55 protein-coding genes, 2 tRNA genes and 1 riboswitch (1 of these 58 running past the window's edge) are annotated in these 55,535 nt (G+C 68.4%); of the genes, 35 read left to right on the forward strand and 22 right to left on the reverse strand.

Annotated elements, in window-relative coordinates:
* The coding region (locus WG898_RS08080; RefSeq protein WP_339602265.1) for a transporter substrate-binding domain-containing protein at nt 1-441 on the reverse strand (441 nt) is incomplete at its 3' end.
* Between the two features lie 129 nt (nt 442-570).
* Complete coding sequence (locus WG898_RS08085; protein ID WP_339602266.1) at nt 571-1,488, reverse strand: LysR substrate-binding domain-containing protein; 918 nt, start codon at nt 1,486-1,488, stop codon at nt 571-573.
* Between the two features lie 142 nt (nt 1,489-1,630).
* Between WG898_RS08085 and WG898_RS08090 the strand changes: the two genes are divergently transcribed.
* Nucleotides 1,631-2,386, forward strand: a complete 756-nt coding sequence (locus WG898_RS08090; protein ID WP_339602267.1) for a PEP-CTERM sorting domain-containing protein — start codon at nt 1,631-1,633, stop codon at nt 2,384-2,386.
* Between the two features lie 13 nt (nt 2,387-2,399).
* Here the strand turns inward: WG898_RS08090 and WG898_RS08095 are convergent, their stop codons facing one another.
* Complete coding sequence (locus WG898_RS08095; RefSeq protein ID WP_339602268.1) at nt 2,400-4,220, reverse strand: ABCB family ABC transporter ATP-binding protein/permease; 1,821 nt, start codon at nt 4,218-4,220, stop codon at nt 2,400-2,402.
* A 51-nt stretch (nt 4,221-4,271) separates the two neighbouring features.
* Here WG898_RS08095 and WG898_RS08100 point away from each other — a divergent pair, with 51 nt between their 5' ends.
* Both WG898_RS08100 and WG898_RS08105 read left to right on the forward strand, forming a co-directional pair.
* A complete protein-coding gene (locus WG898_RS08100) occupies nt 4,272-4,682 on the forward strand; it encodes an acyl-CoA thioesterase (RefSeq protein ID WP_339602269.1) in 411 nt (136 codons plus the stop codon).
* Nucleotides 4,679-5,815 carry an NAD(P)/FAD-dependent oxidoreductase gene (locus tag WG898_RS08105; RefSeq protein ID WP_339602270.1) on the forward strand — a complete coding sequence of 379 codons (1,137 nt, stop codon included), beginning with the start codon at nt 4,679-4,681 and terminating at the stop codon, nt 5,813-5,815. The genes WG898_RS08100 and WG898_RS08105 overlap by 4 nt, the downstream gene beginning before the upstream one ends.
* Here WG898_RS08105 and WG898_RS08110 read toward each other — a convergent pair.
* The 8 genes from WG898_RS08110 to WG898_RS08145 form a co-directional block, all read right to left on the reverse strand.
* The gene (locus WG898_RS08110) at nt 5,791-6,525 is read right to left on the reverse strand and encodes an SGNH/GDSL hydrolase family protein (protein WP_339602603.1); all 735 of its coding nucleotides are present in this window, start codon (nt 6,523-6,525) and stop codon (nt 5,791-5,793) included. The two genes, WG898_RS08105 and WG898_RS08110, sit on opposite strands and share 25 nt — an antisense overlap.
* A 9-nt stretch (nt 6,526-6,534) precedes the next feature.
* The gene (locus WG898_RS08115) at nt 6,535-7,299 is read right to left on the reverse strand and encodes an enoyl-CoA hydratase (RefSeq protein ID WP_339602271.1); all 765 of its coding nucleotides are present in this window, start codon (nt 7,297-7,299) and stop codon (nt 6,535-6,537) included.
* Nucleotides 7,300-7,323: 24 nt separating this feature from the next.
* Nucleotides 7,324-7,851 carry a DUF1569 domain-containing protein gene (locus WG898_RS08120; RefSeq protein ID WP_339602272.1) on the reverse strand — a complete coding sequence of 176 codons (528 nt, stop codon included), beginning with the start codon at nt 7,849-7,851 and terminating at the stop codon, nt 7,324-7,326.
* Between the two features lie 102 nt (nt 7,852-7,953).
* Nucleotides 7,954-9,168, reverse strand: a complete 1,215-nt coding sequence (locus tag WG898_RS08125) for an acetyl-CoA C-acyltransferase (protein ID WP_339602273.1) — start codon at nt 9,166-9,168, stop codon at nt 7,954-7,956.
* 23 nt (nt 9,169-9,191) lie between these two features.
* Nucleotides 9,192-11,588, reverse strand: a complete 2,397-nt coding sequence (locus WG898_RS08130) for a 3-hydroxyacyl-CoA dehydrogenase/enoyl-CoA hydratase family protein (protein WP_339602274.1) — start codon at nt 11,586-11,588, stop codon at nt 9,192-9,194.
* A 43-nt stretch (nt 11,589-11,631) separates the two neighbouring features.
* Nucleotides 11,632-12,075, reverse strand: a complete 444-nt coding sequence (locus tag WG898_RS08135) for a DUF2147 domain-containing protein (protein ID WP_339602275.1) — start codon at nt 12,073-12,075, stop codon at nt 11,632-11,634.
* A 63-nt stretch (nt 12,076-12,138) separates the two neighbouring features.
* Nucleotides 12,139-13,929: an acyl-CoA dehydrogenase C-terminal domain-containing protein gene (locus tag WG898_RS08140; protein ID WP_339602276.1), complete on the reverse strand. Its 1,791-nt coding sequence runs from the start codon at nt 13,927-13,929 to the stop codon at nt 12,139-12,141.
* Between the two features lie 41 nt (nt 13,930-13,970).
* Nucleotides 13,971-14,711 carry a TetR/AcrR family transcriptional regulator gene (locus WG898_RS08145; RefSeq protein ID WP_444718923.1) on the reverse strand — a complete coding sequence of 247 codons (741 nt, stop codon included), beginning with the start codon at nt 14,709-14,711 and terminating at the stop codon, nt 13,971-13,973.
* A 226-nt stretch (nt 14,712-14,937) separates the two neighbouring features.
* On the opposite strand from WG898_RS08145, the gene WG898_RS08150 reads away from it, so the two are divergent.
* Together WG898_RS08150 and WG898_RS08155 are read left to right on the forward strand one after the other, a co-directional pair.
* The gene (locus WG898_RS08150; RefSeq protein WP_339602277.1) at nt 14,938-15,495 is read left to right on the forward strand and encodes an HNH endonuclease; all 558 of its coding nucleotides are present in this window, start codon (nt 14,938-14,940) and stop codon (nt 15,493-15,495) included.
* Between the two features lie 104 nt (nt 15,496-15,599).
* Nucleotides 15,600-16,085, forward strand: a complete 486-nt coding sequence (locus WG898_RS08155) for an outer membrane lipoprotein (protein WP_339602278.1) — start codon at nt 15,600-15,602, stop codon at nt 16,083-16,085.
* A 69-nt stretch (nt 16,086-16,154) separates the two neighbouring features.
* Here WG898_RS08155 and WG898_RS08160 read toward each other — a convergent pair.
* Both WG898_RS08160 and hrcA read right to left on the reverse strand, forming a co-directional pair.
* Nucleotides 16,155-16,231, reverse strand: a tRNA-Ile gene (locus tag WG898_RS08160).
* A 59-nt stretch (nt 16,232-16,290) separates the two neighbouring features.
* Nucleotides 16,291-17,310, reverse strand: a complete 1,020-nt coding sequence (hrcA, locus tag WG898_RS08165) for a heat-inducible transcriptional repressor HrcA (RefSeq protein WP_339602279.1) — start codon at nt 17,308-17,310, stop codon at nt 16,291-16,293.
* A 69-nt stretch (nt 17,311-17,379) separates the two neighbouring features.
* On the opposite strand from hrcA, the gene WG898_RS08170 reads away from it, so the two are divergent.
* Genes WG898_RS08170 through rapZ form a run of 3 tightly spaced genes read left to right on the forward strand, consistent with a single transcriptional unit; the run spans nt 17,380 to nt 20,851 of the window.
* Nucleotides 17,380-18,255 carry an NAD kinase gene (locus tag WG898_RS08170; RefSeq protein WP_339602280.1) on the forward strand — a complete coding sequence of 292 codons (876 nt, stop codon included), beginning with the start codon at nt 17,380-17,382 and terminating at the stop codon, nt 18,253-18,255.
* On the forward strand, nt 18,255-19,949 hold the full coding sequence (recN, locus tag WG898_RS08175; protein WP_339602281.1) for a DNA repair protein RecN: 1,695 nt from the start codon (nt 18,255-18,257) through the stop codon (nt 19,947-19,949). The genes WG898_RS08170 and recN overlap by 1 nt, the downstream gene beginning before the upstream one ends.
* Entirely contained in the window at nt 19,946-20,851 is a 906-nt protein-coding gene (gene rapZ, locus WG898_RS08180; RefSeq protein ID WP_339602282.1) for an RNase adapter RapZ, read from the forward strand. The genes recN and rapZ overlap by 4 nt, the downstream gene beginning before the upstream one ends.
* Nucleotides 20,852-20,874: 23 nt before the next feature.
* Here the strand turns inward: rapZ and WG898_RS08185 are convergent, their stop codons facing one another.
* The 3 genes from WG898_RS08185 to mutM are packed head-to-tail and all read right to left on the reverse strand — an operon-like array spanning nt 20,875 to nt 23,158.
* Nucleotides 20,875-21,219: a hypothetical protein gene (locus WG898_RS08185; RefSeq protein WP_339602283.1), complete on the reverse strand. Its 345-nt coding sequence runs from the start codon at nt 21,217-21,219 to the stop codon at nt 20,875-20,877.
* A gap of 17 nt (nt 21,220-21,236) precedes the next feature.
* Nucleotides 21,237-22,292, reverse strand: a complete 1,056-nt coding sequence (gene mutY / locus WG898_RS08190) for an A/G-specific adenine glycosylase (protein WP_339602284.1) — start codon at nt 22,290-22,292, stop codon at nt 21,237-21,239.
* 47 nt (nt 22,293-22,339) lie between these two features.
* Nucleotides 22,340-23,158 carry a bifunctional DNA-formamidopyrimidine glycosylase/DNA-(apurinic or apyrimidinic site) lyase gene (mutM, locus tag WG898_RS08195; protein WP_339602285.1) on the reverse strand — a complete coding sequence of 273 codons (819 nt, stop codon included), beginning with the start codon at nt 23,156-23,158 and terminating at the stop codon, nt 22,340-22,342.
* Nucleotides 23,159-23,241: 83 nt separating this feature from the next.
* On the opposite strand from mutM, the gene WG898_RS08200 reads away from it, so the two are divergent.
* From WG898_RS08200 to WG898_RS08330, 27 genes are all read left to right on the forward strand, one after another.
* Nucleotides 23,242-25,023 (forward strand): tetratricopeptide repeat protein, encoded by a 1,782-nt coding sequence (locus tag WG898_RS08200; RefSeq protein WP_339602286.1) that lies wholly within the window; start codon nt 23,242-23,244, stop codon nt 25,021-25,023.
* A gap of 77 nt (nt 25,024-25,100) precedes the next feature.
* Nucleotides 25,101-25,640 (forward strand): outer membrane lipoprotein LolB, encoded by a 540-nt coding sequence (locus WG898_RS08205; protein WP_339602287.1) that lies wholly within the window; start codon nt 25,101-25,103, stop codon nt 25,638-25,640.
* 20 nt (nt 25,641-25,660) lie between these two features.
* Nucleotides 25,661-26,575, forward strand: coding sequence for a 4-(cytidine 5'-diphospho)-2-C-methyl-D-erythritol kinase (ispE, locus tag WG898_RS08210; RefSeq protein ID WP_339602288.1), 915 nt, complete (start codon nt 25,661-25,663; stop codon nt 26,573-26,575).
* A gap of 40 nt (nt 26,576-26,615) precedes the next feature.
* A tRNA-Gln gene (locus WG898_RS08215) sits at nt 26,616-26,692 on the forward strand.
* A 69-nt stretch (nt 26,693-26,761) separates the two neighbouring features.
* A complete protein-coding gene (locus WG898_RS08220; RefSeq protein WP_339602289.1) occupies nt 26,762-27,724 on the forward strand; it encodes a ribose-phosphate pyrophosphokinase in 963 nt (320 codons plus the stop codon).
* Between the two features lie 109 nt (nt 27,725-27,833).
* Entirely contained in the window at nt 27,834-28,457 is a 624-nt protein-coding gene (locus tag WG898_RS08225; RefSeq protein WP_339602290.1) for a 50S ribosomal protein L25/general stress protein Ctc, read from the forward strand.
* 85 nt (nt 28,458-28,542) lie between these two features.
* Nucleotides 28,543-29,178 carry an aminoacyl-tRNA hydrolase gene (gene pth / locus WG898_RS08230; RefSeq protein WP_339602291.1) on the forward strand — a complete coding sequence of 212 codons (636 nt, stop codon included), beginning with the start codon at nt 28,543-28,545 and terminating at the stop codon, nt 29,176-29,178.
* On the forward strand, nt 29,175-29,597 hold the full coding sequence (locus WG898_RS08235; protein ID WP_339602292.1) for a hypothetical protein: 423 nt from the start codon (nt 29,175-29,177) through the stop codon (nt 29,595-29,597). Before pth ends, WG898_RS08235 begins: the two co-directional genes overlap by 4 nt.
* Nucleotides 29,593-29,831: riboswitch (cobalamin riboswitch) on the forward strand. Its footprint overlaps the gene before it by 5 nt.
* A 68-nt stretch (nt 29,832-29,899) precedes the next feature.
* Complete coding sequence (locus WG898_RS08240; RefSeq protein ID WP_339602293.1) at nt 29,900-31,855, forward strand: TonB-dependent receptor plug domain-containing protein; 1,956 nt, start codon at nt 29,900-29,902, stop codon at nt 31,853-31,855.
* A gap of 5 nt (nt 31,856-31,860) precedes the next feature.
* A complete protein-coding gene (gene cobU / locus WG898_RS08245) occupies nt 31,861-32,427 on the forward strand; it encodes a bifunctional adenosylcobinamide kinase/adenosylcobinamide-phosphate guanylyltransferase (protein ID WP_339602294.1) in 567 nt (188 codons plus the stop codon).
* Nucleotides 32,424-33,323, forward strand: a complete 900-nt coding sequence (locus tag WG898_RS08250; RefSeq protein WP_339602295.1) for an ABC transporter substrate-binding protein — start codon at nt 32,424-32,426, stop codon at nt 33,321-33,323. Before cobU ends, WG898_RS08250 begins: the two co-directional genes overlap by 4 nt.
* A 5-nt stretch (nt 33,324-33,328) precedes the next feature.
* Nucleotides 33,329-34,333 carry a FecCD family ABC transporter permease gene (locus tag WG898_RS08255; RefSeq protein WP_444718924.1) on the forward strand — a complete coding sequence of 335 codons (1,005 nt, stop codon included), beginning with the start codon at nt 33,329-33,331 and terminating at the stop codon, nt 34,331-34,333.
* Nucleotides 34,330-35,178 (forward strand): ABC transporter ATP-binding protein, encoded by an 849-nt coding sequence (locus WG898_RS08260; RefSeq protein WP_339602297.1) that lies wholly within the window; start codon nt 34,330-34,332, stop codon nt 35,176-35,178. Before WG898_RS08255 ends, WG898_RS08260 begins: the two co-directional genes overlap by 4 nt.
* On the forward strand, nt 35,175-36,470 hold the full coding sequence (locus tag WG898_RS08265; protein WP_339602298.1) for a cobyrinic acid a,c-diamide synthase CobB: 1,296 nt from the start codon (nt 35,175-35,177) through the stop codon (nt 36,468-36,470). The genes WG898_RS08260 and WG898_RS08265 overlap by 4 nt, the downstream gene beginning before the upstream one ends.
* Entirely contained in the window at nt 36,467-36,931 is a 465-nt protein-coding gene (locus tag WG898_RS08270; protein WP_339602299.1) for a MotA/TolQ/ExbB proton channel family protein, read from the forward strand. Before WG898_RS08265 ends, WG898_RS08270 begins: the two co-directional genes overlap by 4 nt.
* Nucleotides 36,928-37,245, forward strand: coding sequence for a DUF2149 domain-containing protein (locus WG898_RS08275; RefSeq protein ID WP_339602300.1), 318 nt, complete (start codon nt 36,928-36,930; stop codon nt 37,243-37,245). The genes WG898_RS08270 and WG898_RS08275 overlap by 4 nt, the downstream gene beginning before the upstream one ends.
* Nucleotides 37,245-41,225 (forward strand): cobaltochelatase subunit CobN, encoded by a 3,981-nt coding sequence (gene cobN, locus WG898_RS08280; RefSeq protein ID WP_339602301.1) that lies wholly within the window; start codon nt 37,245-37,247, stop codon nt 41,223-41,225. Before WG898_RS08275 ends, cobN begins: the two co-directional genes overlap by 1 nt.
* Nucleotides 41,222-43,297 carry a TonB-dependent receptor gene (locus tag WG898_RS08285; protein WP_339602302.1) on the forward strand — a complete coding sequence of 692 codons (2,076 nt, stop codon included), beginning with the start codon at nt 41,222-41,224 and terminating at the stop codon, nt 43,295-43,297. The genes cobN and WG898_RS08285 overlap by 4 nt, the downstream gene beginning before the upstream one ends.
* Before the next feature lie 14 nt (nt 43,298-43,311).
* The gene (gene cobO, locus WG898_RS08290; RefSeq protein WP_339602303.1) at nt 43,312-43,881 is read left to right on the forward strand and encodes a cob(I)yrinic acid a,c-diamide adenosyltransferase; all 570 of its coding nucleotides are present in this window, start codon (nt 43,312-43,314) and stop codon (nt 43,879-43,881) included.
* Complete coding sequence (gene cbiB / locus WG898_RS08295; protein WP_339602304.1) at nt 43,881-44,828, forward strand: adenosylcobinamide-phosphate synthase CbiB; 948 nt, start codon at nt 43,881-43,883, stop codon at nt 44,826-44,828. Before cobO ends, cbiB begins: the two co-directional genes overlap by 1 nt.
* Nucleotides 44,828-45,844, forward strand: coding sequence for an aminotransferase class I/II-fold pyridoxal phosphate-dependent enzyme (locus tag WG898_RS08300; protein ID WP_339602305.1), 1,017 nt, complete (start codon nt 44,828-44,830; stop codon nt 45,842-45,844). The genes cbiB and WG898_RS08300 overlap by 1 nt, the downstream gene beginning before the upstream one ends.
* Nucleotides 45,841-47,292 carry a cobyric acid synthase gene (locus tag WG898_RS08305; RefSeq protein ID WP_339602306.1) on the forward strand — a complete coding sequence of 484 codons (1,452 nt, stop codon included), beginning with the start codon at nt 45,841-45,843 and terminating at the stop codon, nt 47,290-47,292. The genes WG898_RS08300 and WG898_RS08305 overlap by 4 nt, the downstream gene beginning before the upstream one ends.
* Complete coding sequence (gene cobT / locus WG898_RS08310) at nt 47,289-48,326, forward strand: nicotinate-nucleotide--dimethylbenzimidazole phosphoribosyltransferase (protein WP_339602307.1); 1,038 nt, start codon at nt 47,289-47,291, stop codon at nt 48,324-48,326. The genes WG898_RS08305 and cobT overlap by 4 nt, the downstream gene beginning before the upstream one ends.
* Before the next feature lie 115 nt (nt 48,327-48,441).
* Nucleotides 48,442-49,989 carry a DUF3369 domain-containing protein gene (locus tag WG898_RS08315; RefSeq protein ID WP_339602308.1) on the forward strand — a complete coding sequence of 516 codons (1,548 nt, stop codon included), beginning with the start codon at nt 48,442-48,444 and terminating at the stop codon, nt 49,987-49,989.
* A gap of 10 nt (nt 49,990-49,999) precedes the next feature.
* Nucleotides 50,000-50,833 (forward strand): sensor histidine kinase, encoded by an 834-nt coding sequence (locus WG898_RS08320; protein WP_339602309.1) that lies wholly within the window; start codon nt 50,000-50,002, stop codon nt 50,831-50,833.
* 27 nt (nt 50,834-50,860) lie between these two features.
* Complete coding sequence (locus tag WG898_RS08325; protein WP_339602310.1) at nt 50,861-51,646, forward strand: adenosylcobinamide-GDP ribazoletransferase; 786 nt, start codon at nt 50,861-50,863, stop codon at nt 51,644-51,646.
* Complete coding sequence (locus WG898_RS08330) at nt 51,636-52,172, forward strand: histidine phosphatase family protein (RefSeq protein WP_339602311.1); 537 nt, start codon at nt 51,636-51,638, stop codon at nt 52,170-52,172. The genes WG898_RS08325 and WG898_RS08330 overlap by 11 nt, the downstream gene beginning before the upstream one ends.
* Nucleotides 52,173-52,178: 6 nt before the next feature.
* On the opposite strand, the gene WG898_RS08335 is transcribed toward WG898_RS08330, so the two are convergent.
* The 6 genes in view from WG898_RS08335 to hisA are tightly spaced (at most 8 nt apart) and all read right to left on the reverse strand, a layout consistent with a single transcriptional unit that may run on beyond the window.
* Nucleotides 52,179-53,132, reverse strand: a complete 954-nt coding sequence (locus WG898_RS08335) for an MBL fold metallo-hydrolase (protein ID WP_339602312.1) — start codon at nt 53,130-53,132, stop codon at nt 52,179-52,181.
* Nucleotides 53,129-53,383: a YfhL family 4Fe-4S dicluster ferredoxin gene (locus WG898_RS08340; RefSeq protein ID WP_339602313.1), complete on the reverse strand. Its 255-nt coding sequence runs from the start codon at nt 53,381-53,383 to the stop codon at nt 53,129-53,131. The genes WG898_RS08335 and WG898_RS08340 overlap by 4 nt, the downstream gene beginning before the upstream one ends.
* A gap of 4 nt (nt 53,384-53,387) precedes the next feature.
* Entirely contained in the window at nt 53,388-53,894 is a 507-nt protein-coding gene (gene coaD / locus WG898_RS08345; protein WP_339602314.1) for a pantetheine-phosphate adenylyltransferase, read from the reverse strand.
* 8 nt (nt 53,895-53,902) lie between these two features.
* Nucleotides 53,903-54,550 (reverse strand): 16S rRNA (guanine(966)-N(2))-methyltransferase RsmD, encoded by a 648-nt coding sequence (rsmD, locus tag WG898_RS08350; protein WP_444718925.1) that lies wholly within the window; start codon nt 54,548-54,550, stop codon nt 53,903-53,905.
* Nucleotides 54,547-55,326: an imidazole glycerol phosphate synthase subunit HisF gene (gene hisF, locus WG898_RS08355; protein WP_339602315.1), complete on the reverse strand. Its 780-nt coding sequence runs from the start codon at nt 55,324-55,326 to the stop codon at nt 54,547-54,549. Before hisF ends, rsmD begins: the two co-directional genes overlap by 4 nt.
* On the reverse strand, nt 55,326-55,535 hold the end of the coding sequence (hisA, locus tag WG898_RS08360) for a 1-(5-phosphoribosyl)-5-[(5-phosphoribosylamino)methylideneamino]imidazole-4-carboxamide isomerase (RefSeq protein ID WP_339602316.1). 537 nt of this gene lie beyond the right edge of the window; only the last 210 of its 747 coding nucleotides appear in the window; its start codon lies off the right edge, out of view — the gene reads right to left on this strand; the stop codon is at nt 55,326-55,328. Before hisA ends, hisF begins: the two co-directional genes overlap by 1 nt.

Genomic DNA, 55,535 nt, shown 5'->3' on the forward strand with positions numbered 1-55,535 from the left:
CACGTTCTTGCCGTTGAGCTGGTTGACCGAGGTGATGCCCGAGTTGGCCTTCACCGCGATGCGCACCTCCTCGACGAAGGTGGTCACGGCAAAGGCCACGTCCTTCTGGCGCGTCAGGTTGTTGGTGGTGGAGCCGCACTCGATGTCCACGGTACCGTTCTGCACCAGCGGAATGCGGTTCTGCGAGGTCACGGGCTGGTACTTGATTTCCAGCTTGGCCAGGCCCAACTGCTTCTGCACATCGGCCAGCACATGCTGGCAGATCTCGACGTGGTAGCCCACGTACTTGCCGTCACCCAGGGTGTAGGAGAGCGCACCCGAGGACTCGCGCACCCCCATGGTGACGCTGCCGCTGTCCTTGATCTTCTTCAGCGTGTCTTCCGCGTGCGCCGCGCCGGTGGCGGCAGCGAGGGCCAGGGCCAGCGCAAAAGTCTTCTTCATAAAAGCTCCTCGTTCAGGGTTCTCGGGGATGGGGCCGGACAGACCGTGGCTGGCCCGCCGGCACAGGGGGGTTTTTACGCCATTGCGGCACGCTGCGGCAGTCGGCCGCCCTCGGGCAAACCCGATCCTTCAGGGCTTGCAGGTCAGAAAATCCCAGAGCGCCAACGCCGCAGGCTTGGCACGGCGCGCGGCATCGGGGCGCTCGCGGTAGATACGCAACTCCATGCTTAGCTCGAACTCGCCCTCGACCGAGGCCTGGACCAGACGCTTGGACTTGAGCTCCTTCTTGACCGAGCTGGCCGGCAGAAAGGCCAGGCCATGCCCCTCCAGCGCCATCGCCTTGAGGCCCTCGGCCATATCGGTTTCGTAGATGGAGTCCAGGTTCAGCGGCGCGGGCGAGGCCTTGACGATCAACTCCACCAGGCGGCCCAGATAGGCGCCCGAGGCGTAGCTGAGGAAAGGGATTTTCTGGCCAGGGTGGCCGGGCAGGCGAAACAGCGGGCGGCCCTGGGCATCGGCCTTGGCATAGGCGGCCAGGGTCTCATGGCCCAGCGAGACCATCTGATAGCGCTCGGGATCCAGTTGCAGCGGCTGGCTGGGGTGGTGATAGACCAGCAGCAGGTCGCAGTTGCCCTCGCTGAGCTGCAGGGTCGCGTCATGCACATTGAGGGCGTTGAGCCGGCATTTCACCGCACCAAAGCGCTGGCGCAGGTCCATCAGCCAATGCGGGAAGAAGCTGAAGGCCAGCGAGTGCGGCACCGCAAACTCGATCATGTCCTGCCCCACCGACTGGTGGCTACGCAGCATATTGCGTGCCGACTGCAGCCCACCCAGTACCTCCATGGCCTGGGCCAGCAGGGTCTCGCCGGCGGCGGTCAGGCGGGTCGGGTAGGAGGATCGGTCCACCAGATCCACGCCGGCCCAGGCCTCGAGCGCCTGGATGCGCCGCGAGAAAGCCGGTTGTGTCACATGCCTGAGTTGCGCCGAACGCGAAAAGCTGCGCGTCTCGGCCAGGCTGACGAAGTCTTCAAGCCATTTGGTTTCCACCAGAGCAGTGTAGCCGGCGGCCAAGCGGCTGATTTCGCCCCCTCATCTGCGGTAGCTTCCCCCCTAGATGAAGGGGGAGGCGCTGACAGAAAGTGGCAGGGCTTGGTTACATTGAACGCGAGCGAAGAGAATTCAGTGTCGCTTGCCCTCCAACATCCAAGAAGCGGAGCTTTCCATGCGGCTCACCAAGACCCTGCTGGCCTGTGCACTGGCCCTCGCCTCGATCCCCTCGTTTGCCGATGCCTTGCTGAGCTTTGAAGTGGGCAGCCCGGGCGCTCCGAGCGGTTCAACGCCGACGGTTGACGCACCGCCCATGCTGCTCGACGGCACTTCGTTTGGCGGCTTCAATTTCAACGGTAATGGCGCCTGGCTCACCAGTTCCAGGCCGACCGGCTGCCCGCAAGGTGGCGTGGCCGACTTCTTTACGCACTCCCCCGATGCTACTCACGCGGGTGGTGGCTGCGGCGCGTTGAACCTGACCTCGGCCTTGGACCTCAACGACGTTGACGGTCTGTCGCACGAGCTGATCATCACCTCGCCGTTTGGTTTCACCTCGTTCGAGTTCTGGTGGTCAACCAGGGGGGGCAACTTCACCGTCAAGTTCCTTGATGCCGCAGGTGAGGTGGAAAGCCCGGTTCTCGATCATGGAGGCAACGATAGCTGCCAACTGACCGTGGGTAACTACTGCACTTGGCATCTGGAAACAGTGGCGCTGGCCAAGGCTGCGACCAAGGTGGTGTTCGACTACGGCACCGACGACGGTTTCGCCATGCTGGACGACCTGAAGTTCATCGCCCCCCGCAATGGCGGCAATGTTCCCGAGCCCGCCAGCCTGGCGCTGGTGCTGGCCGCCCTGGGTGGCGTTGGTCTGAGCCGTCGCGCCACCAAGAAGTCCTGATCCCGGCGCGATCTCAAGCGCTCTGCAGTTCGGCCCCGCCGCTCTGCTGCACCCGCCACATCTGCGCATACCGGCCACCCTGCTCGACTAGCTGAGCATGGTGGCCGCGTTCCATGATGCGGCCCTTTTCCATCACCAGAATCTCGTGCGCATCGACGATGGTGGAGAGCCGGTGCGCGATCACCAGCACGGTCTTGTTCTGCGCCGCTGCCTCCAGCTCGGCCTGGATGGCGCGCTCGTTGCCTGAATCGAGCGCCGAGGTGGCCTCGTCGAAGATCAGGATGGGCGGGTTTTTCAAGAGCGTGCGGGCGATCGCCACGCGCTGCTTCTCGCCACCGCTGAGCTTGAGCCCGCGCTCGCCCACCATGGTGTCATAACCCTTGGGCGTGCTGGCGATGAAGCTGTGGATATGCGCGGCGCGGGCGGCCGCCTCCACCTCCTGCTGCGAGGCGCCGGGCTGGCCGTAGGCGATGTTGTAGGCCACGGTGTCGTTGAACAGCACCGTGTCCTGCGGCACGATGCCGATGGCGCGGCGCACGCTGCCCTGGGTCAGGCCGCGCAGGTCCTGGCCGTCGATGCTGATGCTGCCGGCGTCCACGTCATAGAAGCGGTAGAGCAGGCGCGCCAGCGTGCTCTTGCCCGAGCCGCTGGGGCCCACCACCGCCACCTTCTTGCCGGCGGGGATCTCGAAGCTGATGTCGTGCAGGATGGGCCGCGCCGGGTCGTAGGCGAAGCTCACATGCGCGAAGCGCACAGCGGCGCCCCGCACCACCAGCGGCTGGGCATCGGGTGCATCGGCAATCTCGCGCTCGCGCTCAAGCAGGGTGAACATCTTGTCCAGGTCGGTGAGGCTTTGCTTGATCTCGCGGTAGATCACGCCCAGGAAGTTGAGCGGGATGTAGAGCTGGATCATGAAGGCGTTGATCATCACCAGATCGCCCAGGCTCATATGGCCGGCCACCACGCCCTCGGTGGCGCGCCACAGCATCACCACCAGGGCCACGGCAATGATGAGCTGCTGGCCGGTATTGAGCAGCGACAGCGTGGACTGGGTCTTGAGCTGGGCGCGGCGCAGCTTCTCCAGGCTCTCGTCGTAGCGCTTGGCTTCGAAGTCCTCGTTGTTGAAGTACTTGACGGTTTCGTAGTTCAGCAGCGAATCGATCGCCTTGCTATGCGCCACCGAATCCAGCTCGTTGAGCTGCTTGCGAAACTTCGTGCGCCATTCGGTCACCACCACGGTGAAGGTGATGTAGAAGGCCAGCGCCACCAATGTGATCCAGGCAAACCAGACGTCGAACTTGATCGACAAGAGGCTCAGCACCAGGGCCACCTCGATCAGGGTCGGCACGATGCTGTAGAGCGAATACGAGATCAGCGAATGCACCGCGCGTGTGCCGCGCTCGATATCGCGCGTCATGCCCCCGGTCTGGCGCTCCAGATGAAAGCGCAGGCTGAGGTCGTGGAGGTGGCGGAACACCTGCAGCGAGATGCTGCGCGCCGTGCCCTCGGTGGCCTTGGCAAAGATCAGCTCGCGCAACTCGGTGAACAGCGAGGTGCACAGTCGCAGCGCCCCGTAGGCCACCAGCAGCCCCAAGGGCACCACCAGCATGGCCTGGGTGCTGCCCGGCTTGATCGAGAGGCTGTCGATCAGGGTCTTGAGCAACAGCGGCACGCCCACATTGGCGAGCTTGGCGCAGACCATGAAGCCCAGCGCCAGGCCGACACGCCAGCGGTAGCGCCACAGATAGGGCAGCAGCTTGGCGATGGTGGCCCAGTCGCTGCGTGCGCCGGGAGGCGAAGACTGTGCGTAGACCGGCTCGGGGCTGCGTCGCATTGGGTAGGGGCTGAAGGACAATAGGTCAAACCATTGTCACAGGTATGCCCCATGAGCGAAGTTTCAAACCCCGGCAGCAGTCCTGACTGGCCGCGCGAGCTGGTGCTGCGCGTCATGCCCATGCCGGCCGACGCCAACCACAACGGCGATGTGTTCGGCGGCTGGATCATGGCCCAGGTGGACATCGCCGGCTCGGTACTGCCGGCACGCATTTCGCGCGGCCGCGTCGCCACCGTGGCGGTGAAGGAGTTCCTCTTCAAGCAGCCGGTCTCGATCGGCGACCTGCTCTCCTTCTACGCCCAGGTCACGCGTGTGGGCCGCACCTCGGTCACCGTGAATGTCGAAGTGATCGCCGAGCGAGACCCGGTCAATCCGCACACCGTGAAGGTCACCGAGGCGCAGCTGACCTATGTCGCGATCGACAAGGACGGCAAGCCCAGACCCTTCGAACAGCAGCCGTGAGCGTTCTCATCGTCGGCGGCGGCGCGATCGGCAGCGCCGTCGCCGCCAGCCTGTCGGCGATGCCGGGCTGGGCCGGTCGCATCACGGTGCTGGAGCGCGACCCTAGCTATGCGCGCGCCTCCTCGGCGCTCTCCGCCGCCTCGATACGCCAGCAGTTCAGCACGCCGCTCAATATCGCGCTGTCGCAGTACGGGCTGGAAGTGATACGCGGCCTGGGCGCGCAGGCCGGCCTGGTCGAACAGGGCTATCTTTATCTGGCGACAGCGGCGGGCGCTGAATCGCTGCGGCAGCTGAATTCCTTGCAGCGCGGCATGGGCGCCGACATCGTGTTGATGGAGCCGGCCCAGTTGCAGGCGCGCTGGCCCTGGCTGGCCACGCAAGACCTGACCCTGGGCAGCTGGGGCCGCAACGGCGAGGGCTGGTTCGACGGCTGGGGCCTGCTGCAACACTTCAAGCAGCGCGCCCAGTCGCAGGGCGTGCAGTACCTGCGCGACGAGGCATTGGCCCTGGAGCTCGACGCCGGCGGCGCCATGTGCGGCGTGCGCACGGCCAACGACCTGCTGCAGGCCGATCGCTATGTGCTGGCCTGTGGCGCCTGGTCGGGCAGGCTCGCAGCCACGGCCGGGCTGCAGGTGCCGGTGAGCGCCAAGCGACGCAGCGTCTATGTATTCCGCAGCCCTGAGCCCGCACCGCAGTGCCCGCTGGTGATAGACCCCGGCGGGCTGTGGTTCCGCCCCGAGGGCGAGGGCCGGTTCATCTGTGGCGGCACGCCGCTGGACGACGCCGACGACCTGCCCCTGGACCCCGAGGCCGATCTCTTCGAGCAGCGGCTGTGGCCCGCACTGGCGCAGCGCGTGCCGGGCTTCGAGTCGCTGCGGCCCGAGCGCGCCTGGGCTGGCTATTACGAGATGAACAGCTTCGACCACAACGGCCTGGTCGGCGCGCTGGCGGAATGCCCCAATCTGCTGTTGGCCTGCGGTTTTTCGGGCCATGGGCTGCAACACGCCCCCGGCGTGGGCCGCGGCCTTGCCGAGTTGCTGGCGCAGGGCCGCTACGAGAGCCTGGACCTGAGCGTGCTCTCGCCCAATCGCATCGCGGCCGGCCAGCCCTATCTCGAGCTCAATGTGATCTGATGCACGAGGCGCTCGGCCAGCGCATCGGCCCAGATCTGGTAGCCCGCGGGGCCCGGGTGAAAACCGTCCGGCGCCATCAAGTCCGCCGCTGCACCGCCGTGCAGATGCGCCGGCAAGGCCTGCAGGCCGCGCTGCGCCTGCCCCGCCAGGCTGCGCGCCAGCATGTGGTTCATGCGCAAGGCGTGGGCGCCCAGCAGCCAGCGCAGGGGCTGCGGCAGCAGCGGGAAGGCATGCATGGGCGGCACGGCGCTGTGCAGGCTGTAGCGCACGCCGGCGCGTTGCACCGCCAGTTCATGCACCTCCTGCAGCAGCCGCACCCAGCGGCGCGGGCTCACCTGTGACACCACATCGTTGACGCCCAGCGCCGTCACCAGCACATCGGCAGCCGCCAACTCGGCGCTGCGGAACTCGGCCAGGGCATCGGCGGTGGTGTGGCCCGTCCTGGCGATCAGCTGCCATTGCACCCGGCCCTGCAGGCGCTGCGCCAGCGCCTCGGAGAGGCGCCCGGCCAGGGCCTCCTCCTGGCTGGGGGCACCGACGCCCGCCCCCGATGAATCGCCCAGGATCAAGAGCCGCAGCCGCAACTCACCGACGCCGGCTGACCCGCTGCGCGGGCCCGCCGCCTCCGGCAGGCGCAGGGCCTTGCGGCGTACCTGCAAACCCTGCCACAAGAGCAGGGGCGCCAGCGCGATCTTGGCCAGCTGCAGCATCAAGGGCGATCAGTCGAACTTGGAGAAGTCCGGCTGACGCTTCTGGAAGAAGGCCTGGAAGGCTTCCATGGCCTCGGGCGAGCGCAGGCGGGCGCCGAAGATCTCGGCCTCGACGCGAATGGTTTCCAGCACCTGCTCGCTGCTGTGGCGGCGCATCAGGCGCTTGCTCTCGCGCACCGCGCTGGGCGCCAGATTGTTGAAACGCTCGGCCACACGGCGCGCCTGGTTCACCACCTCGCCGGCCGGCAGCACGGCGTTGGCAATGCCGCACTCCACCGCATCGGCGCCCGTGAAGGGGTCACCCAGCAGCAGCTTCTCGGCCGCCTTCACATGGCCCATCAGGCGCGGCACCACCAGGCTGGAGGCGAACTCTGGTACCAGGCCCAGGCCCACGAAGGGCATGGCCAGGCGGGCGTCATCGGCCACGTAGACAAAATCGCAGTGCAAGAGCATGGTCGTGCCGATGCCGATGGCGGCGCCGTTCACCGCCGCGATCACCGGCTTCTCGCAAGCCAGCAGCGCGCGCATGAACTGGAACACCGGCGCGTCTTCATCGCGCGGCGGGCTGCCCATGAAGTCTTCGATGTCGTTGCCCGAGGTGAAGATGCCGGGCTGGCCCTGGATCAGCACCGCGCGCACGCTCTTGTCGTCATTCGCCGCCACCAGGGCATCGGCCATGGCCTGGTACATGGCGCGCGTCAGCGCGTTCTTCTTTTCGGGGCGGGCGATTTCAATCGTCGCCACGCCGTTCACGACGGCGGTCTTTATGCTCATGGGTCTTCTCTCCTGCCTGGAAAATCAGGCGCTCAGTTGCTGCCAGTGATTGGCCAGATGCATCAGATGCGCACGCTGGTACTGGTTTCGGTCCAGTTTGCCATAGGCGAAATGGGGCTTGAACTCGCCCTTGAAGGCAGCGAATGCGTCCATCGCATCGAGCAGGCGTTGCACCGAGGATTTCAAGCTGCGCTCGGCGTCCAGCGCCGGCGCGCCGGGAATCGGCTCGTCCAGCGTGTGGCTCATCTGGCCACGTGCATCGAAGAAGGCAAACGCCGTGCTGCCCAATGTGGCCTGGAACCAGGCCGGCTTGGGTTCTGGGAAGCCCTGCATCGAGTACTCAATGCTCTGCGCCGCGTGCTGCAGCATCTGCGCCAGATTCCACTGGCTGCCCTGCAGCCTGGGCTCCTTGAAGCGCAGCTCCAGCACGGCCTCCTGGGCGGCACGCCAGCTTTCGAACTGCTTGGGCAAGTCACCCTGGCAGGCGGTCAATGACAGGCTGGCGGGCGCCGCCAGCAGCGTTCCAGCCCGTAAGACATGACGTCGACGCATATCAGCCCCCTGCCTCTGACCCTACGGAGTCCCAGGCTCCGGCCTTGCCGGGCCCAGGGACTCGCCCCCTTGAGGGGGCGCGCGAAGCGCGTAGGGGGTGGGTCACAAACGTTCGATGATGCCAGCGGCGCCTTGGCCGGCGCCCACGCACATCGTCACCATGCCGTACTTGCCGCCAGTGCGGCGCAGGCCATGGATCACCGAGGCTGCACGGATTGCGCCGGTGGCGCCCAGCGGGTGGCCGAGCGCAATCGCGCCGCCGTTGGGGTTGACCTTGCTGCGGTCCAGCACGATGCCCTTGCTGTCGAGGTCGTTCAGCACCGCCAGCGATTGCGCGGCGAAGGCTTCATTCAGCTCCACCCAGTCCAGGTCGGCGGCGGTGATGCCGGCCAGTTTCAGTGCCGCAGGGATGGCCTCGATCGGGCCGATGCCCATGATCTCGGGCGGCACGCCGCGCACCGCGAAGGAGACGAAGCGGGCCAGCGGCGTGAGGCCGAAGCGCTTCACCGCGGCTTCCGAGGCCACGATCAGCGCGCCGGCGCCGTCCGAGGTCTGCGAGCTGTTGCCGGCGGTGACGCTGCCCTTGGCTGCAAACACCGGCTTGAGCTTGGCCAGGCCTTCGATCGAGGTGTCCTTGCGCGGACCTTCGTCCAGGCTCACCACGCGGCGGCGCTCGCCGATCGTGCCATCGGCCAGATTGGGCGAACGCTCGACGATCTCGAACGGCGTCATCTCGGCGGCGAAATGGCCGGCTTCCATCGCGGCCAGGGCACGGCGGTGCGACTCCAGCGCGAACTCATCCTGTGCCTCGCGGCTGATCTTCCACTGCGCGGCCACCTTCTCGGCCGTCAGGCCCATGCCGTAGGCGATGCCGACGTTCTCGTCGCGCTCGAAAATCAGCGGCGACAGCGAGGGCTTGTTGCCGCCCATCGGCACCATGCTCATCGACTCCACGCCGCCGGCAATCATCACCTCGGCCTCGCCGACGCGGATGCGGTCGGCCGCCATCTGCAGCGCGGTGATGCCCGAGGCGCAGTAGCGGTTCACCGTCACGCCGCCCACGGTATTGGGCAGGCCGGACAGCACCGCCGCGACGCGGGCGATGTTCATGCCCTGCTCGCCTTCGGGGAAGGAGCAGCCGATGATGGCGTCTTCAATGGCGGCGGGGTCAAGACCTGGCACCTGGGCCAGCGCAGCCTGCACGGCACGCACCAGCATCTCGTCGGGGCGGGTGTTCTTGTAATAGCCCCGGCCCGACTTGCCGATCGGCAAACGGGTGGCGGCGCAGATGAATGCTTCTTGAACTTGCTTGCTCATGATTCGATTCCTTGGTTGCCCGTTCAGTTGCGGACGGGCTTGCCCGTTTGCAGCATGCCCATGATGCGTTCCTGGGTCTTGGGATGCTCAAGCAGGCTGCAGAAGTGCTGGCGTTCCAGCGACATCAAATACTCCTCGGACACCAGTGAACCGGCCTCCACCGCACCGCCGCACACCACATCGGCGATCAGGCTGGCGAGATGGAAGTCGTGCTGGCTGATGAAGCCGCCGTCGCGCATATTGGCCAGCTGGCCCTTGATGGTGGCGATGCCCGAACGGCCAGCCACCGGGAACAGCGCCTTCAGCGGCGGGCGGTAGCCCGACTCGAACATGGCCTTGGCCTGGGCCGTGGCCACATGCAGCAGCTCGTCCTTGTTGGGCACGATCACATCGCTGTCCAGCAGGAAGCCGTTCTTCCGGGCTTCCAGTGCCGAGGTGGCGACCTTGGCGGTGGCCGCCGTGGTGAAGCCATCCTTCAGGAACATGAAGATGTCGGCGTTGGCGTTGCCGGCCGCAGCCATCTCGGCGGCGCGGCGCGCGATATAGGTCAGGCCACCGCCACCGGGGATCAGGCCCACGCCCACTTCCACCAGGCCGACATAGCTTTCCATATGCGCGACCCGGCGTGCGCAATGCACCGCCAGCTCGGCGCCGCCGCCCAGGGCCAGGCCGCGCATCGCGGCGACCACCGGCACATTGGCGTAGCGCAGGCGCAGCATCATGTCCTGCAGCTTCTTCTCTTCAGGCGCGATGCCCTTGGCGCCCTTGCTCATGAAGACCGGCATCAGCGCTTCCAGATTGGCGCCGGCCGAGAACACATCATCGGGCGACCAGATCACCAGGCCCTTGTACTGCGCCTCGGCAATCTCCACCGCCTTCAGCAGGCCCTCGGTCACCGTCGGGCTGATGAGGTGCAGCTTGGCGGTAATCGACGCGATCACGACCTCGTTGTCCAGCGTCCAGACGCGCACTTCCTCGTTCTTGAAGAGCTCGGTGCCGGCCTTCAGCGGCTCGGCCGCACCCTCGCCCACCAGGGCCTCGGGGAAGGCCTGACGCTCGTACACCGGCAGCTTGGCGCGCGGCTTGAAGCGGCCCTCGGCGGCGCTCCAGGAACCGTTCACGCTGTGCACGCCGCCGTTCTCGGCCACCGGGCCTTCGCTCACCCAGGCGGGCAGCGGGGCGCTGCTGAGGGTCTTGCCCTCGGCAATGTCCGCGGCGATCCATTCGGCCACCTGCTTCCAGCCGGCCGCCTGCCAGAGCTCGAACGGACCCTGTTGCGAGCCGAAGCCCCAGCGCATCGCGAAGTCGATTTCGCGCGCGGTGTCGGCCACGCTGGCCAGATGCACGGCCACATAGTGGAAGCTGTCGCGCAGGATGGACCAGAGGAACTGGGCCTGCGGATTGCTCGATTCACGGAGCAGCTTGATGCGCTCGGCCGCCGGCTTCTTCAGCATGCGGGCCACGATCTCGTCGGCCTTCTTGCCGCCGGCCACGTATTCGCCGGTGCTGAAGTCCAGGCGCTGGATGTCCTTGCCTACCTTCTTGTAGAAGCCGCCGCCACTCTTCTGGCCCAGCGCGCCCTTCTCGATCAGGCCGGCCAGCACCTTGGGCGTGGCGTAGATCGAGTAAAAAGGATCGTCCTGCAGGTTGTCCTGCATGGTCTTCACCACATGCGCCATGGTGTCCAGGCCCACCACGTCGGCGGTGCGGAAGGTGCCGCTGGAGGCGCGGCCGAGCTTCTTGCCGGTCAGGTCGTCCACCACGTCCACCGAGAGACCGAACTTCTCGGCCTCGATCATGGTGGCCATCATGCCGGCGATGCCGACCCGATTCGCCACGAAGTTAGGCGTGTCGTTGGCACGCACCACGCCCTTGCCAACCGCGGTGGTGACAAAGCTCTCGAGTTGATCGATCACTTCCGGACGCGTGGTCGGGGTGTTGATCAGCTCCACCAGGTACATATAGCGCGGCGGGTTGAAGAAATGGATGCCGCAGAAGCGCGGCTTGATTTCTTCGGGCAGCACTTCGCTGAGCTTGGTGATCGAGAGGCCCGAGGTGTTCGAGGCCACGATGGCGTGCGGCGCGATGAAGGGGGCGATCTTCTTGTAGAGATCGAGCTTCCAGTCCATGCGCTCGGCAATCGCCTCGATGATGAGGTCGCAATCGCGCAGCTGCTCGAGGTGTTCCTCGTAATTGGCCTGGCCGATCAGGGCCGCATCGGCCGCGTCGCCCAGGGGCGCGGGCTTGAGCTTCTTCAGGCCGTCGACCGCCTTGCTGACGATGCCATTCTTGGGGCCTTCCTTGGCCGGCAGATCGAACAGCACCACGGGCACCTTGACGTTGACCAGATGCGCAGCGATCTGCGCACCCATCACGCCAGCGCCGAGCACGGCGACTTTGCGAACTTGGAATCGACTCACGATAAATCCTTGGTTATGTTGACGCACAGCGAGGTCGGTCTAGTCACTCGACTCGCTTCCATTCACGTGTTTGATACAGAAAGCCGATATAGCCACGAACCTTTAGCACCTTGCCCTCATCTGCGAGTTGCATGCGCATCTTCTTGTAGACCTTGCCCTCATCCGGTTTGACGATCTCGGTGCCATACCAAATCGACTTGTCGTCCTGATCCTGCTTAGCGCCGGAAAAGATCACCATGCCTAGAATCGGCTGGTTCTTGCGATCACCCTCGCACTTGTCGCACTTGGCGTCTTGCCTCGACGCATCGAATATTTTTTCGATCTTGCCCTGATAGACACCCCCAGACTCGACCACGCGCACCAAGGACTTCTCGGTCTTGCCATCGTCATCAAAGGTTTTCCATAGGCCCACTGGGCTGATCTGTGCCTGCACAAGGCTGACAACAAGACTCAGGGCGGCGGCGGCGAACAAGGCTTTTTTCTTCATGGGGTCGGTCTCCTGAATGTTGTGGGGCCCGCCTCTGCCGGGCGGACCTTGGGTTGCGGCTTCTTAGAACAAGGCTTCTTCCATCTCCATCAGAGGCTGCAGACCGGCGCGCGCGGTACGGATCAGCGTGGCGGTCTCGGGCAGCAGCTTCGCAAAATAGAAGCGCGCCGTCGAGAGCTTGGCGGTGTAGAAGGGGTCGCCGCCGTCCTTTTTCTCCAGCGCCAGCTTGGCCATGCGGGCCCAGAAGTAGGCGAAGGTCAGGTGACCCACCACGCGCAGATAGTCCACCGCGGCGGCGCCCACCTCGTCGGGGTTCTGGAAGGCCTTCATGCCGATCTCGGTGGTCAGCTTGGTGACCTTGTCGCCGATGTCGGCCAGCGGGTTGATGAACTCCTGCATCGCCTCGTTGGTGCCCTCTTCCTCGACGAAGGCGGCGATCTTCTTGCCGAAGGCCTTGAGCTTCTTGCCGTTGTCGCCCAGCACCTTGCGGCCCAGCAGGTCGAGCGACTGGATGGTGTTGGTGCCCTCGTAAATCATGTTGATGCGGGCATCGCGCACGAACTGCTCCATGCCCCATTCATGGATGAAGCCATGGCCGCCGAACACCTGCATGCAGTGCGAGGTGGCGATCCAGCCGTTGTCGGTCAGGAAGGCCTTGATGATGGGCGTCAGCAGCGCCACTTCGTCTTCGCATTCCTTGCGCTCGTCCTCGTCGTCCGAGGCCAGGGCCATGTCCAGCTGCAGCGCCACATAGGTGGCCAGGGCGCGGCCGCCCTCGGCATAGGCGCGCGCGGTCAGCAGCATCTTGCGCACATCGGGGTGCACGATGATGGGGTCGGCGGCCTTGTCGGGTGCCTTGGGGCCGGACAGGGCGCGCATCTGGATGCGATCCTTGGCATAGGCCACGGCGTTCTGGTAGGCCACCTCGGTGAGGCCCAGCGACTGGTTGCCCACGCCCAGGCGCGCCGCATTCATCATCACGAACATCGCGGCCAGGCCCTTGTTGGGCTCGCCCACCATGGTGCCCACGGCGCCGTCCAGCACGATCTGCGCGGTGGCGTTGCCATGGATGCCCATCTTGTGCTCGAGGCCGCCGCAATACACGCCGTTGCGCGCGCCCAGCGTGCCGTCGGCGTTCACATTGAACTTGGGCACGATGAAGAGCGAGATACCCTTGGAGCCGGCCGGTGCGTCCGGCAGACGCGCCAGCACCAGGTGCACGATGTTGGCGGCCAGGTCATGCTCGCCGGCCGAGATGAAGATCTTCTGGCCGGTGATCTTGTAGGTGCCGTCGGCCTGCGGTTCGGCCTTGGAGCGCAGCAGGCCCAGGTCGGTGCCGCAATGCGGTTCGGTCAGGCACATGGTGCCGGTCCACTCGCCGCTGGTGAGCTTGGGCAGGTAGACGCTCTTCTGCTCGGGCGTGCCATGGGCATGCAGGGCCTCGTAGGCGCCATGGCTCAGGCCGGGATACATGGTCCAGGCCTGGTTGGCCGAATTCAGCATCTCGTAGAAGCTCTGGTTCACGATCACCGGCAGGCCCTGGCCGCCGTATTCCGGGTCGCAACCCAGCGCCGGCCAGCCGCCTTCCACATACTTGGCATAGGCTTCCTTGAAGCCCTTGGGGGCCGTGACTTCGTGAGTGCTCTTGTCGAGCACGCAGCCCTCGGCATCGCCGCTGAGATTGATCGGCGCGATCACCTCGGCGCAGAACTTGCCGCCCTCCTCCAGCACCGCATTGATGGTGTCTTCATCGATGTCGGCATGCTTGGGGCAAAGCTTCAACTCGTCGACGACATGCAGCAGTTCGTGCATCACGAACTTCATGTCGCGCAGGGGCGGGTTGTACTGAGGCATGTGGAGCTCCTGAAGTGGGCTTGTGGTGATGAGAGAAAAGATCAGGGCCGCTTCTTGATAGCGATGGGCGCGGCGGCTGACTTGCGGCTGTGCTCGCGGTCGGCCTTGAGGCCGGCCGGCGTGGCATAGGACTGGATGGCGCGCTCGAAGCCGGCCTCGGCGCGCCCGATGGCGCCGGGGCTGCGCATGAAGCGCGCGTCGTGATGCAGGGACAGGATCAGACCGTGCAGCTCGAACAGGATCTGCTCGACGTCGGCATCGGCCTTCAGGTGCCCGACCTCCTTGGCCAGCACGATGGCGCGGTGCAGGGCGGCATGCCAGGCCTTCACCATCGAGACCAGGGCGTCGCGCACCGGGCCGGGCCGGTCGTCGAACTCGACCGCGCCGCTGATATAGATGCAGCCCGAATCGATCTCCACCGAGACGCGCCGCACCCAGCGCTCGTAAAGCGCGCGCAGGCGCGGCAGGCCGCGGGCCTCGCGGATCGCGGTGAAGAACACCTCTTCCTCGAACTTGGCGTGATACTCGCGCACCACCGCAATCTGCAGTTCCTCGCGCGAACCGAAGTGGGCGAACACGCCCGACTTGCTCATCTTGGTGACGTCGGCCAGGGCGCCGATCGACAGACCCTCCAGGCCCATATGCGAGGCCAAGCCCAGCGCGGCCTCAAGAATCGCGGCGCGCGTCTGCTGGCCCTTTTGCAGCGAACGCACGGCACGGCGCGGCGCCACTGCTTTTGCAGCAGCAGCGTTGCGGGTGCTGGGGTCTGGCGTAGCGGTCAAGGCAGGTCCTGGGGGTTTTGGCGCAGCTTGCATAATAAAACGAACGGTCGTTCTATTTTTGCCCAAAAGCCAAGCCTGGCAAGCCGGGTTTTGTCGCAAGTTCTAGGGGAAGCCGCCTAGAACCGCACGTTTGATGGGCCATTCGGCCGCGCCGAGCCTGGCCCTGCGAGCAAGGCTTGAGTTAGCGCGCACTAATGCAGTACGCTGCGGGCAGGAGGTCAACGCTGTGGATGTGCTGCAACTTGATATCTCGGGCAGACCGCAAGCCTGGATCACGACCAAGGAAGCCGCCGTGATCTATGCCAGCGACGGCGTGGCCTGGACGCTGGGCGACCCCTGCCATGTCTTGCGCGGCGGCCTGCAGCGCCGCACCGGCATGCAATCGCGCATCGAGGTGCATCCCATCATCGCGGTACGCGGCGCCGTGCCCTCGCGCGCCTGGCGCCAGGCGCCCGCCCTCTCCAATCCCAAGCTGTTCGCGCGCGACCGCTACGTCTGCGCCTACTGCGGCCACAGCCATCATCCCGACGACCTGACCCGCGAGCACATCGTTCCCAGCTCGCGCGGCGGCTACGACAGCTGGATGAACTGCATCACCGCCTGCAAGAGCTGCAACGGCCGCAAGGGCAACCGCATGCCCGAGGAGGCCCATATGAGCCTGCTCTACCTGCCCTATGTGCCCAGCCTGCACGAGGACATGATTCTGCGCGGCCGCCGCATCCTGGCCGACCAGATGGAGTTCCTGCTCGCCAGCGTGCCGCGCTCAAGCCGCCTGCATGCGTAGACAGGTCCCATGACCTCGGTCATGGCCGCCGGTAAAGACGTGTAATCGGGTCAACGCCCAAGCCCGCGGCAACGTTGGGCTTCCACGACTTATCCGGAGGAACCATGCCCATCAAGAAACTGATCGCCGCCGCCGCCGTGGCGGCCCTGGCCGCCTGCTCGACCACCAGCCCCGACGTGGTGCAGCGCGGCGACGCACAGCGCATGTCTCAGGTGCAGGATGCCACCGTGCTATCGATCCACCCCGTGACCGTGGACGGCAGCCAGAGCGGCGCCGGCGCCGTTACCGGCGGTGTGATCGGCGCAGTGGCGGGCTCCAGCGTCGGTGGTCGCCGCGAGGGCCAGGTTGTGGGCGTGCTGGGCGCCGTGGCCGGTGCGGTGATAGGCAACGCTATCGAGCGCAACGCCACTCGCGAGGAAGCGGTCGAGATCCTGCTGCAGTTGCGCAATGGCGAGCGTCGCTCGGTGGTGCAGGCCAAGGCCGGCGAAACCATCATGGCCGGCGACGCCGTGGTGCTGGTGACCACCGGCGGCAAGACGCGCGTGACGCGGGCGCCGGCTGTGGCGCCGGCGCCTGCGCCCGCACACTGATCGTCCGCTCAGAAGCAAGAAGGGCTTGGCAGATTCGCCAAGCCCTTTGTGTTTGCTGAGGGAGATGTCTGGTAGGCCGTGCAGGACTTGAACCTGCGACCAAAGGATTATGAGTCCTCTGCTCTAACCAACTGAGCTAACGGCCCTGAGTAAGAAACTGCCCTGGCCGGCGCCAGGAGCGCGGATTGTATAGGGCAGTTCGGCCCTACTTCTGCGACAGCGCGTTGCTGACCATGCGCGAGGTGATGTCGACGATCTGGATCATGCGGTCGTAGGCCATGCGGGTGGGGCCGATCACGCCCAGGGTGCCCACCAGCTGGCCATCCACCTCGTAGGGCGCGGAGACGATGGAGAGTTCCTCGAAGGGCACGACCTGGCTCTCGCCACCGATATAGATGCGCACGCCTTCGGCACGGCTGGAGACGTCGAGCAGGCGCATCAGCTGGGTCTTCTGCTCGAACATCTCGAACAGGCGCCGCAGGCTGCCCATGTCGTTGTTGAAATCCTGCACGGTGAGCAGGTTGCGCTCGCCGGAAATCACCACGCGCTCTTCCTCATGCTCCAGCGCCTCGGTGCCGACCTGCACGGCGGTATTCATCAGCACGCCGATCTCGCCCTTCAGCGCATCCACTTCGCTCCTCAGGCGCTCGCGCACCGCCTCCAGGGTGAGGCCGGCGTAATGGGCGTTGAGGCGGTTGCTGGCCTCGGCCAGCTCGGCCTGGTTGAGGTCCTGCGCGGTGAAGATCACGCGGTTCTGCACATCGCCGTCGGGCGACACCATGATCACCAGCACGCGCCGCTCGCCCAGGCGCAGGAATTCGATATGGTGGAACACGCTGGGCTTGCGCGGCGCGGTCACCACGCCGACAAAGCTCGACAGGCTGGACAGCAGATGCGCGGCGCTGGCGATCACGCGCTGCGGCTGGTCGGGCTGCAGCTGCGTCTCGATCGGCCGCGCGTCCGCGCCCAGCAGGGCCGGCTGCGCGGTCAGCATGGTGTCGACGAAGAGGCGGTAGCCGCGCGCGGTGGGAATGCGGCCGGCACTGGTGTGCGGGCTGGCGATCAGGCCCAGCTCCTCCAGATCGGCCATCACATTGCGTATCGTCGCGGGCGAGAGCTCCAGCCCCGATGCCTTGGACAGCGTGCGCGAACCCACGGGCTGACCGTCCGCGATATAGCGTTCGACCAGGGTTTTCAGCAGTGATTTGGAGCGCTCGTCGAGCATGGCTTTCATTGTACGGACAGGCCCGCCGGGTCCCGCAAGTGCTCGCAACCCTGTGGTGTAATTCTGCGCATGGCCAAGCGATTCCGTCATGTGGCGTTAGTGGGCAAGCACCAGGCCAGGGGCATACGCCCTGTGCTTGAGGAGATTGCCGAGTTCGTGGCCGGCCTCGGCCTGGATGTCTCGCTGGAGCGCGAGACCGCGCTGAACACCGGCATCACCGCTTTTGACGCCCTCTCCAACGATGAATTGGGCCGCGAATGCGACCTGGCCATCGTGGTCGGCGGCGACGGCACCATGCTGGGCTTTGCCCGCGAGATGGCAAGACATGGCACCCCGCTGGTGGGCATCAACCAGGGCCGGCTCGGCTTCATCACCGATATCTCGATCGAGCGCTTTCGCGAGGCGCTCGAGCCCATCCTGGCCGGCACCTATGAAAAAGAGCAGCGCGCCATGCTGGAGGGCGCGGTCTGGCGCGATGAGCGCATCATCTTCGAGGGCCTGGCCCTCAACGACGTGGTGGTGAGCCGCGGCGCCACCGCCTCGATGGTGGAGCTGCGCGTGGACGTGGGCGACGAGTTCGTCGCCAATCTGCGCGCCGACGGCATCATCGTCGCCTCGCCCACCGGCTCCACCGCCTATTCGCTCTCGGCCGGCGGGCCCATCCTGCATCCCAGCATAGGCGGCTGGGTGCTGGTGCCGATCGCCTCGCACACGCTCTCCAACCGCCCCATCGTGCTACCCGACCTGGGCGAGATCCGGCTGGAGATCGTCGCCGGCCGCGATGCCAGCGTGAATTTCGATATGCAGAGCCTGGCCAGCCTGCTGCACGGCGACTGCATCACCGTGCGGCGCTCCAAGCACAAGGTCTGCTTCCTGCATCCCACCGGCTGGAGCTATTACGCCACGCTGCGCCGCAAGCTGCGCTGGTACGAGGGAGTGAGCTGATGCTCAGGCGCTTGAGTCTCAGGGATTTCGTCATCGTGCCCGAACTGGAGCTGGACTTCGGCGCGGGCTTCGCGGTGCTTACCGGCGAGACCGGCGCCGGCAAGTCCATCCTGATCGACGCCCTGCAGCTGGCGCTGGGCAGCCGCGGCGATGCCGGCGTGGTGCGCGAGGGCGCGGCGCGGGCCGAGATCACGGCCGAGTTCGACCGCCCCGCCGCCCTGCACGACTGGCTCGGCGAGGCCGGCTTTGATGGCGACGACGATGGCCTGCTGCTGCTGCGCCGTGTCATCGACGCGCAGGGCAAGAGCCGCGCCTGGATCAATGGCAGCGCCGCCACGGTGGCGCAGCTGCGCGAGCTGGCCGATGCCCTGCTGGACATCCACGGCCAGCATGCCTGGCAAGGCCTGACCCGCGCGCCCGCGGTGCGCGCGCTGCTGGACGGTTATGCCGGCATCGACGCCGTGCCGGTGGCCAGGACCTATGCCGAATGGAAGCGGGCCAGCGAGGGCCTTGAGGCGGCGCAGGCGCGCCAGGGCGAGCTGGCGCGCGAGCATGAGCGCCTGAGCTGGCAGATCGGCGAGCTCGATCGCCTCGCGCCCGGCGCCGATGAATGGGATGAGCTCAACGCCGAGCACCAGCGGCTCGCGCATGCGCAGTCGCTGATGGATGCGGCGCGCAAGGCGCTGGACGCGCTCAGCGAGGCCGAGCTCAATGCCGAGGGCCTGACGCAGCGAGCGCTGGATGATCTGCAGGACGTGCTGGCCTACGACGCGCGCCTGCAGCCCGCCGTCGAGGCCTTGCAGGGCGTGCAGGCGCAGCTGCAGGACGCCACGCACACGCTCAGCGCCTATCTGCACGGCGCCGACATGGAGCCCGAACGCCTGCAGGAGCTGGACGAGCGCCTCTCCGCCTGGGTGGCGCTGGCGCGCCGCTACCGGCGCCAGCCGGCCGAACTGCCGGCCCTGCTGCTGGAGTGGAAGCAGGAGCTGGCGGCGCTGGACGCCGCCAGCGATCTGGCCGGCCTGCAGGCCGCGCAAGACCTGGCACGCGGCAACTACCAACTCGAGGCCGAGCGGCTCAGCGCCGCGCGCGCCAAGGCGGCGCCGCAGCTCGCGGCCGCCGTCACCCAGGCCATGCAGCTGCTGGGCATGGCCGGCGGCAGCTTCGAGATTGCGCTGATCAAGCAGGAACAGGCACAGAGCTTCGGGCAGGAGTCGGCCGAATTCCTGGTGGCTGGGCACGCCGGCAGCACGCCGCGGCCGCTGGCCAAGGTGGCCTCGGGCGGCGAACTCTCGCGCATCGCGCTGGCGATCGCCGTCACCACCTGCCAGCAGCAGGACAGCGGCGCCGGCACCCTGATCTTTGACGAGATCGATGCCGGCGTGGGCGGCGCGGTGGCCGAAACCGTGGGCCGGTTGATGAAGCAGCTGGGGCGCGAGCGCCAGGTGCTGGCCGTCACCCATCTGCCCCAGGTGGCCGCCTGCGCCGACCAGCATTTCGTCGTCTCCAAGGCCTTGCGCGCCGGCATCACCTGCAGCGATGTGCAGCCGGTGCATGGCGAGGCGCGTGTGGCCGAGATCGCCCGCATGCTCGGCGGCGAGCGTCTCTCGTCCACCAGCATTGCGCATGCGCAGGAGATGCTGGATCTCTCCAACACCGGCGCGCCGGCGCGCAGCAAGAAGGCCAGGTCATGAGCAGCAAGCGGGGATTTGCGCCGAAGTCGCCGCCGCAAAGCGATGTGGTGCTGGTCACGGGCGTGTCGGGCGGCGGCAAGTCCATCGCCATGCATGCGCTGGAGGACGCCGGCTTCTTCTGCGTGGACAACCTGCCACCCGAGCTGCTGCTGGAGTTCCTGACGCTGGAAAAGCAGCGCGGCCAGCGCCGCGTCGCGATCGCGGTGGACGTGCGCAGCGCCGGCTCGCTGCCGCATCTGCTGCCGCTCATCAAGCAATTGCGCGGCGAGGGCGTGGGCCTGCGCTCGATCTTTCTGGACGCCAATACCGACACCCTGATGCGGCGCTTCTCCGAAACGCGCCGCCCGCATCCGCTGCGCCAGGCCCAGCAGGACGGCGAGGACGCGCACCGCATGCTGCTGGACGCGATCGAGCTGGAGCGCGAGCTGCTGGCGGCGCTGCGCGTGGAGTCAACCGTGATCGACACCAGCCAGCTGCGGCCCGCGCAATTGCGCGCCTGGGTGCGCGATCTGGTGGTAGTGAGCGGCACCTCGCTGACCCTGGTGTTCGAGTCCTTCGCCTTCAAGCATGGCGTGCCCAGCGATGCCGATTTCGTGTTCGACGTGCGCGTGCTGCCCAACCCCTATTACGACCGCGAGCTGCGCCCGCTCACCGGCCGCGACGCACCGGTGGCCGAGTATCTGGAGGCCCAGCCCGAGGTGCGCCTGATGCTGGGCCAGATCGGCGCCTTCATCTCGCAATGGCTGCCCAATTTCGCGGCCGACCAGCGCAGCTACCTGACCGTGGCCATCGGTTGCACCGGCGGCCAGCACCGTTCGGTCTATCTGGTGGAAACGCTCACCAAGCAGTTCGCCTACCATGGCCAGGTGCTCAAGCGGCACCGCGAGCTGGACGCCAAATAGAGCCTGGCCTGCCCCGGCCCGGCTCAGCCCACCTGCTCGTCCTGCAGCAGCAGGACCATGGCCACCACCGAGACCACCGGGAACAGTATCACCATGCCCAACAGCCAGGGCAGCACGCGCCGGCCGGCATGCTTGAGGGCCACGCCCACGAAGCTGATATGGGCGATCACGCAAACCGCCAGGCCCAGGCCCCACAGGGTGGCCTTGGCGCCGTCGACCTCGTCCATATTGGCCACCGAGATCAGAAACCACAGGCAGGTGGCGCCCGCAAGGGCCGCCACCACGGCCGATTCGATCGCGCTCTTGACGGCGGGCTTGGCATTGCTGTGCATGGTGTTGGGGTGGGCTGTCGCGGGGCGCCACAGCATACGCCATCCATGCACCATCAATCCAGCAGGCGCTTGAGCGGCGCCGGCAGCGCATAACTGGCCAGGCGCTCGCGCGCCACCCAGACACCGCCGCTCAGTTCGGGCGCCGGCCCCGCCACTTCGGCGCGGCGCGGATGCAGCACCCAGTCCAGATGCGTCAGCGCATGCTGGATCACCGGCATCACCTCGGCGCTGGCGCCCAGGCCGGCAAGTCCCTCCAGCTGGCGCTGCAGCGCGGCCTCGTCGTCGAACAGCGGCAAGGTCCACAGCCCCGCCCACACGCCCGTGGCCGGCCGCTGTTCGAGCCAGATGCGGCCCTCATGCTCCAGCCACAACCACCAGTTCTCGCGCCGGCTGCGCTTGAGCTTGCGCGTCTTGACGGGCAGGCGCTGCGGCTCGCCCTGGGCGCGCGCCAGGCACAGCTCGCTCACCGGGCAGAGCAGGCATTGCGGCGTGCGCACGCCGCACAGGCTGGCGCCCAGGTCCATCAGGCCCTGGGTGTAGCTGGCCATATCGGCGCTGGCGGGCAGCAGCTCGGTGGCGCGCTGCCACAGCAGCTTTTCCTGCGCCGCGCTGGCCAGGTCGCCCTCGAACGCCAACAGACGCGAAAGCACCCGCTTGACGTTGCCGTCCAGGATCGCGACGCGCTCGCCAAAGCAGAACGAGGCCACCGCCGCGGCGGTGGAGCGGCCTATGCCGGGCAGGGTCTGCAGGAGCTCGGCGCTGCGCGGAAACTCGCCGCCGTAACGCTCGCACACCGCCTGCGCGCAGCGGTGCAGATTGCGCGCACGGCTGTAATAGCCCAGGCCCGCCCACAGGGTCAGCACCTCGTCCAGCGGCGCCGCGGCCAGCTCGCGCACGCTGGGGAAGCTGGCGAGAAAGCGCTGGTAATAGCCCAGCACCGTGCTCACCTGGGTCTGCTGCAACATGATCTCGGACAGCCAGACGCGGTAGGGATCGCGCGTGTTCTGCCAGGGCAGCGCATTGCGCCCATGGCTGCGCTGCCAGGCCACCAGGGTCGAGGCAAACAGGGCTTGGATCTCCGTGGGGCTGGGCTCGTCGTCTACTCTCATGCGCGGCGCATGCTAGCCCAAGCTCAACGCTTCTCTCAACGCTTCTTTCAACGCTTTTGGCAGGACGGGCAGAAATAGCTCGAACGCTGGCCCTGCACGATGCGGCGTATCGGCGTGCCGCATGCCTGGCAGGGTGCACCCTCGCGCCCATAGACCTGGGCCTGCATCTGGAAGCTGCCGGCCACGCCATGTGCGTCCCTGAAGTCGCGCAACGTCGTGCCGCCCGCCTGCACCGCCTGTGCCAGGATCTCGCGCAGCGCCAGCGCCAGGCGGGCCGCACGCGGGCGGCTCAGGCGCTGCGCCTGCAGGCGCGGGTCTATGCCGGCGCGAAACAGCGCCTCGCAGGCGTAGATATTGCCGGCGCCCACCACGATGTCGCCCGCCAGCAGGGCCTGCTTGATGGCGACGCGCCGGCCGCTCAGGCCGGCATGCAGATGGGCGCCATCGAAGCGCGCGTCAAAGGGCTCCAGCCCCAGGCCGGCCAGCAGCTTGGCGGCCGGGTCGGCATCCAGGGCATCCGACCAGACCACCGCACCAAAGCGGCGCGGATCGGTCAGGCGCAGGCTGCCGCGGTTGGTGAGCAATTCAAAATGGTCATGCGGCCCGGCGGGCGGGGCATGCTCGCAAAAAAAGGCCAGCGAGCCCGACATGCCCAGATGCAGCAGCAGCCCGCCCGGCTCCAGCGGCAACCAGAGGTATTTGCCGCGCCGCCGCACCTCGCCGACGCGCCGCCCCACCAGGCTTTGCGGCGCAATACCCAGCGGCCAGCGCAGTGGCTTACCCAGCCTGAGTTCGAGCACATGGGCGCCGGCAATCGCATCGGCAAAGCTGCGGCGCGTGACTTCGACTTCGGGCAATTCAGGCATGACTCATGATACGAGCGAGCGCTTGCCTAGAATGCCCGCAAGGGCCAGGCCGCAGCGCGGGCCCATGTTCTCCAGGAGCCCGCATGCCCGCCTCGAACCGCCGAACGCTCGCCAAACCCCTATGGGCGCCGGCCATACTGTCCGTCTTGATGGGCTGCGCCGCTCCGGCCTGGGCCGCCAGCGAGGCCGACTCACAGCCCGCCGCGGTCGTTAGCAACTCGGCGATGGATGCGCCGCTGTTCTACCAGCTGTTGATCGGCGAGCTGGAGCTCAATGCCGGCCAGGCCGGCACCGCCTACCAGGTGCTGCTGGACGCGGCGCGCCGCACCCAGGACCAGGCCCTGTTCAAGCGCGTCGTGAGCATTGCCCTGCAGGCCCGCGCCGGTGAGCAGGCGCTGATCGCCGCCAAGGCCTGGCGCGATGCTGCGCCCGATTCCATCGACGCCCATCAATCGCTGCTGCAGCTGCTGGCCCTGCTCAACAAGCCGGCCGAGGCCGCCGCGCCGCTGAAAGCGCTGCTGGCGCTGACCCCGGCCGCGCAGCGCGGCGCGGTGCTGGCATCGCTGCCCCAGCTGTTCCAGCGCGCGCCCGAGCCCAAGCAGGTGCTGGCAGGCTTCAAGCCCGTGCTGCTTGCCGCCGCCCAGCAGGCCGACACCCGCATGATGGGCATGCTGGTGCTGGCCAAGCTGGAGCAGATGGCCGATGAGGTCGACGAGGCGATGACGCTGACCCGCAGCGCCGCTGCCGAATTCCCCGACGCCGAGGAGCCGCTGATCCTGGCCCTGGACCTGATGGGGCAGCGCGCCGAGGCCGAGGCCCTGGTCGGCTCGGCCCTTCAGGCAAAGCCCGACAACCATGGCCTGCGCCAGGCCTACGGCCGCGCCCTGGCACGCGCCCAGCGCCCGGCCGATGCCGCGCGCGAATTCCGCCTGCTGACCGAGCAAATGCCCGACAACCCCTCGTCCTGGCTGGCGCTGGGTTCGCTGGAGCTGGAACTGGGCCATGCCGAGGCGGCCGACGGCGCGCTGCGCAGTTTTCTGAAACGGTTGGAGGGCGAGAACAAGGCGAACGAGCCCGAGCTCAGCGACGCCGGCAAGGATGCGCGTCAGCAGGCCTGGCTGCTGCTGGCCCAGGCCGCCGAGATGCGCGGCGACCTGAAGGCGGCCGAGGCCTGGCTGCTGCGCGTGGATGCGCCGCAGCGCCAGACGGAAACCCAGCTGCGCCGCGCCTCGCTGCTGGCCAAGCAGGGCAAGCTGGCACAGGCGCGCCAGCTGATCCAGGCCCTGCCCGGCGAGCGCGAACAGGACCTGCGCGCCAAGCTGCTGGCCGAGGCCCAGCTGCTGCGCGATGCGCGCGAATGGGCGCCGGCGCTGGAGGTGCTGGACAAGGCCAGCGAGCGCTTCCCCGACGATGCCGACCTGATCTACGAGCGCTCGATGATGGCCGAGAAGCTCGGGCGCATGACCGAGATGGAGGCCTTGCTGCGCAAGGTGATCGAATTGCGCCCCAGCCATTACCACGCCTACAACGCACTGGGCTATTCGCTCGCCGATCGCAAGCAGCGCCTGCCCGAGGCGCGTGAGCTGATCGCCAAGGCGCTCAGCTTCGCGCCGCAGGAGCCCTTCATCGTCGACAGCATGGGCTGGGTCGAGTACCGCATGGGCAAGCTCGACGAAGCCGAGCGCCTGCTGCGCCAAGCCTATGGCTCGCGCCCCGACGCCGAAATCGCTGCCCACCTGGGCGAGGTCTTGTGGGCCGCCGGCCGGCACGACGAGGCCAAACGCATCTGGGCCGAGGGTACAAAGCGCGATCCCAGGAACGAGGCCCTGCGCGAAACCATGCAGCGCCTCAAAGCCAAGCCATGATCGCCCCCAGACCTGCCGCTTCGCGTCAGGCCCCCCGAGGGGGTCAAGCAAACTCGGGAGCGGCCCTTCGTTTGCTTGTGAGGCCCGCGCTCGCGCTTTGCGCCTGCCTAGCCCTGGTGGCCTGCGCCAGCGTGCCGCCGCAGCCACAAGCCTATCAGGCCCAGGCCGAAGACCTGCAGTTGAGCGGACGCCTGAGCGTGCAGGTGGCGGCACTCAACGGCGCGCGCGCCCAGGGCGGCAATGCCGGCTTCGAGCTGCAGGGCTCGGCCCTGGCCGGGCAGCTGGAGCTCAGCACGCCGCTGGGCAGCCTGCTGGCACGCGCGCGCTGGAACGGCAGCGAGGTGCTGCTGCAGACACCCAACGATGAGCGCCGCTTCGACGACCTCGACGCCCTCACCCGCGAACTGCTGGGCGAGGCCATTCCCATCGCCGCCATGTTCGACTGGCTGCAGGGCCGCCCCTGGCCGCAGGCCGCACATCGGCCCATTGGCGAGCAGGGCTTCATCCAACTTGGCTGGGCCGTGGATCTGAGTCGTTATGCCGAGGGCCTGATTGTGGCCAGGCGCAGCGCCGAACCCGAGGCCACGTTGCGTGTGCGCCTCGACCCCAAACCCTGATCCCTGCCGATACTGCCGTCATGCAAGCGCTCTACGACGTCCCGGCCCCGGCCAAGCTCAACCTCTTTCTGCATGTGGTGGGCAAGCGACCCGATGGCTATCACCTGCTCGAATCGGTGTTCGTGCTGATCGACTGGGCCGACACCCTGCATTTCGAAGCCCGCGGCGATGGCCTGTTGCAGCGCCATGACCAGGGCGACGCCTTTTTGCCCCCCGACGACCTCTGTCTGCGCGCCGCACGCGCCCTGCAGCGCGAGAGCGGCTGCACCCTGGGCGCGGACATCCATATTGAGAAGCGACTGCCCGCCGGCGCCGGCATGGGCGGAGGCTCCTCTGACGCCGCCTCCACTCTGCTGTCGCTGAACCGGCTCTGGGGCCTCAACTGGCCGCGTTCGCGCCTGCTGCCCCTGGGCCTGAGCCTGGGCGCGGATGTGCCCTTCTTCCTCGGCGGCTGCAACGCCTTTGTCGAGGGCGTGGGCGAAATCCTGCACCCCATCTCCCTGCCAAGCCAGTACCTGGCGGTACTCAAACCGGCCGCCAGCATAGGCACCAAGGAAATATTTTCGTCGCAGCGCTTGCAGAGATCGAAAAGCGTGGCTATAGTAGCGGGCTTTCCTGCACACAATAGCAGCGAAGACAAAACGAGGTCTGACTGGCTTGCCAGCGTGACGCAAGGTTGGGGTCGCAATGATTTGCAAGCCGCCGCCGAGCATCACAGTACCGAAGTAAGTCACGCACTAAGGCTGTTGCAAGACCGCTTCGGCAACAGCCGGATGACGGGCTCGGGCAGCGCGGTGTTCGCACTGGTGAGCAAGGAAATCGGTATATCGAGCCAGCCTGTGGCAACATACCTGGGGGATCTTCCTCCGGCATGGGTTGGGAAAATATGCCGCAGTTTGGAGGTTCATCCGCTTCGCGAATGGGCTGAAGACTGAGTAAAGTTATGGGGTGCTGCAGCTCTGCAGTGTCCTGTGTAGGGGCGTCGCCAAGTTGGTTAAGGCATCGGATTTTGATTCCGACATGCGCAGGTTCGAATCCTTCCGCCCCTGCCAAATTTTTTCTTCTTCTCCGGGACCCGCAGGGCTGGCCGCGGGGCCATTGATTCAAAGGATGGCCCGCTCGTGCTGCTCAACACCGTCCTCTTCACCGGCAATGCAAACCCGGTGCTCTCCCAAGAAATTGCCACCCATCTGGGCGTAGACCTCGGCCGAGCCGTGGTCGGCCGCTTCTCCGATGGCGAGGTGACGGTCGAGATCCAGCAAAACGTGCGTGCCCGCGACGTGTTCGTGATCCAGCCGACTTGCGCGCCCACGAACGAGAACCTGATGGAACTGCTCATCATGGTCGATGCCTTGAAGCGTGCCAGCGCACGCCGCATCACCGCGGTGATCCCCTACTTCGGCTATGCCCGCCAGGACCGCCGCCCGCGCTCCACGCGCGTGCCGATCTCGGCCAAGGTGGTGGCCAATCTGCTGGAAACCGTGGGCGTCGAGCGCGTGCTCACCATGGACCTGCACGCCGACCAGATCCAGGGCTTCTTCGACATTCCGGTCGACAATATCTACGCCTCGCCGGTGCTGCTGTCGGACCTGAAGGCCCGCAACTACAGCAACCTGGTGGTGGTCAGCCCCGACGTCGGCGGCGTGGTGCGCGCCCGCGCTCTGGCCAAGCAGCTGGGCTGCGATCTGGCCATCATCGACAAGCGCCGCCCGGCCGCCAATGTCTCGGAAGTGATGCATGTGATCGGCGAAATCGACGGCCGCAACTGCGTCATCATGGACGACATGATCGACACCGCCGGCACGCTGGTGAAGGCGGCCGAGGTGCTGAAGGACCGCGGCGCCAAGAGCGTGTTTGCCTATTGCACCCACCCCATCCTGTCGGGCCCGGCGATCGAGCGCATCTCGGGTTCGCACCTGGACGAGGTGGTGATCAGCAACACCATTCCCCTGTCCGACGCGGCCAAGGCCTGCGGCAAGATCCGCCAGCTGTCGGTGGCCTTTTTGTTCGCCGAGACGATTCGCCGCATTTCGGACGGCGAGTCGGTGACCTCACTGTTTAGCGAGCAGAACAACAACTTCTAGTAAGACATTGGTGCCAGGCCCTCGCGGGCGTGGCGCGATGAGCCGTGATCGCAAGATCACATTCCTTGAGCACCTGGTCGCGGGTGCTCTATCCATTTTGGAGAAACCTATGAAATTCACCGCTTTCGAGCGCAAGCTGCAGGGGACCGGAGCGAGCCGCCGCCTGCGTATCTCGGGCAAGGTGCCCGGCATTGTGTACGGCGCTGGCGAACCCGCCACCATCGAGCTGGACCACAACGCGCTGTTCCACGCCATGAAGAAGGAAGCCTTCCACAGCTCCATCCTCGAGATGGAACTGAACGGCGCCGTCTCGCAAGTGCTGCTGCGCGACTACCAGATGCACCCCTACAAGCCGCAAGTCCTGCACGTGGACTTCCAGCGCGTGGACAGCACCACCAAGATCACCAAGAAGGTGCCGCTGCACTTCGTGGGCGAAGAGAACTCGCCGGCCGTCAAGCTGGACCACTGCACCGTCAACCATGTGCTGACGCAGCTGGAAATCACCTGCCTGGCCCAGCAGCTGCCCGAGTTCATCGAAGTGGACCTGAGCAACCTGACCAAGGGTCACTCGGTGCACGTCAATGACATCAAGCTGGCCGACCACATCAAGGTCGTGACCCGCGGCAAGCCCAACCCCGTGGTCGCCACGCCGGTTGAGCCCGTGACCGAAGAGATCGTGGTGGCAGCCGCCCCGGTCGAAGACGCCAAGGGCAAGAAGAAGGGCAAGAAGTAATTCTTGCTAGAGCCTGCCTCAATGGCACGAAGGCCCTGCTCTGCAGGGCCTTTTTTCTTGTGCGACCGCACCGATAATCCCCGCCATGATTCGACTCTTTGTGGGCCTGGGCAATCCCGGGCCGGAATACGAGGACACGCGCCACAACGCCGGCTTCTGGTGGGTGGACGGCCTGGCGCGCGGCCTGGGTGCCCAGCTGCAGGTGGAGCGCAGCTATTACGGCCTGGTGGCGCGCGTCAACAACGCACCCGGCGCGCCCGGCCCGATCTGGCTGCTGGAGCCCATGACCTTCATGAACCTCAGCGGCAAATCGGTGGCGGCGCTGGCGCGCTTCTTCAAGATCGCGCCCGAGGAAATCCTGGCCATTCACGACGAGCTCGACATCGCGCCCGGCGAGATGAAGATGAAGCTGGGCGGCGGCAACGGCGGCCACAACGGGCTCAAGGACATGCAGGCCCAGCTCGGTTCGCCTAACTTCTGGCGTCTGCGTCTCGGCATCGGCCATCCCGGCATCAAGGCCGAGGTCGCCAGCTATGTGCTGCGCAAACCGCCGCTGGCGGAGCGCCAGGCGGTGGAGGATTGCATAGGCAAGTCCTACCAGGCGGTGGAGCTGATGCTCAGGGGCGAGATGGACAAGGCCTTGGCCAAGATCCATGCCAAGCCGCCGCGGCCCAAACCACCCAGGCCGCCGGCACCCGTTGGCGCCGAAGTCTCATCATGAACCTGGCAGTCCGCCTTTTCTGCACCGCGCTGATGGCAGCCTGCAGCGGCGGATCGCAGGCGCAGACCCGGCCACAGAACACCACGATTTACCGCTGCGGCCCAGAGGGGCGCGAGCTGCGCGGCAGCCCCTGCCCGGCGGATGCCAAGGCCAGCACGCAGACCCTGCAATACGACCAGCCCTCAGCCGCGCAGAGCGCCGAGGCCAGGCAGCGCGCCGCGCAGGAGGCCAAGCAGGCCCATGCGATGGAGCAGGCCCGCCTCAAGCGCGAGGCCGAGCAGCGCCGCGAGGCCGCGCGGGCCGGCGGCATCCATGGCCAGCGCGGTGGCGACAGCGGCCCGGCCCAGGCGGCCAGCGCCCCCACCCCACCCAAGAAGCCAAAGAAGCCAAAGAAGCCCAAGGCAGCCAAGCCCGGCTAGAATGCCGCTTGTTGGTGCTCGCCCAGCCATTCATGTCTGGGCAGTTAAACGGGAATCAGAAGGGCGCGCCTCGCCGAGGCAGACCCAACCTGAGCTGTCCCCGCAACGGTAAGTGGATGGAGCCCTCAGCGCTCCAAGGCCCGTACTGCAGTCCACTGGCGCGTCACACGCGCTGGGAAGGACGCGGCGCTTGAATCCACCAGCCCGGATACCGGCCAACAGGTGATGCATCGCGGCGCGATGCGTCGATTTACAGGGGCCTGCGGGGAAGCTGGCACCTGGCAATTTGCTGTCTGGATTCCATGAGCTTTTCCTTCTCCGCACACGCGGCTTCACTGCCCGCGTCCACCTACGCCCGTACCCTGCTGGCCCTGGCCGCCGCTGCGGTCGCATGGCCCCAATCCGCGCTGGCCCAGAATGGTCCGGCTGCCAACAAGCTGGATCAGGTGCAGGTCACCGCCACGCGTTCCAGCATCCGCCTGGACCAGACCCTTGCCGATGTCACCGTGCTCACCCGCGCCGACATCGAGCGTCAGGCCTTCGGCGGCCTGGCGGATCTGCTTGCCAAGCAATCCTGTTTCGAATTCGCGCGCCCCGGCGGCCCCGGCGCCACCACCTCCTTGTTCCTGCGCGGCGCCAACACCCAGCACACCGTGGTGATGATTGACGGCGTGCGCATGGACACCCAATCCGGTTCCGGTGGCGCCACCTGGGAAAGCATGCCGCTGGCCCTGATCGAGCGTGTCGAGATCCTGCGTGGCGCGGCCAGCAGCCTCTACGGCTCCGACGCCGTGGCCGGCGTTGTGCAGATCTTCACCCGCAAGGGCGGCGCCAAGCCCTTTGTCGAATTCGGCGGCGGCATCGGCAGCCTGGGCATGGTCAAGGGCGACCTGAGCGTTGGCGGCATGCTGGGCCAGTTGGACTATGCCTTCAGCCTTGCCGCCGAGTTTGCCGATGGTTTCAATGCCCGCCCGGTTGCCTTCGACCCCAAGGACCCCGGCTACACGCCGGATCGCGACGATTGGCGCAACCACAACCTGAACGCCCGCGTCGGCTATCAGCTGGCCAAGGGCCAGCGCGTGGAACTGCTGAGCAGCAGCAGCCATGCCGAGAGCGGCTACGACGCCAGCGCCAAGCCCAAGCCAGGTGTCAACGACCGCAATATCCACGACCTGCGCGCCAGCCGCGCGTTCTGGAGCGCGCAGTGGAGCGAGGCCTGGAACTCCGAGCTCAGCGTGGGCGAATCGCGCGACCGCTACGAAACCAAGACGCAGTACGCCTACCTGACAGAAACCCTGGTGCGCAACTACGCCCTGCACAACAGCCTCAAGCTCGGCCCGGGCCAGCTCAATGTGCTGCTGGAGCGGCGCGAGGACAAGCTCATCAACGCCAGCTTGCAGTCCAGCAGCGGCCAGGCTGAGCGCCATCAGAACGCTGCGGCCCTGGGCTACCTGCTGAGCCAGGCCGCATGGGATGCGCAAGTACATCTGCGGCATGACCAGGACAGCGAGTTCGGTGGCATCAACACCGGCACTTTGGCCGCAGGCTGGCGCCCGGTGCCCGCCCTGCGCTTGTGGGCCAGCGCCGCCAACGCGTTCCGCGCGCCCACCCTGTACCAGAGCTTCAGCGCCTATGGCCCCCGCGCCGGCCTGCCGGCGCTGAATCCGGAGAAGGGCCGCAACGCCGAGTTCGGTCTGAGCTACGCCCAAGGCGCGCACGAGCTGGGCCTGACCATCTACAACAACCGCATCAAGCAGCTCATCAGCTGGGACAACCAGTTCGCAAGCCTTTGCGCGGCAACCGTGAATCCCGCCAAGCCCGATCCCTGGGACGGTTGCTACGGCAACCTGGCCAAGGTGCGTCTGCGCGGCGTTAGCCTGAGCGGCAGCACCGAGCTGGCGGGGCTGAAGCTCTCGGGCTCGCTGGACTTCCAGGACCCCAAGGACGTGCTGAGCGGCAAGACCCTGGGCCGGCGCGCCAAGCAGCATGCTTCGCTGCGCGTGGAGAAGCAATGGGGCGACTGGACCCTGGGCGGCCAGAGCCAGCTCAGCGGCAAGCGCTGGGACACCAACGCCAACACCACCCGCCTGGCCGGCTATGCGCTGCTGAATCTGGACGCGCAATACCGCGTGAACGCCAATCTGCGCCTGCAGCTGAATCTGGACAACGCCTTCGACCGCGCCTACCAGACGGCCAACGGCTATGCCCAGGCGCCGCGCACCCTGTTCATGGGCCTGCGCTACACCCCGGCACTCTGAGCGCCATGGCCGCCCACCAGCTCATCGTCGGCGGACAACGCAGCGGCAAGACCCGTCATGCCGAAGCCGTGGCGCTGCGCTGGCTGGCGGCCGCGCCGGAGCATGGCGTCTGCGTGCTCGCCACCGCACTGGCCTGGGACGAGGAGATGCGTCAGCGCATCGCCCGTCACCGCGCCGACCGCCCCGCGCGCTTCGATACGGTGGAGGTGCCGCTGGCACTGAGCCAGGCGCTGCGGGCGCAAAGTGCCCCCGGCCGGCTGCTGCTGGTGGACTGCCTGACCCTGTGGCTGACCAACTGGCTGATGCCCATGCATGGGCAGCCGGATCGCCGGGGCTGGGAGGCCGAGCGCAGCGCCATGCTCGACGCATTGCCGGCCCTGACATCGCCGGTGATCTTCGTCTCCAACGAGACGGGCTGGGGCGTGTCGCCGCTGGGCCGCGAGGTGCGCGAGTTTGTCGACGAGCTGGGCCGGCTGAACCAGGCCGTGGCCGGCCGCTGTCAAGACCTGACCCTGATGGTGGCCGGCCAGGCCTGGACGCGGCCGGTACACCAGGAGAGACCTGCACCATGAGATCGAATTCCCTTGCGCAGCCCAGCCTCTGGCTGTGGGCATTGAGTCTGGGCCTGGGCCTGCTGGCGGCTCCGCTGCAGGCGCAGACCAAGGTCGAACTGAAGGACGACCTCGGCAAGATCACGCATTGGACGCAGGCGCCGCGTCGCATCGTCACGCTGCTGCCCTCGCTGACCGAAACGGTCTGCGAGCTGGGCGCCTGCGACCGCCTGGTCGGCGTGGACCGCTATTCCAACTTCCCGGCCCAGGTCAACAAGCTGCCCAAGCTGGGCGGCCTGGACGACACCCAGGTCGAGACCATCGTCTCGCTCAAACCCGATGTGGTGCTGCTGGCGCCCTCCTCGCGCGTCACCGACCGCCTGCGCAATCTCGGTCTGACCGTGGTGACGCTGGAAACGCGCTCGTATATGGATGTGCAACGCCTGCTCGACAAGCTCGGGCAGTTGCTGCAGGTGAGCGATGCCCAGGCGATCTGGCGCCGCGTCGATGCGCAGGTCGGCGCCGCCGCGCAAAGCATCCCGGCCGCGGCGCGTGGCACCCTGGTGTATTACGAGGTCGACCGCTCGCCCTACGCCGCCGGGCCGGTGTCCTTCATGGGCGAGACCATGGCTCGCCTGGGCCTGCGCAACATCATCACGCCCGAAATGGGCCCCTTCCCCAAGATCAGCCCCGAGTACGTGGTGCGTGCCGGCCCGCAGCTGATCATGATTGGCAAACGCAATGCCGACGGGCTGTTCCAGCGCCCCGGCTGGGAGCGCATCCCGGCGATCCGCGACAAGCGCGTCTGCGTGTTCGATGCGGCGCAAAGCGACGTGATGTCCCGCCCCGGGCCGCGCATGGGCGAGGCGGCGCAGCTGATGGCGCAATGCCTGCGCGAGCAGTCCGCCAAACCATGAGCGGCATGAAGCTTTCGCACCACCTGCCGGCCTGGCCACTGCTGGCCGGCCTGCTGCTGGCCAGCACGGCCATGCTGCTGCTGGGCGTGGCCGTCGGCAGCACCGGCTTCGCACTCGGCTGGGACCTGGGCGACGCCATGCACAACCAGATCCTCTGGCAGATCCGTCTGCCGCGCTCGGCCGGCGCCTGGCTGGCGGGCGCCCTGCTGGGCCTGTCGGGGGCCATCACCCAGGGCCTGTTCCGCAACCCGCTGGCCGATCCCTATCTGCTCGGCAGCGCCGCCGGGGCACGCCTGGGCGTGGCCCTGAGCATGACGGTGCTGGGTGGCTCGCCCGCCGGCATGCAATGGCTGGAGCGCCTGGGCCTGACCGGCGCGGCCTTTCTGGGCACCCTGGGCGGGGTGAGCCTGGCGCTGGCGATGGCGCGCGGCCTCGAGCACACCTTGCGCCTGCTGCTGGCGGGCGTCGTGGTGGGCGTGGTGCTGGGCGCCATCACCGAGCTGATCACCCTGGCCGACCCCGACATCCTGCGCACCATGCAGGCCTTTGTGCTGGGCACCACCAGCTTCCTGGGCTGGCCCAGCATTGCGCTGATGAGCGCGGTGCTGCTGCTGAGCCTGGCCGTGGCCCTGGGCGGCAGCCAGGCGCTGGACGCGCTGACCCTGGGCGAGGCCACGGCGCAGTCGCTGGGCGTGCGCCTGAGCCTGGTGCGCCTGCTGCTGATCCTCGCCTTCGCGCTGGCCACCGGCACCGCGGTGGCGCAGACCGGCATGATCGCCTTCGTCGGGCTGGTGGCACCGCATCTGGTGCGCAGCCTGAGCCAGGGCTCGCACCGCCAGCTGCTGCTGCTGTCGGCCTGCGCCGGCGGCCTGCTGCTGCTCAGCGCGGACATCCTGTCGCGCTGGATGCTTGCGCCGCAGGAACTGCCGGTGGGCGTGATCACCGCCATCCTCGGCGGTGGCTATCTGCTGCGCCTGATGCACAAGCGCAAGCAAGGGAGGTCGGCATGAGCCGCGTTGCCGTCGACATCGCCCTGGCCTGCCAGGACCTCAGCGTCAGCCTGCAGGGTCAGCCGGTGCTGCATCGCCTGGACCTGGCACTGGAACAGGGCCGCTGGACCGCGATCGTCGGGCCCAACGGCGCCGGCAAATCCACCCTGCTGCGCGCCCTGGCCGGGCTGATTCCCTGCCAGGGCAGGGTGCAGCTGCTGCAGCGCCCCTTCGGCGACTGGCCACGCAAGCGGCGCGCCCAGACCCTGGCCTGGCTGGGCCAGAACGAAAGCAGTGGCGACGAGCTCAGCGCCCACGACGTCGTCATGCTCGGCCGGCTGCCGCATCGCGCCTGGCTCACCCCGCCCAACGCCGCCGACCACGCCGCGGTACAGGCGGCGATGCAACAGACACAGTGCTGGGACTGGCGCATGCGCAGCCTGGGCCAGCTCTCCGGCGGCGAGCGCCAACGCGTGCTGCTGGCGCGCGCGCTGGCGGTGCAGGCCCAGGTGCTGCTGATGGACGAGCCCCTGGCCCATCTGGACCCGCCGCACCAATCCGACTGGCTGGCCCTGGTGCGCGAACTGGCGGGCGCCGGCGTGGCGGTGGTCAGTGTGCTGCACGAGCTCAATGTGGCGCTGCAGGCCGACAGCCTGGTGATCATGCAAACCGGCCGCGTGCTCTGCCACGGCAGCCCGGCGCAAGCCGAGACGCGGCGCGCCCTGCAGCAGGTGTTCGACGACCGTCTGCATCTGCTGGAGGTGCAGGGCCAGTGGCTGGCCCTGCCGAGCTCGCCGGCTGCTGTAGCCAGGCCGGCGCATGAGCCCAGCGCCCAGGTGCTGCCGCTGCGCCGGGACTGGCCATGAGCAAGAAAGACTGCCCCGCCCTGCTGATCAGCGCCCCCGCCTCGGGCCAGGGCAAGACCAGCGTCACCGCCGCGATCGCGCGCGCCCATGCGCGCCGCGGCCTGCAGGTGCGCGTCTTCAAGACCGGCCCCGACTACCTGGACCCCATGGTGCTGGCCCGCGCCAGCGGCCAGGCGGTCTACCAGCTGGATCTCTTCATGGGCGGGCTGGCGCATTGCCGGCAGCTGCTGGCCGAGGCCGCCGCGAGCGCCGACCTGATCCTGGTCGAGGGCGTGATGGGCTTGTTCGACGGCAAGCCCAGCAGCGCCGACCTCGCCGCCGCCTTCGGCCTGCCGGTGCTGGCGGTGATCGACGCCTCGGCCATGGCACAGACCTTTGCCGCCCTGGCGACCGGCCTGCAGCGTTATCGCGATGACATTCAACTCTGCGGCGTGGTGGCCAACCGCGTCGGCAGCGCCGCCCATGGCGCCATGGTGGCCGAGGGCCTGCCGCCCAGTCTGCCCCTGGTGGCCGCAATCCCGCGCCAGCAAGACCTGACCCTGCCCGAACGCCATCTGGGCCTGGTGCAGGCGCTGGAGCTGCCGGGGCTGGATGCGCAGCTCGATGCCTGGGCCGATGCCTGGGAGGCCGGCCTCTTGAAGGACTTCGAGTTCGCGCCCGTCGAATTCGGCAGCCCGGCCAGCGAAACCCTGCCGCCGCTGCTGGCCGGACGCCGCATCGCGGTGGCGCAGGACGCCTGCTTTTCCTTCATCTACCCGGCCAATCTCGATTGCCTGCGCGCGCTCGGTGCCGAGCTGCAATGCTTCTCGCCGCTGGCCGGCGCGCCCCTGCCCGACTGCGATGCGCTCTGGCTGCCGGGCGGCTACCCCGAGCTGCATGCCGCTGCCTTGCAGGCCCAGCCCGGCTTCTTCGCCAGCCTCAGGCAACACCTGGCCCTGGGCCGGCCGCTGCTGGCCGAATGCGGCGGCATGCTCTGCTTGCTCGACCAACTGGTCGATGCCGATGGCCATGTGCACGCCATGGCTGGCCTGATGCCCGGCCGTGCCCAGATGCAAACGCGCCTGGCGGCGCTGGGCCTGCAGACGCTGGACTGGCCCGAAGGCAGGCTGCGCGGCCACAGTTTTCACTACTCGACCATGAGCACCGCCCTGCCCGCCATCGCCCAGGCCAGCAATCCCAATGGCGGCCGCTGCGCCGAAGCCCTGTATGCGCAGGGCAGCCTGCGGGCCAGCTACATACACCACTACTTCCCCTCCAACCACGAGGCCATCGCCGCCTTCTTCTGCTCATGATGATCGAACAAGGTTTCGCCCAGATCGCCCAGGCCCTGCTGTGGCCGGTACTGACCCTCGTCGGCCTCGGCTTCGTCTATGCGCTGTGGTGCGCGGGCGCCCTGCTCACCGAGGCGCTGCAGCGCTGGCGCCAGCCGGCCTACCAGGCGCTGCGCTACCACGCCGACATGCCCATCGAGCAGGTCGAGCTGCAGCTGGTGCGCCAGCTCGAGCCGCTGCGCCTCTTGGGCCGCGTCAGCCCGCTCCTGGGCCTGATCGCCACCATGGTGCCGCTGGGCCCGGCCTTGCAGAGCGTGGCCGCGGGCCAGGGCCAGCAGGCGCTGGCGGTGTTCAGCGGTGCCTTTGCCGGCGTGGTGCTGGCCCTGGCCGCCGCCGCCATCGGCCTGGTGGCCTATTCGGTGCGCCGCCGCTGGCTTATGGCCGAGCTCGTGGCGCTGCGCAGCGCGCGTGGTCTGGCATGAAGCACCTCAGCATCCTCGCCGAGGAAGACGACGACCCCATGCTCTCGGCCGTCAACCTGGTGGACGTGTTCCTGGTGCTGGTGGTGGCCCTGCTCACCGCCGTGGCCCTGCAGCAGCAACAGGAGCAGGCCGACCAGACCGTCATCAAGCGCGCCGGCGAACCCGATATGGAGATCGTCGTGCGCAAGGACGGCAAAGAGATCCGCTACAAGGGCAATGGCGGCAGCAGCGAGGGTCAGGGCGTGCGTGCCGGCGTGGCCTACAAGCTCAAGGACGGCAACATCATCTATGTGCCCGAGGGGGCGAAACCGTGATGCGAGCCTGGCTGCTCGCCTTGCTGTGCCTGATCGCTGCCCCGGCCTGGGCCGCCAAGCCCGGCCTGCTGTGGATCACCATGGAGCTGACGCCGGCGGCGCGCCATGGCCTGGTCGAGCGCGAGGCCGCCGCGGCCGGCTTTGCGCTGCAGGCGCTGGACTATCCCCTGCGCGGCGCTGCCAGCCTGGACGCGGCCCAGGCGCGCACGCTGGAGCAAGCGCTGGCGCGGGCCCAGATGGTGTGGATAGACGCGCCGCATGCAAGCCTGCAGGCGCGCCTGCAGGGCCTGCTGGGCGAGGCGCTCAAGCGCCAGCCGGCGGCCAAGCCGGTGCTGTGGATCACGCCGGGCGAGCCGGCCGCCGGCGAACGCTCGCTGCGCGCCTATCTGCAGGCCGGCGGCGTGGCCAACACCCGCCATGCCTTCACGCTGGCGCGCGCGCAACTGGCGGGTCAGGCCGCGCCGGCCCTGCCCGCCCCCCACATCCTGCCGCAACGCGGCCTCTATCTGCCCGGCGCGCCGGCGCTGATGGCCAACGCGGCCGAGCTGGCCGCCTGGGCGCGCGCACGCGGCGACCAGCGCCCCGCCGTGGCCCTGCTGCTGCACCGCCACCATTTCGTGCATGGCGCCACCGGCTGGATCGACGCCTGGCTGCAGCGCTTCGAGGCGCGCGGCCTGCTGGCCTATGCGGTGTTCAGCTCGCACCTGGCGAGCGATTCGCTGGCCGGCCTGATGGAAGCCAGCCCCGGCCGCCTGCATGCGCGCGTGATCGTCAACCATGCGCTGCTGCCCCAGGGCGGCGGCCTGCAGCCCTTGTTTGAACGCTGGGGCGCGCCGCTCTTGCAGACCCTGCCCGAACGCAAGGGCGATCTGGCCGCCTGGGAGGCCAGCGAGACCGGCCTGGCCCAGAGCGACCTGCCCTTCTACCTGGCCCAGCCCGAGGCGGCCGGCGCCATCGACCCGCTGCTGGTGGTGGCGCAAAGCGGGCGCGAGCCGGCGCTGATCGCGCGCCAGGCCGATGCGGTGGCGGCCAAGGCCGCGCGCCTGGTCGCGCTGCAGGACAAGCCGGTGGCCGACAAACGCCTGGTCGCCTTCGTCTACAACTACCCCAGCGGCGGCGACCATTTCGGCGCCAGCTTTCTGAACGTGCCGCGCAGCCTGGAAGCCAGCTCGCAGGGCCTGCTGCGCGCCGGCTACCGCGTCGAGCCGCTGGCCGAGGCCGAGTGGATCGCCGAACTCAAGCCGCTGATCGCCGCCTACTACCCCGGCGCCGACCTGCGTGCCCTCTTGCGGCGCAATCAGGCCGCGGCCCTGCCGCTGGCCGACTACATCGCCTGGTTCAACAAGAGCCTGCCGGCCGCGCTGCAGCAGCGCATCAAGGCGCGCTGGGGCGAGCCGGCCAGCAGCCGCTATGTGCTCGATACCGGCAGCGAGCGTGTGTTCGTGATCCCGCGCCTGCAGCGCGGCAGCCTGAGCGTGCTGCCCCAGCCGCCGCGCGAGGAGACCCTGCACCAGGGCCAGGACCCCTTCATGCACAAGAGCAAGACCCCGCTCTCGCACCATTACCTGGCCACCTATCTATGGGCCAGGCAGAACGCCGACGCGCTGATCCACTTCGGCACCCATGGCACGCAGGAATGGGCGCCCGGCAAGCTGCGCGCGCTGGACGTCAACGACGAGGCCCTGCTGCCGCTGGGCGAGCTGCCCGTGGTCTACCCCTATATCGTCGACAACCTGGGCGAGGCCCTCACCGCCAAGCGCCGCGGCCGCGCCCTGATGGTGAGCCATCGCACGCCCAGCTTTGCGCCGGCCGGCTTCAATGCCCGCATGGCGCTGATGCACGAGCTGATGCACGAGTGGGAGACGGTGGACGCCGGTCCGACGCGCCAGGCCCTGGAACGCCAGATGCTGGGCCAGTTCGTCGATCACCAGCTGCACCGCGACCTGGGCTGGAGCGCCGAGCAGATCGCCGCCAACTTCAGCGGCTTCCTGGAGCTGCTCCACCCCTGGCTGGACCGGCTGGCGCAAAGCTCGCAGCCCAAGGGCCTGGCGGTGTTCGGCCAGCTGCCCGACGCAGCGGCGCGCCGCGGCACGATTTTGCAGATGCTGCGCCAGCCCTTGATAGACGCGCTGGGCGAAGACATCGACGAGGCCTTTCTGATCAACCATGAAAGCGTGGCCGGTTCGCGCCCGGCACGCTGGCTGGACGTAGCGCTGAAGGATGCCGAGGCCGCCTCGCGTCTGGACCTTAGACCCCCTGAACCGGATGGTCATGTACCCAACCGCGCCGCCCGCAAGCCCATAGACACGCCGGCCCTGCTGACGCTGGCGCTGCGCGCCCAGGAGCTGGAAAAACGCCTCGCCACCGAGGGCGAGCTGCCCGGCCTGCTGGCGGGGCTGCAGGGTCAGTTCTTGCCCGCGGCCTATGGTGGCGACCCGCTGCGCAACCCCGACAGCCTGCCCACCGGCCGCAATCTCACCGGCCTGGACCCCAACCGCCTGCCCACCAAGCAGGCCTGGGAGGTGGCCCGCCGCCTGTTCGATACCTGGTATGCCGAGCAGGGCAAGGCCGGCCGCGCGCCGCAGCGCCTGGCGCTCTCGCTATGGGCCGGCGAAACCCTGCGCCACCAGGGCCTGATGGAGGCCCAGGCGCTGGCCGCCCTGGGCGTGCAGCCGCTGTGGGACGAGAGCGGCCGGCCCAGCGGCGTCAAGCTGCTGCCGCTGGACGAGCTGAAGCGCCCGCGCGTCGATGTGCTGCTGTCCATCACCGGCTCCTACCGCGACCAGTTCCCCGCCCTGATGAGCCTGCTGGACCAGGCCGTGGCCGCCGCGGCCGCTGCCGAGGGCGGCGCCAACGCGATCGCGCGCAACAACGCCAGCGTGGCCACGGCGCTGCGCCGCCAGGGCCTGGCCCGGGCCGAGGCCGAGGCGCTGGCGCAGGCGCGCGTGTTCGGCAACGCCGCCGGCGACTATGGCACCGGCGTCTCCGACGCGGTGCAGGCCGGCGACCTCAAGGCCGAGGACCAGCGCCTGGGCCGCATGTTCCTGCAGCGCATGAGCCAGCCCTATGTGAACGGCGAGCCGCTGCGGCTCTCGCGCCCGGCCGTGGCCGAAAAAGCCCTGGGCGCCCACCTGGTGCAGACCGATGCGGCGCTGATGTCGCGCAGCTCGCACCTCTACGCCATGCTCAGCTCCGACGATCCCTTCCAGTACCTGGGTGGCCTGGCCGCCGCCGCCAAGGCCGCCGGCAAGCCGGGGGCGATCACCCTGCATGTCAGCCAGCTGCAGGATGCCAGCGAGCTGCAGACCGAGAGCGTAGCCAAGAGCCTGGCGCTGGAAATGCAGGGCCGCTACCTGCACCCGGGCTGGCTCAAGGCCCAGCAGGCTGAAGGCTGGGCCGGCACCCTGCAGGTGCTGAAGGCGGTGCAATACGCCTTCGGCTGGCAGGCCGTCGCGCCCGACACGGTCAGGCCCGACCATTGGCAAAGCCTCTACGACAACCTGGTGCGCGACAGGCAGGGCCTGGGCCTGCCGGCCTGGCTGCGGCAGAACAGCCAGGCCTATGCGCAGGCGCTGGAACGCATGGTGCAGGCCCAGCGCCTGGGCTATTGGCAGCCCGACGCCGCCACCCGCAGCGAGCTGGCGGCCCTCTATCAAGACCTGACCCGCGCCGCGCCGCTGCACCAGGAACTGGCCGCGGTGCGGCAATGGAGCGCCGAGCAGCTGCAGCAGGCCGTCGCGCCGCGCGCGCGCGCCCAGCCCGCCACGCCGTCCGCCACCGCCGCAGCCGCAGCAGCAGCACCGCCCAGCCAGCGCGGCCTGCTGCTGCAACAGCAGCCGCCCAGGCAAGACCCGACCCCGCCGCTGGCCGCCCAGCTCGGCCAGGCCCTGGCCTGGGTGCTGATGGGCCTCTTGATGAGCCTGGGCGCGGCCTGGCAGGCGCTGCGCAAGCCCGCGAAACCACTCTCCGCAACCGCATGAAGACGAAGAAGAAGAACACCGCCATCGCCGGCCCGCTTGCCCTGCTGCTCGCCGGCACCGCCTGGGGCCAGCAGCCGCCCGAGCGCCTGGACACCGTGCAGGTGCAGGGCCGCGCCAGCCTGGGCACGGCCGAGAGCGCCTCCGAGGGCGAGATCAAGGCCGAGCGCCTGGTCAACCGGCCGCTGCTGCGCCCGGCCGAACTGCTGGAGTCCATGCCCGGCATGATCGTGACCCAGCACAGCGGCGACGGCAAGGCCAACCAGTACTTTCTGCGCGGCTTCAACCTCGACCATGGCAGCGACTTCGCCACCCAGGTGCTGGGCATGCCGGTCAATACCGCCAGCCATGCCCATGGCCAGGGCTATATGGACCTGAACTTCCTGATCCCCGAGCTGGTGTCCAGCCTGCAGTACCGCAAGGGCAGCTACGCCGCCGAGGACGGCGACTTCGCCACCACCGGCACCGCGCGCGTGCAGTATCTGCGCCGGCTCGACGCCCCCTTTGCCGAGGCCACGCTGGGCCCGCATGGCTACGGCCGCGCGCTCGCCGCCGGCAGCACCGTGCTGGGCGAGGGCTGGAGCCTGCTCGGCGCGCTGGAGGGCAGCCGCTATGACGGGCCCTGGGAGCAGCCCGAGCAGCTCAGGCGCGACAACGCCGTGCTGCGCCTGGCGCAGGGCGATGCCGACACGGGCCTGGCCCTGACCCTGATGGGCTACCGCGCCCATTGGCGCGCCAGCGAGCATGTGCCCGAGCGCGCCATCAGCAGCGGCGAGATCGGCCGCTTCGGCAGCCTGATCGCCAACGACGGCGGTGTCACGCACCGCCACAGCGCCTCGCTGGAATGGGCACGCACGAACGGCCAGCAGGAGCTGCGCGCCAGCGCCTATGTCATCGACTACGGCCTGAACCTGTTCTCCGGCCCCTCGGGCTTCATCAAGGGCCCCGCGGGCGACCAGCACGAGCAGGCCGACCGGCGCCGCATCTGGGGCGGCCAGTTCAAGCACGGCCTGGCCAGCCCACAGCTGAAGACCGAGTTCGGCTGGGGCCTGCAGTGGCGGCACGACCAGGTCGGACTGCTGGGCCTCTACGACACGGTGGACCGCCAGCGCATGCACCTGGTGCGCGAGGATGCGGTGCGCCAGGACGCGCTGGGCCTGTTCGCCGAGGCGCGCACGCAGTGGAGCCCCTGGCTGCGCAGCAGCCTGGGCCTGCGCTGGGACCGCCTGGCCACGCGCAACCAGGCCCTGGCCGGCGCATTCAACCTGGACAACGGCGGCCAAGCCAGCCAGCGCCAGCTCAGCCCCAAGCTGGGCCTGGTGGCGCGGCTCAACCCCGACACCGAGCTCTACGCGCAATGGGGCCGGGGCTTTCGCTCCAACGATGTGCGCGGCGCCACCAGTGCCAGCAATCCCAACGACGGCAGCCCGCAGCAGCCGCTGCCGCTGCTGGCACGCACCCAGAGCCGCGAGCTGGGCCTGCGCAGCCGCATCGGCGAGGGCTGGAACAGCAGCCTGACGCTGTGGCAGGCCAGCCTCGCGAGCGAGCTGGTGTTCGTGGGCGACGAGGGCGTGACCGAGGCGCGCGGTGCCTCGCGCCGCCTCGGGCTGGAATGGTCCAACGACTGGGCGCCCGCGCCCTGGCTGCTGATCGACGCCGACATGGCCGTCTCGCGCGCCCGCTTCGTCGAGGCCGAGAACGGCGGCCGCCATGTGCCCAACGCCATCCCCTTGAACGCCTCGCTCTCGGCCAGCTTCACGCCGGCCGGGCCCTGGTCGGGCGGCCTCAAGCTGCGCTACCTGGGCGCCTATGCGCTGGAGGAAAGCGGCCGCGAAACCTCGCGCGCGCTGTGGACCGCCAACCTCAAGCTCGGCTACCGCATGAACCGCCAATGGCAGCTCAGCATGGATGTGCTGAACCTGTTCGACCGCCGTGCCAACGACATCGAGTACTGGGGCGCCGCCTGCACCCGTGCCGAGGGCGCGGCCTGCAATGCGGGCGCCGGCATAGACGGCCGCCTGATCCACCCGATGGAGCCGCGCATGCTGCGGCTTAGCCTGCGCGCCACACTCTGAGGAAAGCACAAGTCATGCAAATCGAATCTCCCCCCGTCGAGCGCGAACGCGTCATTCCGAGCGGCGAGCGCCGCGGCCTGATCCTGGTGCATACCGGCAACGGCAAGGGCAAGAGCACCGCCGCCTTCGGCCTGGCGCTGCGGGCGCACGGCCGCGGCAAGGCGGTGAAGATCTACCAGTTCATGAAGGTGCCCAGCGCACGCTTCGGCGAGCACCGCATGTTCGAGCAGCTGGGCGTGCCCATCGAGGGCCTGGGCGACGGCTTCAGCTGGAAGAGCAAGGACCTGGAGCATTCGGCGCAACTGGCCCGCGACGGCTGGGCGCGCGCCGCCGCCACCATCGCCGCGGGCGAGCATTTCCTGGTGGTGCTGGACGAGATCATGTACCCGCTGCGCTATGGCTGGCTGCCGCTCGAGCCGGTGCTGCAGGCGCTGCGCGAGCGCCCCGCCCATGTGCATGTGGTGCTGACCGGCCGCAACGCGCCCGAGGAGCTGATTGAATTGGCCGACACCGTCACCGAGATGGCCATGGTCAAGCACCACTTCAAGGCCGGCGTGCCGGCACAAAGAGGCATTGAAGACTGATGATGAGCATGGCCTGGCTGCTGCCTTCGGCGATGCTGATCGCCCTGCTGGTGGATCGCCTCTTCGGCGAGCCGCCCGCCTGGGCGCATCCGGTGGTGGGCATGGGCCGCTACCTGGGCTGCTTCTCGACGCGGCTGCCGGCCATGCCTGCGGGCGCGGCCTTCGTCGGCGGCGCGCTGGCCTGGTGCGTGGGCGCGGCCATCTGCCTGCTGCTGGCGGCGCTGCTGGAAACGGCCCTGATCCAGGCGCTGCAGCCCTGGCGCTCACCCTGGGCCCTCTGGGCCTGCGCGGCGGCGCTGGGCCTCTTGCTCAAGCCCCTGCTGGCCTGGTCCATGCTCAGCCGCGAGGTGGCGGCGGTGGAGGCGGCGCTGCAGCGCTCCCTGCCCGAGGGGCGCGAGCGCCTGGCGCGCCTGGTGAGCCGCGAAACCGCAACGCTCAGCGCCAGCGAAGTTCGGGAATCCGCGCTGGAGACCCTGTCGGAGAACCTCAACGACTCGGTGGTGGCACCGCTGTTCTGGTTTGCCATCGCCGGCCTGCCCGGCGCTGCGCTCTACCGCTTTGCCAACACGGCGGACGCCATGTGGGGCTATCGCGGCCGCTGGGAATGGGCCGGCAAATGGGCGGCGCGTGCCGACGACGCGCTCTCCTGGCTGCCCGGGCGCATCACCGCGCTGGCCCTGCTGGGCTGGCGCTGGGGGCTGCTGCCGGCGCTGGCGCGCGAGGCCGCACGCACGCCCTCGCCCAATAGCGGCTGGCCGATGGCGGCGCTGGCGCTGCGCCTGGGCCTGCGCCTGGCAAAGCCGGGCGTCTATGCGCTGAATGCCGGCGGCGCCACGCCCGCCGCGGCCGATATGGCGCGCGGGCAAGACCTGGCACGGCGCGCCATGCTCGTGGCCGCCCTGCTGATGATGCTGGGCGCCGCGGCGCTGCGCGGAGCTTGGCACTGATGGCCCAGGCGCTTCATGGCGGCAGCGATTCGGGCCCGCCCATCCGGCACGACTTCTCCAGCAATGCCAGCCCGCTGGGGCCGCCGCCGGCCCTGCTGGACGCGCTGCTGGGCGCCGACCGTGGCCGCTACCCCGACCCGCAATACCTGGCCCTGCGCGAGGCCCTGGCGGCGGCACATGGCGTGACGGCAGAGCGCGTACTGCCGACGGCGGGCGGCAGCGAGGCGATACGCCGGCTCAGCCTGGCGGCGCGGCTGGCGGGCCTGCGCGAGGTCTGGGTGCCGCGGCCCGGCTTTGGCGACTACGCAGCCGCGGCCCAGGCCCTGGGTCTGCAGGTGAGCGGCTATGCCTCGGTGGCCGAGCTGACCGCGGGCCTCCAGGGTGCGGCGCTGGTGTGGGTGTGCGAGCCCTGCAACCCCACCGGCGCCAGCCTGGATGCGCACGAGTGGACGCAATTGGGCGCGGCCCTGCGCGCCAGCGGCGCGCACCTCGCCATCGACCAGGCCTACGAGCCGCTGCGCCTGCAGGGCCAGAGCAGCCTGCCGCCCGCCCTGGCCGAGCGCGCCTGGCGCCTGCAATGTCCCAACAAGGCCCTGGGCCTGACGGGGGTGCGCGCCGGCTATTTGCTGGCGCCGGCCGAGGCGCCATGGCTGCAGGCCATGCAAGACCTGGCCCCCAGCTGGGTGCTCTCCAGCGAGGGCTGCGCGCTGCTGGGCTGTTGGCACAGCCCCGCCACCCAGGCCCATCTGCAGCGCATGCGCGCGCAAGTGCTGGACTGGCGCGCCGCGCAGCGCGAGCTGCTGGCCGACCTGGGCTGGCAGCAGCGCGCCAGCTGCTGCAATTTCTGGCTGGCGTGCCCGCCCGCGCCCCTGCCGGATCTGCGCCCGCTGGGCATCAAGCTGCGCGATGCCGCGAGCCTGGGCCTGCCCGGCTGGCTGCGCGTCTCCACCCAAGACCCCGCCGCGCAACACGCACTGCATTTGGCGCTGCGGCTCGCTCTGAAGGACTTCATATGACCGCCGTGATGGTGCTGGGCACCACCAGCAATGCCGGCAAGAGCTGGCTTGCCACCGCGCTGTGCCGCTGGTATGCGCGCCAGGGCCTCAAGGTGGCGCCCTACAAGGCACAGAACATGAGCAACAACGCCCGTGTGGTGCCCGGCTTGAACGGGGCCATGGGCGAGATCGGCAGCGCCCAGTACTTCCAGGCCCTGGCCGCGCGCCGCATACCCGAGGTGCGCATGAACCCGGTGCTGCTCAAGCCCGAGCGCGACACCGCCTCGCAGGTGATCGTGCTGGGCGAGGTGGACAGGGAGCTCACCGACATGCCCTGGCGCGAACGCAGCGAAAAGCTCTGGCTGCGCGCGCGCCCACCGCTGCACGAGCTGATGGCCGAGAACGATGTGGTGGTGATCGAGGGCGCGGGTTCGCCGGCCGAGATCAATCTGCACAGCAGCGACTACGTGAACATGCGCACCGCGCTGGAGGTGAATGCCGCCTGCCTCTTGGTGACCGACATCGACCGCGGCGGCGCCTTTGCCCATCTCTACGGCACCCACCAGCTGCTGCCCGCGCATGAACGCGCCCTGATACGCGGCTTTGTGCTGAACCGCTTCCGCGGCGATGCCGCGCTGCTCGCGCCCGGGCCCGAGCAGCTGCATGCCCTCACCGGCGTGCCGACGGTGGCGGTGCTGCCGATGTGGCGCGGCCATGGCCTGCCGGAGGAAGACGGCGTCTTTGACGACGAGGCGCGCGGCAGCGGGCTGCGGATCGCCATCGTCGCCTACCCCCGCCTGTCCAATCTGGACGAATTCCAGCCGCTGCGCAGCCTGCCCGGCGTGCGCCTGAGCTGGGCGCGCGAGCCGGCCCAGCTGGAGGGCGCGGACTGGATCATCCTGCCCGGCTCCAAGGCGGTGGCGGCCGACCTGGCCTGGCTGCGTGCGCAAAAGCTCGACCATGTCATCGCCCGCCATGCTGGCGCCGGCAAGCCGCTGCTGGGCATTTGCGGCGGCCTGCAGATGCTGGGCGAAAGCCTCTTGGACCCCTACCAGATCGACGGCAACGCGCCCGGCCTGGGCCTCTTGCCCCTGGTGACCCAGTTCGAGCGCGAGAAGCTGCTGCGACCGGCCCGGTTGCACTTCGCCGCCGACCTGCCAGCACCCTGGGCGGCGCTGCGCGAGGTCGCCGTGGAGGGCTACGAGATCCACCATGGCCGCACCGTGCAACACCCCAGCCTGGCGCCGGCGCAGGTGGCGCTGCGCGATGCCGACGGTGCGGCCGTGGGCTGGCAGCAGGGCAGCGTGCTGGGCCTCTACGCCCATGGCCTGTTCGAGCAGCCGGCCCTGCTGCGCGCCCTGTTCGGCGCCGAGGTACAGACCCTGGAGGCCGTGTTCGACGCACTGGCCGATTTCATAGACCGGCATTTCCAGGCCGGCCACTTGTTGCAATTGTTGGAGCCCCTATGAGCAATGAACTGATCCCCCCTATCCCCAGCCTTGCCGACGCGGCGCTGGCGGCGCGCCTGCAGACCCGCATCGATCAGAAGACCAAGCCGCTGGGCGCCTTGGGCCGGCTGGAAACGCTGATGCTGAGGCTGGGCCTAATCCTGGGCAGCGAGACGCCCGCGCTGCTGGAGCCGCAGCTAATGGTGTTCGCCGCTGACCATGGCCTGGCGGCGCGCGGTGTCTCGGCCTACCCCTCGGACGTGACCTGGCAGATGGTCGAGAACTTCCTCGCCGGCGGTGCCGCAGTGAGCGTGCTGGCGCGCCAGCATGGCCTGGCGCTGACGGTGGTGGACGCCGGCGTGCGCCATGAGTTCGCGCCCCGCCCCGGCCTGGTGATCGCCAAGATCGCCGCCGGCACGGCCGATGCGCTGGAGGCAGCGGCGATGTCGCCCGACCAATGCGCCACCGCCATCGCCGCCGGCAAGACCCTGCTGCGCCAGCGCCCCGGCAACGCCCTGCTGCTGGGTGAGATGGGCATAGGCAATACCTCGGCCGCGGCCCTGCTGCTGGCGCGCCTGGCCGGCCAGCCGATCGGCGCCTGCGTGGGCCGGGGGACAGGTCTTGACGACGGCCAGCTGGCGCACAAGACCGCCCTGCTGGGCCGGGTGCTGGAGCGCCACGCGCAGGCCAGCGAGCCGCTCGCCGCCCTCGCCGCCTTCGGTGGCTTCGAGATCGCGATGATGGTGGGCGCGGTGCTGCAGGCGGCCCATGAGCGCCGCGTCATCGTGGTGGACGGCTTCATCGCCAGCGCCGCGGTGCTGGTGGCGGCGCGCCTGGCGCCCGCTGTGCTGGAGCGCTGCGTGTTCTCGCATTGCTCCAACGAGAGCGGCCACCGGCTGATGCTGCAGGCCATGCAGGCCGAACCGCTGCTGGACCTGGGCCTGCGCCTGGGCGAGGGCTCAGGCGCCGCGCTGGCCTGGCCCCTGCTGGTGTCGGCCTGCCAGCTGCTCGCCGAGATGGCCAGCTTTGCCTCGGCAGGGGTCAGCCAGGCTTGAATGAGGAGGCCGGCGCGCGGCCCGAACTGGGCCGCGCCACCCTGTCAGTTCTTGCTGTTTACTTCGGCCGCTCCCTGGCCATAATCGGGCCTGGCTCTGCAAAGTGAGGCACGTAATGACCGACTTGGTGTTTGCCGATGAACTGCCCGAAGAGGCGACCACCGGCAGAGTCAAGCCCATCGATCCCTGGGTGGTGATGATCGTGGACGACGATCCCGCCGTGCACCAGGTGACGCAGCTGGTGATGGCGGATTTCGAGTTCTCGGGCCGCCGCCTGCAGTTCCTCGATGCCTACAGCGCCGCCGAGGGCCGCGAGATCCTGCAATCGCGCAGCGACATCGCGCTGATCCTGCTGGATGTGGTGATGGAGTCCGAGCATGCCGGACTGGACCTGGCGCGCTACATCCGTGAAGAACTTGGCAACAGCTATGTGCGCATCGTGCTGCGCACCGGCCAGCCCGGCCAGGCGCCGGAAGAGCATGTCATCAAGACCTATGACATCAACGACTACAAGGAAAAGACCGAGCTCACCAAGCGCAAGCTGATCACGGTGTTCTATTCGGCGCTGCGCTCCTACCGCGACATCATGATCATCGAGCAGTCGCGCCAGTCGCTGCGCCGCTCCATCGACGCGATCACGCGCGTCTACGATTCGCACAATCTGCGCCGCTTTGCCTCGGCCGTGCTGGAACAGGTGGCGCACCTGCTGGGCTATGAGGCCCAGGGCCTGTGTGCCAGCCGCATCTCGGCCTATGCGGCCTCGCATATCGAGGGCAAGTTCAAGGTGCTGGCCGCCACCTCCGAGTATTCGCGCCTGCTGGTGGACCAGGAGGTCGAGAGCCTGCCGGCCCATGTGCGCGCGGCGCTGGACCGCGCCCTGGTCGAACAGGAGAGTTATTTCGAGGAGCTCTGCTACGTCGGCTACTACCGCACAAGCTCGGGCAACGAGAGCCTGCTGTACATGGTGTTCTCGGAACCGGTGGACGCGCAGGCGCGCGAGCTGCTGGAGATCTTCTGTGCCAATGTGGCGATCACCTACGAGAGCCTGCTGCTGCGCGAGGAGATCCAGGACACCCAGCGCTCCACCGTCTACATCATCGGCGAGGCTGTGGAAAAGCGCTCCAAGGAGACCGGTGCCCATGTGCGGCGCGTCGGCGAGCTCTCGGCCCTGCTGGCCGAGGCGGTGGGCATGAGCTTGGGCGATGTGGAATTCATGCGCCAGGCCTCGCCGCTGCACGACGTGGGCAAGATAGGCATCCCCGACCGCGTGCTCAACAAGCCCGGCAAGCTCGACGCCGAGGAATGGGAGGTCATGCAGACCCATGCCCGCATCGGCTTCGAGCTGCTCAGCAAGTCCGACAAGCGCATCCTGCAGCTGGGCGCCACGATCGCCCATGAGCACCACGAGCGCTGGGACGGCCTGGGCTATCCGCGCGGCCTGGCCGGCGAGCAGATCAATGTGGCGGGCCGCATCGTCGCGCTGGCCGATGTGCTGGACGCGCTGGTCAGCAAGCGCTGCTACAAGGAAGCCTGGAATTTCGACGCGGCCCTGGACTATGTGCGCGAGCAGGCCGGCAAGCAGTTCGACCCCAAGCTGGTGCAGATGCTGCTGGACCGACTGGATCTGGTGCGCAGCATCTACGAGCGCTACCCCGACCAGTAGCGCGGCCGCCATGGACGAAGCGCCCGATCGCCCTGAGCTTGCGCGCATGCTGCAGGAGCGCGGCGAGGAGTTGCTGCTGCTGCAGGCCCGCCTGATCGAGCAGGAACGCCTGGCCGGCCTGGGCGGACTGGTGGCGGGCTTTGCGCATGAGATCAGCACACCCATAGGCGTGGCGGTAACGGCCGCATCGGGGCTGGAGGAATACGCCCTGCAGCTGCAGACGAGGCTGGGCGGCGAGCGGCTGACGCGCGCGGAACTGCAGGCCCTGGCCGCCAAGCTGGTGCAGACGGCGCGTTTCACCAACACCCATCTGCAACGCGCCTCCGACCTGCTGGGCAGCTTCCGCACCCTGGCCGAGGACTGCGGCCATGTCAAGGTGCAGGCCGTGAACCTGCCGGACTATCTGCGCAGGCTGGTGCGCGCCCATGCGCCGGCGCTCAAGACCGCGCAGGTGCAGGTGGACATCGACGCCCCCGAGCATGTGCCCGCGGTGATGGCAGTGGGCCTGCTGGCGCAGCTGGTCTCCATCCTGCTGCTGAATGCGGTCAGCCATGCCTTCGAGGGTCGGCGCGAGCGCCGCATCGCGATCCATCTGCGGGCCGAGGGCGAGCGGCTGTGCCTGCAGCTGCGCGACAACGGGCGCGGCCTCGCACCGGCACAGCGCGCCCATGTTTTCGAGCCCTTCTACACCGGCCAGCGTGGCTCGGGGGGGCGCGGCCTGGGGCTCAACATCGTGATGAATCTCTGCCAGCGCCTGGGCGGCACGGTGCGGCTGGACGAGGCACCCGGGCCCGGCCTGGGCTTTATCATCGAGCTCCCGCTGAACTCCTCCGCGCCGAGCTGACGCCCGCAGCCGCGCCACGCATGCTGCATGCACCAATTGCGCCTGTTCCTGATCGCCCTGCAGTTCTTCACACGCCTGCCTATCCCGCGCTGGGTCGGCTTCGAGCCCCAGTGGCTGCAGCAATGCGCACGCTACTTTCCGCTGGTAGGCCTGGTGGTCGGCGCGTTCTCGGCGCTGGTGCTGTACGCCGCGCAATGGGTCTGGCCCAGCAGCGTGGCGGTGGGCCTGAGCATGGCCGCCAGCGTCTGGCTCACCGGCGGCTTCCATGAGGACGGCTGGGCCGACACCTGCGACGGCCTGGGCGGCGCGGTGAGCCGCGAGCGTGCGCTGCAGATCATGAAGGACTCGCGCATCGGCAGCTACGGCGCGCTGGGCCTGATCCTGATGCTGGGCCTGAAGGCGGCCTGCCTGGTCGCGCTGGCCGATGCCTCGCCCGACGGCGTGCTGATCGCGCTGGTGTGGGCGCATATCGCCTCGCGCGCCGCCCCGGTATGGCTGATGCACGCCCTGCCCTATGCCGGAGACGCCGAGCATGCCAAGGCCAAACCCCTGGCCACCCAGATCACGGGGCCAGGTCTTGCCATCTGCCTGGGCTGGGTGCTGCTGGCCAGCCTGGGCGCGGCCTGGCTGATGCCCGAACTGGTGCCGGTGCTGGCCGGCGTGAGCGTGGCCGCGGTGGCCGCCTGCCTGTGGATGCAGAGCTGGCTGGAGCGGCGCCTGGGCGGCTACACCGGCGACAACCTCGGCGCCACCCAGCAATTGGTGGAGCTGGTCAGCCTGCTCACTTTCTTGGCCTTGTGGAATGTCTTCTGACTTGTGGATCTGGCGCCATCCCAGGCCAGAGGGCGCGGCCGGCCTGTGCGTCGGTGCGGGCAGCGATCTGCCGGTGCATTGGCGCCGCAGCAAACGCCTGGCGCGCCGCATCCAGGCCAGGGCCCGGCGCGAGCGCCTGCCGCATTTGATCTGGACCTCGCCGCTGCGCCGCTCGGCCGATGTGGGCCGCTGGCTGCGCCGCTGGGGCTGGCAGCACCGGCAGGACGCGGCCCTGCTGGAGCTGGACTTCGGCAGCTGGGAGGGCCGGCGCTGGGCCGAGATCGGCGCTGCGGCCGTGGATGCCTGGATCGCCGACTTCGCCACCCATGCGCCGGGCGGCGGCGAATCGCTGCAGGCCCTGCTGGAACGCGCGGCGGCCTGGCAGCCCACCGACAAGGCCTGCCTGGTGGTAAGCCATGGCGGCTGGATGCTGGCAAGGCGTTGGCTGCAGCAGCGGGGTCAGGTCTTGCCGAAGGCGACCGAGTGGCCGGCCGCGCCCGGCTATGGCGTCTGCTGGCAGCTCTAGCCGGACTCAGTCCTGCTCGGCCAGCGGCAGCGGAACGCGTTTGCTGCCGGCCCGCTCGGCAAGCGCATCGCGCGCATTGGCGGCGGCCAGGCCCTTGAAGTGGGCCCAGTCGCCAAAGCCTTCGGTGACGGCCTTGAGCACCTGCGCTTCGGCCTCGCTGCCGCGCAGGCCCTGGCTCCAGGCACGGTCGGCCAGCTCGCGCAAGGTCGCCAGGTAGGCGCGGAACTCGTTCACATCGGCGCTGCCGCCGACCTCGCCATGGCCGGGCACGAAACGCGTCGTCCCGGCACGGTCGCGCGTGAGGCGCTCCAAGGTCGCGACCCAGTCACCGGTGCGCGCATCCACCAGGTTGGGAATGGCGTGCCGCCAGAATAGGTCACCCGCAAACACCACCTGCGCATCCGGTACCGATACCACGGTGTCGCCGCCGGTATGCCCGGGGTAGTGGCGCAGCAGCAGCTTGCGGCCACCTAGCTGCAGCTCCAGCGCCTGCGTGTAGCTCAGCTGTGGCTCGGGCAGGGCCGCAATCAGCGCTGCCCCGGGGCTGCCGGGCTTGGCCCGCTCGCCCATCAGGCGCTGGTTCTCGCTGTGCTGCCAGCCCGCCACATGGCGCTGCGAGACGATCAGGGCCCCTTCAGCGGCCAGCACCGCATTGCCGGCCACATGGTCAATATGGTGGTGGGTGTTGACCACATAGCGCAGCGGCAGCTTGCTGAGCTTGCGCACCTCGGCCAGCAGGGCCCGCGTGGCCTCGGGGCGGTAGAAGCTGTCGACGATGGCGATCGCCTCGCTGCCGATGATGACGCCGGCATTCGCGCCCGCGCGCCCACCCTGGTCGATGGCGGCATACACGCCCGGAGCGAGTGGCTCCAGCTTGAAAGAAGCAAGGGCAGCCGGCGGCTCCTGCGCGTGAGCAAGCATGCCCACCCATGCCAGGCCCAGCAGCCAGCTTGCCTTCATGCGCTGACGGCAGTCAGCCGCAGATACTTCTGCATCAGGGTTTCGCGGCTCTCCACATGGGCCGGGTTCACCGGGATGCAGGCCACCGGGCAGAGCTGCACGCATTGCGGCTCATCGAAATGGCCCACGCATTCGGTGCATTTGTCCGGCGCGATCTGGTAGAACTCCTCGCCCATCGAGATCGCCTGGTTGGGGCATTCCGGCTCGCAGACATCGCAGTTGATGCATTCGTCGGTAATCATCAAAGCCATGGTGCTACTCCGGTCGGCCCTTGCTGATGCGCTCCTGCAGGCGCTCGCGCACCGAGGGTGACACGAACTGGGAGACATCACCGCCCAAGGTGGCAATCTCGCGCACAAAGGTGCCTGAGATGAACTGGTACTGGTCGCTGGGCGTGAGGAACACGGTCTCGACCTCGGGCATGAGCTTGCGGTTCATGCCGGCCATCTGGAATTCGTACTCGAAGTCGCTCACCGCGCGCAGGCCGCGCACCACCACCTTGCCGCCATGCTGGACCACGAAGTCGCGCAGCAGGCCGCGGAAGGGAATCACCTCCACATTCGGGTACTTGGCGGCGAGTTCCTTGGCGATCTCCAAGCGCTCCTCGATGCTGAACATGGTGCGCTTGTGATGGCCGGCCGCCACCGCAATGATGAGCCGCTCGAACAGCCGGCTGGCGCGGCGCATCAGGTCCTCATGGCCCAGGGTCATGGGATCGAAGGTGCCGGGATAGACGGCGGTGAGGACGGTCACGGAGGTCATGGGAAGGATTATCCCTTGCGGCGAAACAGGGCGTAGTGCACCGCGCCGGCACGCCCCTCGCGCCAGGGCTCAAGTCCCAGTTCGGGCGGCGCGACGACGGCCTCGGCCGACTCGACATAGACAAAACCGCCTGGCACCAGCAGCGGCGCGGCAGCGCGCAGCGCCGGCTCGCCCAGGCCCTGCTGAAACGGTGGATCCAGCAGCACCAGCTCGAAGCGGCCGGGGGCCGAGCGCCCCATCCAGCTCAGCGCGTCGCTGCATTCCACGCGCAGGCGCGCCTCGGCCTTGAGGCGGGCGCGGCTGGCGTTGAGGCTCTTGGCCAGCTCGGCATCGCGCTCCAGCAGCAGCACATCGGCGGCGCCGCGCGAGGCCGCCTCGAAGCCCAAGGCGCCGCTGCCGGCAAAGGCATCCAGCACGCGCCAGCCGCTCATGTCCTGGCCCAGCCAGTTGAACAAGGTCTCGCGCACGCGGTCGGGCGTGGGGCGCAGGCCGGGCTTGTCGGCCACCGGCAGCTTGGAGCGCTTCCAGTCGCCGCCGATGATGCGCACCTCGCGCGGTGCGTTGCGCGGCGCGCCCGGGGCTGTGGCCTTCGGCGGTTTCTTGCGCGGCTCCTCGGCGTGGGGAGAATCAAAAATGCGTTGGTGCTTGGCTCTCACAGCCGGACCTCGATGCCGCGCGACGCCATCAAGGCCTTGGCCTCGCCGACGCTGTGCTGGCCGTAATGAAAAATGCTGGCCGCCAGCACCGCATCGGCCCCGCCGATCTGGATGCCGTCGACCAGATGCTCCAGCGTGCCCACGCCGCCGGAGGCGATCACCGGCACGCTCACCGCGTCGCTGACGGCGCGGGTGAGTTCAAGGTCGAAGCCGGACTTGGTGCCGTCGCGGTCCATGCTGGTAAGCAGGATCTCGCCGGCGCCGTACTCGGCCATCTGGCGCGCCCAGGCCACCGCGTCCAGGCCCATGTTCTTGCGCCCGCCGTGGGTGTAGACATCCCAGCCCTCGCCGCGCGCGGCGATCTCGTCGCCCTGGCGGCGCTTGGCGTCGATGGCCACGACGATGCACTGCGCGCCGTATTTCTCGCTGGCCTCGCGTATCACCGCCGGCCGTGCCACCGCCGCCGAGTTGAAGCTGACCTTGTCGGCGCCGGCGTTGAGCAGGCGCCGCACGTCGGCCACCTCGCGCACGCCGCCGCCCACCGTCAGCGGGATGAAGACTTGCGAGGCCACCGCCTCGATGATGTGCAGGATCAGGTCGCGGCCATCGCTGGTCGCGGTGATGTCGAGAAAGGTGAGCTCGTCGGCACCCTGCTCGTTGTAGCGCGCGGCGATTTCCACCGGATCACCGGCATCACGCAGTTCCAGGAAGTTGACGCCCTTGACGACGCGGCCACCGGTGACGTCCAAGCAGGGGATGATGCGTTTGGCCAGCATCACGGCTGCTCCGCCAGCTCGTCGGCACGAGCCTGGGCGGCAGCAAGGTCCAGATCACCGGTGTAGATCGCGCGTCCGCAGATCACGCCCTCGACGCCGAAGCTCTCCACCGCGCACAGCGCCTCGATATCCTGCATATTCGACAGGCCGCCCGAGGCAATCACCGGAATCGTCAGCGCCTGCGCGAGCTTCACGGTGGCGTCGATATT

Source organism: Paucibacter soli (genome assembly GCF_037482845.1).
Taxonomy (GTDB): Bacteria; Pseudomonadota; Gammaproteobacteria; order Burkholderiales; family Burkholderiaceae_C; genus Paucibacter_B; species Paucibacter_B soli.

Coding starts and splice junctions, on each gene's coding strand:
- WG898_RS08095 (WP_339602268.1), bottom strand. CDS start 4,220: ATGCGACGCAGCCCCGAGCCGGTCTACGCACAGTCTTCGCCTCCCGGC.
- WG898_RS08100 (WP_339602269.1), top strand. CDS start 4,272: ATGAGCGAAGTTTCAAACCCCGGCAGCAGTCCTGACTGGCCGCGCGAG.
- WG898_RS08110 (WP_339602603.1), bottom strand. CDS start 6,525: ATGCTGCAGCTGGCCAAGATCGCGCTGGCGCCCCTGCTCTTGTGGCAG.
- WG898_RS08115 (WP_339602271.1), bottom strand. CDS start 7,299: ATGAGCATAAAGACCGCCGTCGTGAACGGCGTGGCGACGATTGAAATC.
- WG898_RS08120 (WP_339602272.1), bottom strand. CDS start 7,851: ATGCGTCGACGTCATGTCTTACGGGCTGGAACGCTGCTGGCGGCGCCC.
- WG898_RS08125 (WP_339602273.1), bottom strand. CDS start 9,168: ATGAGCAAGCAAGTTCAAGAAGCATTCATCTGCGCCGCCACCCGTTTG.
- WG898_RS08135 (WP_339602275.1), bottom strand. CDS start 12,075: ATGAAGAAAAAAGCCTTGTTCGCCGCCGCCGCCCTGAGTCTTGTTGTC.
- WG898_RS08140 (WP_339602276.1), bottom strand. CDS start 13,929: ATGCCTCAGTACAACCCGCCCCTGCGCGACATGAAGTTCGTGATGCAC.
- WG898_RS08155 (WP_339602278.1), top strand. CDS start 15,600: ATGCCCATCAAGAAACTGATCGCCGCCGCCGCCGTGGCGGCCCTGGCC.
- hrcA (WP_339602279.1), bottom strand. CDS start 17,310: ATGCTCGACGAGCGCTCCAAATCACTGCTGAAAACCCTGGTCGAACGC.
- WG898_RS08170 (WP_339602280.1), top strand. CDS start 17,380: ATGGCCAAGCGATTCCGTCATGTGGCGTTAGTGGGCAAGCACCAGGCC.
- recN (WP_339602281.1), top strand. CDS start 18,255: ATGCTCAGGCGCTTGAGTCTCAGGGATTTCGTCATCGTGCCCGAACTG.
- rapZ (WP_339602282.1), top strand. CDS start 19,946: ATGAGCAGCAAGCGGGGATTTGCGCCGAAGTCGCCGCCGCAAAGCGAT.
- WG898_RS08185 (WP_339602283.1), bottom strand. CDS start 21,219: ATGCTGTGGCGCCCCGCGACAGCCCACCCCAACACCATGCACAGCAAT.
- mutY (WP_339602284.1), bottom strand. CDS start 22,292: ATGAGAGTAGACGACGAGCCCAGCCCCACGGAGATCCAAGCCCTGTTT.
- mutM (WP_339602285.1), bottom strand. CDS start 23,158: ATGCCTGAATTGCCCGAAGTCGAAGTCACGCGCCGCAGCTTTGCCGAT.
- WG898_RS08200 (WP_339602286.1), top strand. CDS start 23,242: ATGCCCGCCTCGAACCGCCGAACGCTCGCCAAACCCCTATGGGCGCCG.
- ispE (WP_339602288.1), top strand. CDS start 25,661: ATGCAAGCGCTCTACGACGTCCCGGCCCCGGCCAAGCTCAACCTCTTT.
- WG898_RS08225 (WP_339602290.1), top strand. CDS start 27,834: ATGAAATTCACCGCTTTCGAGCGCAAGCTGCAGGGGACCGGAGCGAGC.
- pth (WP_339602291.1), top strand. CDS start 28,543: ATGATTCGACTCTTTGTGGGCCTGGGCAATCCCGGGCCGGAATACGAG.
- WG898_RS08235 (WP_339602292.1), top strand. CDS start 29,175: ATGAACCTGGCAGTCCGCCTTTTCTGCACCGCGCTGATGGCAGCCTGC.
- WG898_RS08240 (WP_339602293.1), top strand. CDS start 29,900: ATGAGCTTTTCCTTCTCCGCACACGCGGCTTCACTGCCCGCGTCCACC.
- cobU (WP_339602294.1), top strand. CDS start 31,861: ATGGCCGCCCACCAGCTCATCGTCGGCGGACAACGCAGCGGCAAGACC.
- WG898_RS08250 (WP_339602295.1), top strand. CDS start 32,424: ATGAGATCGAATTCCCTTGCGCAGCCCAGCCTCTGGCTGTGGGCATTG.
- WG898_RS08255 (WP_444718924.1), top strand. CDS start 33,329: ATGAAGCTTTCGCACCACCTGCCGGCCTGGCCACTGCTGGCCGGCCTG.
- WG898_RS08260 (WP_339602297.1), top strand. CDS start 34,330: ATGAGCCGCGTTGCCGTCGACATCGCCCTGGCCTGCCAGGACCTCAGC.
- WG898_RS08265 (WP_339602298.1), top strand. CDS start 35,175: ATGAGCAAGAAAGACTGCCCCGCCCTGCTGATCAGCGCCCCCGCCTCG.
- WG898_RS08270 (WP_339602299.1), top strand. CDS start 36,467: ATGATGATCGAACAAGGTTTCGCCCAGATCGCCCAGGCCCTGCTGTGG.
- WG898_RS08275 (WP_339602300.1), top strand. CDS start 36,928: ATGAAGCACCTCAGCATCCTCGCCGAGGAAGACGACGACCCCATGCTC.
- cobN (WP_339602301.1), top strand. CDS start 37,245: ATGCGAGCCTGGCTGCTCGCCTTGCTGTGCCTGATCGCTGCCCCGGCC.
- WG898_RS08285 (WP_339602302.1), top strand. CDS start 41,222: ATGAAGACGAAGAAGAAGAACACCGCCATCGCCGGCCCGCTTGCCCTG.
- cobO (WP_339602303.1), top strand. CDS start 43,312: ATGCAAATCGAATCTCCCCCCGTCGAGCGCGAACGCGTCATTCCGAGC.
- cbiB (WP_339602304.1), top strand. CDS start 43,881: ATGATGAGCATGGCCTGGCTGCTGCCTTCGGCGATGCTGATCGCCCTG.
- WG898_RS08300 (WP_339602305.1), top strand. CDS start 44,828: ATGGCCCAGGCGCTTCATGGCGGCAGCGATTCGGGCCCGCCCATCCGG.
- WG898_RS08305 (WP_339602306.1), top strand. CDS start 45,841: ATGACCGCCGTGATGGTGCTGGGCACCACCAGCAATGCCGGCAAGAGC.
- cobT (WP_339602307.1), top strand. CDS start 47,289: ATGAGCAATGAACTGATCCCCCCTATCCCCAGCCTTGCCGACGCGGCG.
- WG898_RS08315 (WP_339602308.1), top strand. CDS start 48,442: ATGACCGACTTGGTGTTTGCCGATGAACTGCCCGAAGAGGCGACCACC.
- WG898_RS08320 (WP_339602309.1), top strand. CDS start 50,000: ATGGACGAAGCGCCCGATCGCCCTGAGCTTGCGCGCATGCTGCAGGAG.
- WG898_RS08325 (WP_339602310.1), top strand. CDS start 50,861: ATGCACCAATTGCGCCTGTTCCTGATCGCCCTGCAGTTCTTCACACGC.
- WG898_RS08330 (WP_339602311.1), top strand. CDS start 51,636: ATGTCTTCTGACTTGTGGATCTGGCGCCATCCCAGGCCAGAGGGCGCG.
- WG898_RS08335 (WP_339602312.1), bottom strand. CDS start 53,132: ATGAAGGCAAGCTGGCTGCTGGGCCTGGCATGGGTGGGCATGCTTGCT.
- WG898_RS08340 (WP_339602313.1), bottom strand. CDS start 53,383: ATGGCTTTGATGATTACCGACGAATGCATCAACTGCGATGTCTGCGAG.
- coaD (WP_339602314.1), bottom strand. CDS start 53,894: ATGACCTCCGTGACCGTCCTCACCGCCGTCTATCCCGGCACCTTCGAT.
- hisF (WP_339602315.1), bottom strand. CDS start 55,326: ATGCTGGCCAAACGCATCATCCCCTGCTTGGACGTCACCGGTGGCCGC.